At 65.1% G+C, this 56490-nt stretch carries 51 protein-coding genes and 1 pseudogene (1 of these 52 only partly in view); 24 read left to right on the forward strand and 28 right to left on the reverse strand.

Annotation, left to right across the window (positions count from 1 at the left end; genetic code table 11):
• The 6 genes from AC1D2O_RS31400 to AC1D2O_RS31425 form a co-directional block, all read left to right on the forward strand.
• The coding region (locus AC1D2O_RS31400) for an oligopeptide/dipeptide ABC transporter ATP-binding protein (protein ID WP_478158458.1) at window positions 1-388 on the forward strand (388 nt) is incomplete at its 5' end.
• 5 nt (window positions 389-393) lie between these two features.
• Window positions 394-1227 carry an ATP-binding cassette domain-containing protein gene (locus tag AC1D2O_RS31405; protein ID WP_478091514.1) on the forward strand — a complete coding sequence of 278 codons (834 nt, stop codon included), beginning with the start codon at window positions 394-396 and terminating at the stop codon, window positions 1225-1227.
• Window positions 1228-1268: 41 nt separating this feature from the next.
• Entirely contained in the window at window positions 1269-2762 is a 1494-nt protein-coding gene (locus AC1D2O_RS31410; protein ID WP_478091515.1) for an ABC transporter substrate-binding protein, read from the forward strand.
• Between the two features lie 4 nt (window positions 2763-2766).
• Entirely contained in the window at window positions 2767-4167 is a 1401-nt protein-coding gene (locus AC1D2O_RS31415; protein ID WP_478091517.1) for an amidase, read from the forward strand.
• A 10-nt stretch (window positions 4168-4177) separates the two neighbouring features.
• Window positions 4178-5626, forward strand: a complete 1449-nt coding sequence (locus tag AC1D2O_RS31420) for an aldehyde dehydrogenase family protein (protein WP_478091519.1) — start codon at window positions 4178-4180, stop codon at window positions 5624-5626.
• A gap of 7 nt (window positions 5627-5633) precedes the next feature.
• Window positions 5634-6524, forward strand: coding sequence for an NAD(P)-dependent oxidoreductase (locus AC1D2O_RS31425; RefSeq protein ID WP_478091520.1), 891 nt, complete (start codon window positions 5634-5636; stop codon window positions 6522-6524).
• A 106-nt stretch (window positions 6525-6630) separates the two neighbouring features.
• Here the strand turns inward: AC1D2O_RS31425 and AC1D2O_RS31430 are convergent, their stop codons facing one another.
• From AC1D2O_RS31430 to AC1D2O_RS31440, 3 genes are all read right to left on the reverse strand, one after another.
• On the reverse strand, window positions 6631-6807 hold the full coding sequence (locus tag AC1D2O_RS31430; protein WP_478091521.1) for an autotransporter outer membrane beta-barrel domain-containing protein: 177 nt from the start codon (window positions 6805-6807) through the stop codon (window positions 6631-6633).
• Window positions 6804-7754, reverse strand: a complete 951-nt coding sequence (locus tag AC1D2O_RS31435; protein WP_478091525.1) for an autotransporter outer membrane beta-barrel domain-containing protein — start codon at window positions 7752-7754, stop codon at window positions 6804-6806. The genes AC1D2O_RS31430 and AC1D2O_RS31435 overlap by 4 nt, the downstream gene beginning before the upstream one ends.
• A 118-nt stretch (window positions 7755-7872) precedes the next feature.
• Complete coding sequence (locus AC1D2O_RS31440; RefSeq protein ID WP_478158459.1) at window positions 7873-8217, reverse strand: 3-keto-5-aminohexanoate cleavage protein; 345 nt, start codon at window positions 8215-8217, stop codon at window positions 7873-7875.
• A 176-nt stretch (window positions 8218-8393) separates the two neighbouring features.
• On the opposite strand from AC1D2O_RS31440, the gene AC1D2O_RS31445 reads away from it, so the two are divergent.
• The 5 genes from AC1D2O_RS31445 to AC1D2O_RS31465 all read left to right on the forward strand — a co-directional run bounded on the left by AC1D2O_RS31445 (window position 8394) and on the right by AC1D2O_RS31465 (window position 11923).
• Window positions 8394-8771, forward strand: coding sequence for a hypothetical protein (locus tag AC1D2O_RS31445; protein WP_478158460.1), 378 nt, complete (start codon window positions 8394-8396; stop codon window positions 8769-8771).
• Window positions 8772-9426: 655 nt separating this feature from the next.
• Window positions 9427-9717: a hypothetical protein gene (locus AC1D2O_RS31450; RefSeq protein ID WP_478089988.1), complete on the forward strand. Its 291-nt coding sequence runs from the start codon at window positions 9427-9429 to the stop codon at window positions 9715-9717.
• The gene (locus AC1D2O_RS31455) at window positions 9689-10510 is read left to right on the forward strand and encodes an alpha/beta fold hydrolase (RefSeq protein WP_478089987.1); all 822 of its coding nucleotides are present in this window, start codon (window positions 9689-9691) and stop codon (window positions 10508-10510) included. The genes AC1D2O_RS31450 and AC1D2O_RS31455 overlap by 29 nt, the downstream gene beginning before the upstream one ends.
• Before the next feature lie 262 nt (window positions 10511-10772).
• Window positions 10773-11402: a DUF2652 domain-containing protein gene (locus AC1D2O_RS31460; RefSeq protein WP_478089986.1), complete on the forward strand. Its 630-nt coding sequence runs from the start codon at window positions 10773-10775 to the stop codon at window positions 11400-11402.
• Window positions 11399-11923: a YdeI/OmpD-associated family protein gene (locus AC1D2O_RS31465; protein WP_478089985.1), complete on the forward strand. Its 525-nt coding sequence runs from the start codon at window positions 11399-11401 to the stop codon at window positions 11921-11923. The genes AC1D2O_RS31460 and AC1D2O_RS31465 overlap by 4 nt, the downstream gene beginning before the upstream one ends.
• Before the next feature lie 432 nt (window positions 11924-12355).
• On the opposite strand, the gene AC1D2O_RS31470 is transcribed toward AC1D2O_RS31465, so the two are convergent.
• The 8 genes from AC1D2O_RS31470 to AC1D2O_RS31505 form a co-directional block, all read right to left on the reverse strand.
• Window positions 12356-13267 carry an NlpC/P60 family protein gene (locus AC1D2O_RS31470; protein ID WP_478089984.1) on the reverse strand — a complete coding sequence of 304 codons (912 nt, stop codon included), beginning with the start codon at window positions 13265-13267 and terminating at the stop codon, window positions 12356-12358.
• 90 nt (window positions 13268-13357) lie between these two features.
• The gene (locus AC1D2O_RS31475; protein WP_478158461.1) at window positions 13358-18556 is read right to left on the reverse strand and encodes a D-alanyl-D-alanine carboxypeptidase family protein; all 5199 of its coding nucleotides are present in this window, start codon (window positions 18554-18556) and stop codon (window positions 13358-13360) included.
• A gap of 240 nt (window positions 18557-18796) precedes the next feature.
• Window positions 18797-19918 carry a hypothetical protein gene (locus AC1D2O_RS31480; protein ID WP_478089982.1) on the reverse strand — a complete coding sequence of 374 codons (1122 nt, stop codon included), beginning with the start codon at window positions 19916-19918 and terminating at the stop codon, window positions 18797-18799.
• Window positions 19915-20271, reverse strand: coding sequence for a hypothetical protein (locus AC1D2O_RS31485; RefSeq protein ID WP_478089981.1), 357 nt, complete (start codon window positions 20269-20271; stop codon window positions 19915-19917). Before AC1D2O_RS31485 ends, AC1D2O_RS31480 begins: the two co-directional genes overlap by 4 nt.
• An 18-nt stretch (window positions 20272-20289) precedes the next feature.
• On the reverse strand, window positions 20290-21555 hold the full coding sequence (locus AC1D2O_RS31490; protein ID WP_478089980.1) for a hypothetical protein: 1266 nt from the start codon (window positions 21553-21555) through the stop codon (window positions 20290-20292).
• Entirely contained in the window at window positions 21552-23963 is a 2412-nt protein-coding gene (locus AC1D2O_RS31495; protein WP_478158462.1) for a hypothetical protein, read from the reverse strand. Before AC1D2O_RS31495 ends, AC1D2O_RS31490 begins: the two co-directional genes overlap by 4 nt.
• 237 nt (window positions 23964-24200) lie before the next feature.
• Window positions 24201-24902, reverse strand: coding sequence for an AfsR/SARP family transcriptional regulator (locus AC1D2O_RS31500; protein ID WP_478158463.1), 702 nt, complete (start codon window positions 24900-24902; stop codon window positions 24201-24203).
• A gap of 90 nt (window positions 24903-24992) precedes the next feature.
• The gene (locus tag AC1D2O_RS31505) at window positions 24993-25130 is read right to left on the reverse strand and encodes a hypothetical protein (protein WP_478093412.1); all 138 of its coding nucleotides are present in this window, start codon (window positions 25128-25130) and stop codon (window positions 24993-24995) included.
• A gap of 396 nt (window positions 25131-25526) precedes the next feature.
• Here AC1D2O_RS31505 and AC1D2O_RS31510 point away from each other — a divergent pair.
• Window positions 25527-25610, forward strand: a pseudogene (locus AC1D2O_RS31510) (4Fe-4S dicluster domain-containing protein); the annotation flags it as partial.
• Between the two features lie 37 nt (window positions 25611-25647).
• On the opposite strand, the gene AC1D2O_RS31515 reads toward AC1D2O_RS31510, so the two are convergent.
• Window positions 25648-26511, reverse strand: a complete 864-nt coding sequence (locus tag AC1D2O_RS31515; protein ID WP_478093410.1) for a helix-turn-helix domain-containing protein — start codon at window positions 26509-26511, stop codon at window positions 25648-25650.
• 109 nt (window positions 26512-26620) lie between these two features.
• Between AC1D2O_RS31515 and AC1D2O_RS31520 the strand changes: the two genes are divergently transcribed.
• The 3 genes from AC1D2O_RS31520 to AC1D2O_RS31530 are packed head-to-tail and all read left to right on the forward strand — an operon-like array spanning window position 26621 to window position 30159.
• Window positions 26621-27418, forward strand: coding sequence for a tRNA-dependent cyclodipeptide synthase (locus AC1D2O_RS31520; protein ID WP_478158464.1), 798 nt, complete (start codon window positions 26621-26623; stop codon window positions 27416-27418).
• Between the two features lie 30 nt (window positions 27419-27448).
• The gene (locus AC1D2O_RS31525; RefSeq protein WP_478158465.1) at window positions 27449-28708 is read left to right on the forward strand and encodes a cytochrome P450, cyclodipeptide synthase-associated; all 1260 of its coding nucleotides are present in this window, start codon (window positions 27449-27451) and stop codon (window positions 28706-28708) included.
• Window positions 28709-28731: 23 nt separating this feature from the next.
• Complete coding sequence (locus tag AC1D2O_RS31530; RefSeq protein ID WP_478158466.1) at window positions 28732-30159, forward strand: MFS transporter; 1428 nt, start codon at window positions 28732-28734, stop codon at window positions 30157-30159.
• 160 nt (window positions 30160-30319) lie between these two features.
• Here AC1D2O_RS31530 and AC1D2O_RS31535 read toward each other — a convergent pair whose 3' ends face one another.
• From AC1D2O_RS31535 to AC1D2O_RS31550, 4 genes are all read right to left on the reverse strand, one after another.
• On the reverse strand, window positions 30320-31285 hold the full coding sequence (locus AC1D2O_RS31535) for a Bug family tripartite tricarboxylate transporter substrate binding protein (RefSeq protein WP_477650316.1): 966 nt from the start codon (window positions 31283-31285) through the stop codon (window positions 30320-30322).
• Between the two features lie 37 nt (window positions 31286-31322).
• Window positions 31323-32219, reverse strand: a complete 897-nt coding sequence (locus AC1D2O_RS31540; protein WP_477650317.1) for an MBL fold metallo-hydrolase — start codon at window positions 32217-32219, stop codon at window positions 31323-31325.
• A 68-nt stretch (window positions 32220-32287) separates the two neighbouring features.
• On the reverse strand, window positions 32288-33268 hold the full coding sequence (locus AC1D2O_RS31545) for a Bug family tripartite tricarboxylate transporter substrate binding protein (RefSeq protein WP_478158467.1): 981 nt from the start codon (window positions 33266-33268) through the stop codon (window positions 32288-32290).
• Window positions 33269-33276: 8 nt separating this feature from the next.
• Window positions 33277-33798, reverse strand: a complete 522-nt coding sequence (locus AC1D2O_RS31550) for a 2,4'-dihydroxyacetophenone dioxygenase family protein (protein WP_478158468.1) — start codon at window positions 33796-33798, stop codon at window positions 33277-33279.
• A 146-nt stretch (window positions 33799-33944) separates the two neighbouring features.
• On the opposite strand from AC1D2O_RS31550, the gene AC1D2O_RS31555 reads away from it, so the two are divergent.
• Window positions 33945-34952 (forward strand): LacI family DNA-binding transcriptional regulator, encoded by a 1008-nt coding sequence (locus AC1D2O_RS31555; protein WP_478089883.1) that lies wholly within the window; start codon window positions 33945-33947, stop codon window positions 34950-34952.
• A 20-nt stretch (window positions 34953-34972) separates the two neighbouring features.
• On the opposite strand, the gene AC1D2O_RS31560 is transcribed toward AC1D2O_RS31555, so the two are convergent.
• Window positions 34973-35416 carry a nuclear transport factor 2 family protein gene (locus AC1D2O_RS31560; protein WP_478089882.1) on the reverse strand — a complete coding sequence of 148 codons (444 nt, stop codon included), beginning with the start codon at window positions 35414-35416 and terminating at the stop codon, window positions 34973-34975.
• 203 nt (window positions 35417-35619) lie between these two features.
• Between AC1D2O_RS31560 and AC1D2O_RS31565 the strand changes: the two genes are divergently transcribed.
• Window positions 35620-36414 (forward strand): SDR family NAD(P)-dependent oxidoreductase, encoded by a 795-nt coding sequence (locus tag AC1D2O_RS31565; RefSeq protein WP_478158469.1) that lies wholly within the window; start codon window positions 35620-35622, stop codon window positions 36412-36414.
• A gap of 340 nt (window positions 36415-36754) precedes the next feature.
• Here AC1D2O_RS31565 and AC1D2O_RS31570 read toward each other — a convergent pair whose 3' ends face one another.
• On the reverse strand, window positions 36755-37642 hold the full coding sequence (locus tag AC1D2O_RS31570) for a LysR family transcriptional regulator (RefSeq protein ID WP_478089880.1): 888 nt from the start codon (window positions 37640-37642) through the stop codon (window positions 36755-36757).
• A gap of 18 nt (window positions 37643-37660) precedes the next feature.
• Window positions 37661-38161 carry an Lrp/AsnC family transcriptional regulator gene (locus AC1D2O_RS31575; RefSeq protein ID WP_478089879.1) on the reverse strand — a complete coding sequence of 167 codons (501 nt, stop codon included), beginning with the start codon at window positions 38159-38161 and terminating at the stop codon, window positions 37661-37663.
• Between the two features lie 58 nt (window positions 38162-38219).
• Between AC1D2O_RS31575 and ilvB the strand changes: the two genes are divergently transcribed.
• The gene (gene ilvB, locus AC1D2O_RS31580) at window positions 38220-40019 is read left to right on the forward strand and encodes a biosynthetic-type acetolactate synthase large subunit (protein ID WP_478089878.1); all 1800 of its coding nucleotides are present in this window, start codon (window positions 38220-38222) and stop codon (window positions 40017-40019) included.
• A gap of 135 nt (window positions 40020-40154) precedes the next feature.
• Entirely contained in the window at window positions 40155-43706 is a 3552-nt protein-coding gene (locus AC1D2O_RS31585; RefSeq protein ID WP_478089877.1) for an indolepyruvate ferredoxin oxidoreductase family protein, read from the forward strand.
• 132 nt (window positions 43707-43838) lie between these two features.
• On the opposite strand, the gene AC1D2O_RS31590 is transcribed toward AC1D2O_RS31585, so the two are convergent.
• Genes AC1D2O_RS31590 through AC1D2O_RS31610 form a run of 5 tightly spaced genes read right to left on the reverse strand, consistent with a single transcriptional unit; the run spans window position 43839 to window position 48069 of the window.
• Window positions 43839-44795, reverse strand: a complete 957-nt coding sequence (locus AC1D2O_RS31590; RefSeq protein WP_478089876.1) for a 2-hydroxyacid dehydrogenase — start codon at window positions 44793-44795, stop codon at window positions 43839-43841.
• A gap of 9 nt (window positions 44796-44804) precedes the next feature.
• The gene (locus AC1D2O_RS31595) at window positions 44805-45269 is read right to left on the reverse strand and encodes a type II 3-dehydroquinate dehydratase (RefSeq protein WP_478158470.1); all 465 of its coding nucleotides are present in this window, start codon (window positions 45267-45269) and stop codon (window positions 44805-44807) included.
• A gap of 6 nt (window positions 45270-45275) precedes the next feature.
• Complete coding sequence (locus AC1D2O_RS31600; protein ID WP_478089874.1) at window positions 45276-45896, reverse strand: glutathione S-transferase family protein; 621 nt, start codon at window positions 45894-45896, stop codon at window positions 45276-45278.
• The gene (locus AC1D2O_RS31605) at window positions 45896-46906 is read right to left on the reverse strand and encodes an NAD(P)H-quinone oxidoreductase (protein WP_478158471.1); all 1011 of its coding nucleotides are present in this window, start codon (window positions 46904-46906) and stop codon (window positions 45896-45898) included. The genes AC1D2O_RS31600 and AC1D2O_RS31605 overlap by 1 nt, the downstream gene beginning before the upstream one ends.
• 14 nt (window positions 46907-46920) lie before the next feature.
• Window positions 46921-48069 carry an ABC transporter ATP-binding protein gene (locus AC1D2O_RS31610; protein ID WP_478158472.1) on the reverse strand — a complete coding sequence of 383 codons (1149 nt, stop codon included), beginning with the start codon at window positions 48067-48069 and terminating at the stop codon, window positions 46921-46923.
• Between the two features lie 276 nt (window positions 48070-48345).
• Here AC1D2O_RS31610 and AC1D2O_RS31615 point away from each other — a divergent pair, with 276 nt between their 5' ends.
• A complete protein-coding gene (locus AC1D2O_RS31615; RefSeq protein ID WP_477650343.1) occupies window positions 48346-49596 on the forward strand; it encodes a flavin-containing monooxygenase in 1251 nt (416 codons plus the stop codon).
• 6 nt (window positions 49597-49602) lie between these two features.
• Entirely contained in the window at window positions 49603-50745 is a 1143-nt protein-coding gene (locus AC1D2O_RS31620) for an alpha-hydroxy acid oxidase (RefSeq protein WP_477650344.1), read from the forward strand.
• 3 nt (window positions 50746-50748) lie between these two features.
• On the opposite strand, the gene argE is transcribed toward AC1D2O_RS31620, so the two are convergent.
• The 4 genes from argE to AC1D2O_RS31640 all read right to left on the reverse strand — a co-directional run bounded on the left by argE (window position 50749) and on the right by AC1D2O_RS31640 (window position 54065).
• Window positions 50749-51906 carry an acetylornithine deacetylase gene (gene argE / locus AC1D2O_RS31625; protein WP_477650345.1) on the reverse strand — a complete coding sequence of 386 codons (1158 nt, stop codon included), beginning with the start codon at window positions 51904-51906 and terminating at the stop codon, window positions 50749-50751.
• 42 nt (window positions 51907-51948) lie between these two features.
• On the reverse strand, window positions 51949-52908 hold the full coding sequence (locus AC1D2O_RS31630) for a LysR substrate-binding domain-containing protein (RefSeq protein ID WP_478158473.1): 960 nt from the start codon (window positions 52906-52908) through the stop codon (window positions 51949-51951).
• 65 nt (window positions 52909-52973) lie between these two features.
• Window positions 52974-53645: a DUF1028 domain-containing protein gene (locus tag AC1D2O_RS31635; RefSeq protein ID WP_478158474.1), complete on the reverse strand. Its 672-nt coding sequence runs from the start codon at window positions 53643-53645 to the stop codon at window positions 52974-52976.
• Window positions 53646-53651: 6 nt separating this feature from the next.
• Complete coding sequence (locus AC1D2O_RS31640) at window positions 53652-54065, reverse strand: RidA family protein (protein ID WP_477650555.1); 414 nt, start codon at window positions 54063-54065, stop codon at window positions 53652-53654.
• Window positions 54066-54379: 314 nt separating this feature from the next.
• Here AC1D2O_RS31640 and AC1D2O_RS31645 point away from each other — a divergent pair, with 314 nt between their 5' ends.
• The 3 genes from AC1D2O_RS31645 to AC1D2O_RS31655 form a co-directional block, all read left to right on the forward strand.
• Window positions 54380-55408, forward strand: a complete 1029-nt coding sequence (locus tag AC1D2O_RS31645) for an ABC transporter substrate-binding protein (protein ID WP_477650556.1) — start codon at window positions 54380-54382, stop codon at window positions 55406-55408.
• A gap of 94 nt (window positions 55409-55502) precedes the next feature.
• Window positions 55503-56351, forward strand: a complete 849-nt coding sequence (locus AC1D2O_RS31650; protein ID WP_478158475.1) for an ABC transporter permease — start codon at window positions 55503-55505, stop codon at window positions 56349-56351.
• Window position 56352: 1 nt separating this feature from the next.
• On the forward strand, window positions 56353-56490 hold the beginning of the coding sequence (locus AC1D2O_RS31655) for an ABC transporter permease (protein WP_478158476.1). It continues 684 nt past the right edge of the window; the window shows 138 of its 822 coding nt (coding positions 1-138); its start codon is at window positions 56353-56355; the stop codon falls past the right edge of the window.

The raw sequence follows: 56490 nt of genomic DNA on the forward strand, positions 1-56490 counted from the left end.
GGGCATGGCGCTGATCCTGATCTCGCACGACCTCGGCGTGATCGCCGAAAGCGTCTCGAAGATGCTCGTGATGTACGGCGGCAGCGTGGTCGAGAGCGGCCCGACCGCCGCGGTCTTCGCCGAGCGCGCCCACCCCTACACCCGCGGCCTGTTCGCGGCCCGGCCGGCGCTGGGCGCCCCGCGCGGCCTCAAGCTCGCCACCATCCGCGGCAGCGTGCCCGAACTGGTGGACCTGCCGCCGGGCTGTCCCTTTGCCGGGCGCTGCGGATTCACCGTGGCGGCCTGCCAGGCCAACCCGCCGCCGCTGACCGTGCAGCCCAGCGGCCATGCCGTGCGCTGCCTTCGGCTCGACGAGGTGGCGGCGCAAGGCGCCGCGGCCTACGCCTGACTGCCATGAACCCCACACTCCCATCCACGGCCCGGACCGGCGCGGCAGACAGCGCCGCGCTGCTCAAGGTGACCGACCTCGTGCGCCACTACGCGCTGCCGCGCGAAACGCTGTTCGCACCGCCGCCGCTGGTCAAGGCGCTCAACGGCGTCAGCTTCAGCGTCGAGCCCGGGCGCAGCCTCGGCATCGTCGGCGAATCGGGCTCGGGCAAATCGACCATCGCGCGGCTCGTGATGGCGCTCGACGCGCCCACCTCCGGCAGCGTGCAGTTGGAGGGCCGCGACCTGAATGCCCTGTCGAAAACCGAACTGCGCACCGCGCGGCGCGATTTCCAGATGGTGTTCCAGGACCCCTACGGCTCGCTCGACCCGCGCCAGACCGTGGCACGCATCGTCGCCGAGCCGTTGGAAGCACTGGCCGAAATGCCGCGCAAGGCGCAGCGCGAGCGCGCGGCCGAGTCGCTCGCCGCCGTCGGCCTGCGCAGCACCGACCTGGACAAGTACCCGCACGAGTTCTCGGGCGGCCAGCGCCAGCGCATCGCGATCGCACGGGCGCTGATCACGCGCCCCAAGCTGATCGTGGCCGACGAGCCGGTCAGCGCGCTCGACGTCTCGGTGCAGGCCCAGGTGCTCAACCTCATGCAGGACCTGCAGCAGCAGTTCGGCATCAGCTACCTGCTCATCAGCCACGACCTTGCGGTGGTCAACCACCTGTGCGACGACGTCGCCGTCGTCTTCAAGGGCCGGATCGTGGAGCAGGGCAGGCCCGGCGACCTGTTCCGCGAAGCGCAGCACCCCTACACCCGCACGCTGCTGTCGGCCGTCTTGCAGACGCCCTAGGCCACGCGCAGTCGAACCCCTCATTTCCAGGAGACACACGAATGTTGAAGCGACGCACCCTCATCGGCACCGCCATGGCCGCGGCGATACCGGGCGCCTTCCTCCCGCTCGCGCAGGCGCAGACGGGCAAGAACATGCTGACCATCGGCATGCCGCTGGAACCGCCGGGCCTGGACCCGACCACGGCCGCCGCCTCGGCGATCGCGGAGATCGTGCACTACAACGTCTTCGAGACGCTCACGAAGATCAACGCCGACGGCTCGGTCACGCCGATGCTGGCCGAGAGCTGGACGGTCTCGCCCGACCTCAAGACCCACACCTTCAAGCTGCAGAAGGGCGTGAAGTTCGAGAACGGCGAACCCTTCAACGCCGCCACGGTCAAGTTCGCCTTCGAGCGCGCCGCCGGCGAGAAGAGCACCAACAAGGACAAGCGCTTCTTCAGCGAGATCAGCGTCAAGACGCCCGATGCCGACACGGTCGTCATCAGCACCACGCAACCCAACCCCGACCTGCTGTTCATGCTGGGCCAGGCCACCGCCTGCATCGTGGAGCCGAAGAGCGCCGACACCAATGCGACCAAGCCCGTGGGCACCGGCCCGTACCGGCTCGACAGCTGGCAGCGCGGCTCGGCCTGCACGCTGGTCAAGTCGCCGGCCTACCGCAACCCGGCTCTGGCCAAGGTCAACAAGTTCGTCTTCAAGTTCATGTCCGATTCGGCCGCCCAGACGGCGGCGCTGATGGCCGGCGACATCGATATCTTCCCGCGCGCCGGCACCCGCTCCGTGCCGCAGTTCAAGAGCAGCCCGCGCTTCCAGGTGATCGAGGTGGGCACGCGCAGCAAGGTGATCCTGGCGATCAACAACAAGCGCAAGCCGCTCGACGACGTGCGCGTGCGGCGCGCCATCCTGGCCGCGGTGGACCGCAACGCGGTCATCCAGGGCGCGGCCGACGGCTTCGGCAAGCCCATCGGCAGCCACTACCCGATCGGCGCGCCGGGCTATGTCGACACCACCCCGGTCAATCCCTTCGACGTCGCCAAGGCCAAGCAGCTGCTGGCCGAGGCCGGCGTGAAGACGCCGCTCGAACTGCGCATGACGCTGCCGCCGCCTTCCTATGCGCGGCAGGGCGGCGAGGTGATCGCGGCGCAGCTCGCGGCCATCGGCATCAACGTCAAGATCCAGAATGTCGAGTGGGCCCAGTGGCTCAGCGGCACCTTCGGCGGCGGCCACGACTTCGACCTCAGCATCGTCGCGCACGTCGAGCCCTTCGACCTCGTGAAGTACACCGAGCCCGACTACTACTGGGGCTACGACTCGAAGAAGTTCCGCGACCTGTATGCGTCGATCCAGGGCGAGGCCAACGACGGCAAGCGCAACGCGCTGCTGGGCGAGGCGCAGAAGATGCTGGCGGCCGACGCCGTCAACGGCTTCCTGTTCCAGGCCGTGTTCCCCACGGTGGCGCGCAAGGAAGTCAAGGGCCTGTGGCCCAGCATGCCGATCGTGGCGAACGACCTGGCGGCGATCTCCTGGAGCTGATGCGATGACCCAGCCCCTGTACGCGCTGAGCGTGGCCGAGCTTGGCGCGGCCTACCGCAGCAAGGAACTCTCGCCGGTCGAGGTGACGCGCGCGGTCAACGCGCGGATCGAGGCGCTGGAGCCGAAGCTGCACGCCACCTGGCTCTTCCGTCCCGAATGCGCGCTCGAACAGGCGCGCGCCTCGGAAGCGCGCTGGCGCGCCGGCACGCCGCGCGGCGCGCTCGACGGCGTGCCCGTGACGCTCAAGGACAACCTCGCGACCGCGGGCGACCCGATGCCGCTGGGCACCGCGGCCTACGACCTGGTGCCGATGACGCAGGATTCACCCCCCGCGGCGCGGCTCAAGGAAGACGGCACTGTGCTCGTCGCCAAGACCACGATGCCCGACCTGGGCATGCTGTCGTCGGGGCTCTCGACCTTTCATGCGATCTCGCGCAATCCCTGGGACCTGTCGCGCACGCCCGGCGGCTCCAGCGCGGGCGCCGGTGCGGCCGCCGCCGCCGGCTACGGGCCGCTGCACGTCGGCACCGACATCGGCGGCTCGCTGCGCCTGCCGGCCAGCTGGTGCGGCATCTTCACGCTCAAGCCCAGCGCCGGCCGCATTCCGCTGAGCACGCCCTACATGGGCCGCTGCGCCGGGCCGATGACGCGCACGGTTGCCGACTCGGCGCTGATGATGCAGTCGCTCGCGCAGCCCGACGACCGCGACTATTCGGAGCTGCCGCCGGCAGCCATCGACTGGACCGCCTTCGAGGTCGACCCCTCGTTCCTCGCCGGCAAGCGCGTGGCACTGCAGATGGACGCAGGCTGCGGCCTGCCGCTCGACCCGCAGATCGCCGAAGCGGTGCGCCGCGCCGCGCAACGCATCGAGGCGGCCGGCGCGCGGGTGGAAGAGATCAAGCCCTTCATGACACCCAGGATGCTGCAGGGCATGGACCACTTCTGGCGCATGCGCTCGCTGATCGACATTCGCGCCTTGCCGGCCGAGAAGCGCGCGAAGATCCTGCCCTACATCGACGCCTGGGCCGAGAGCGCCAGCGGCTTCTCGGGCGAGCATGTCTTCGACGCCTACAGCCAGTTCATCGCCACGCGAGCGGCCACGGTCGCCGCCACCAAGGCCTATGACTTCGTGATCTCGCCGGTGTCGCCGAACATGCCCGCGCCCGCGGAGCATGCCTCGCCGACCAACGACCCGCTGCTGTCGCTCGAGCACATCGGCTTCACGGTGCCCTACAACATGTCGGAGCAGCCCGCGGCATCGATCAACTGCGGCTACTCGGCCGAAGGCCTGCCGATCGGCCTGCAGATCGCGGGCCGCCGCTTCGACGACCTGGGCGTGCTGCAGTTCAGCCGCGCCTTCGAGCAGATCCGCGAAGCGCAGAAGCCCTGGCCCGACTTGAACTGAGAAACTCCCCATGAACGCAACCCACTACATCGACGGCCGCCGCGCGGCCGGCGAGAGCGCCGACACCATCGACGTGATCGATCCCAGCGACGGCCAGCGCTTCGGCCAGATCGCACGCGGCACCGCGGCGGACGTGGACGCGGCCGTGCGTTCGGCGCGCCGCGCGATGGGCGAGAACTTCGACGGCCCCTGGGGCGGGGCGACGGCGCTCGAGCGCGGCAGGCTGCTGGCCAAGCTGGGCGCCGCGGTGCTGCAGCACCACGAGGAACTGGCGCAGCTCGAGGCGCGCGACACCGGCAAGGCGCTGCGCGTGGCGCGCAACGACGCCACGGCGCTCGCGCGCTACATGGAGTACTACGCCGGAGCCTGCGACAAGCTCCACGGCGACACGCTGCCGTACGAGCGCGGCTACACCGTGATGACGGTGCGCATCCCGCACGGCGTCACCGGCCACATCATTCCGTGGAACTACCCGATGCAGATCGCGGGCCGCAGCGTGGGCGCCTCGCTCGCGGCCGGCAACGCCTGCGTGGTCAAGCCGGCCGAGGACGCCAGCCTGTCGCTGCTGCGGCTGGCGGAGATCGCCAGCGAGGTGGGCTTCCCTGCCGGCGCGCTGAACGTGGTCACCGGCTACGGCCGGGAGGCCGGCGCCGCGCTGTGCGCGCACCGGGGCATCGACCACATCTCGTTCACGGGCTCGACCGCCACGGGCCGCAGCGTCGGCCTCGCCGCCGCCGAGCGCCATTGCCCGGTGACGCTCGAGCTCGGCGGCAAGTCGCCGCAGATCGTGTTCGCGGATGCCGACCTCGACGCGGCGGTGCCCGTGCTCGTCAACGCCATCATCCAGAACGCCGGCCAGACCTGTTCGGCCGGCAGCCGCGTGCTGGTCGAGCGCACGGTCTACGAGGAGGTGCTCCAGCGGCTGGCCGAGCGCTTTTCGGCGGTGCGCTCGGGGCCGCCCGCGGACGACCTCGACATGGGGCCGCTGATCAACGAGAAGCAGTTCCGCCAGGTGCGCGACATGGTCGCGACCGCCGAGGCCCAGGGCCTCAAGGTGGCCGCCCGGGGCACGGTGGTGGCGCACGCCTCGGCCAGCGGCTACTACCAGGAGGCCGTGCTGTTCCGCGACGTTCCGGCGGACAGCGAGCTGGCGCAGCGCGAGGTGTTCGGCCCCGTGCTGGCCGTGATGCCCTTCGCCGACGAGGCCGAGGCGCTGCGGCTGGCCAACGGCACCGACTTCGGCCTGGTGGCGGGCGTCTGGACCCGCGACGGCGCCCGGCAGCTGCGCATGGCGCACAAGCTGCACTGCGGCCAGGTCTTCATCAACAATTACGGTGCGGCGGGCGGCGTGGAGCTGCCCTTCGGCGGCGTGAAGGCGAGTGGCTTCGGCCGCGAGAAGGGTTTCGAGGCCCTGCTAGGCTTCACGACCCTGAAGACAATCGCCATCAAACATGGATGAAGCACCTATGAACTCGAACGAACAAGCACAGCCCCGGCGCGTCGGCCTGGTCGGCGTGGGCCTGATGGGCAGCGGCATCGCCCAGAACATCGTCAAGCACGGCCACCAGCTCACCATCCTCGACCATCCCGGCAACCAGCCGGTGGACGCGCTGCTCGCGGCCGGTGCCCGTGCGGTGTCGGACGTGACGGCGCTGGCGGCGCAGGTCGACGTCCTGATCCTCTGCGTCACCGGCACGCCGCAGGTCGAGGCCGTGATGCTCGGCGACCAGGGCGCGCTCGCGGGACTGCGCCCGGGCACGGTGGTGATCGACTGCTCGACCGCGGTGCCCGCATCCACCGCCAAGGTCGCGCAGGCGGTGCAGGCCAAGAGCGGCAAGTTCCTCGATGCGCCGATGACCCGGACCGCGAAGGAAGCCGCCGAAGGCCGGCTCAACCTGCTGGTGGGCGGCGATGCCGAGGTGCTGGCCTCCTGCCTTCCGCTGCTGCGCTGCTTCGCGGAGAACATCACGCATGTGGGCGGCATCGGCGCCGGCCACGCGATGAAGCTGCTGCACAACTTCGTGTCGCTCGGCACCGTGGCGCTGCTGTGCGAGGCGGCCGCGTGCGCGCAGCACGCCGGCGTCGCGCCCGAGGTGTTCGTCGACGTGCTGGCCAAGGGCGGTGGCAACGGCGTGGCGCTGGAGCGGGTCAAGCCCAAGCTGCTGACCGGCGACACCGCCTCGCTGAAGTTCTCGATGGCCAATGCGAAGAAGGACCTCGGCTACTACAACGACATGGCCGAGCAGTCGTCGTCGAGCCATGGCATCGCGCAGGCGGTGGAGAAGCTGCTGGGGCAGGGGATCGAGACCTTCGGGCCGGACCGGATGGTGCTGGATCTGGTGGAAGCGCTGCGTTAGGGCCGCAGCGGGACCTTGCCTACCGGCTCAGCTCGCTGTCGCGAACCGACAGGAACTTGCTCGGGGGCACGCCCACCAGGCGCGAGCAATCCTGAGACGAGCCCACTCACCACCCGTATTTCATGCCCCCGCGTACTGTCCACGCCTGGTAGGACTGATTGCCCCATTGCCATCCAACGTCGCCCCAGCCTGCCCAGCCCTGCTTGAAATCGACATTGACACCGGCCTTCACCTCATAGCGACTGCTCGGGTACATGTCGCGCACCGAAAACTGGTTGATCACGAACTCTTCGCCGGTGTTGTCGTACCACCAGGGACGCCCCAACCCCAATCGGGGGCGGAGGTGCTGCGCACACGCAGTCCCAGCCTCGACGTGTACGCGCTGCGATGGGAGCCCTTGACGGCGAGGCCATTCGGTTCCAGGGCGATGTACGAATGGTTGTGCAGATAGATGATCTGGCCCTGTGGCTCGAGCACCCAGTTGCCGGACTCTCCCAGCGGCATGGAATAGCCGGCTTCGGCAGAGAACATGCTGATTTGCGAGTCGTAGCCCGTGCGATCGAAGGGAAGGCCGGTATCCACCGTGTTGGTGAACCGGGCGTACTGGCCCCACACGTCCGCATACCAGCCGAGCCGGGCCTGGTCGTTCTGGTACCAGGTGCCGTACACGCCAAACCCACCGCCGGAAAATTCGCCACGAGCCTGGATCGGATTGCCGAGGGCGTTGGAATCCGTGCTTCCGCTGGCATAGCCGGCCATGGCGCCAAGGTGCAGACGGTCCCCGCTGCCGAAAAGCGACCATTTCGCCACGTCCCCGCCGCCCTGCAGGACCCAGCCCTTGCTGTCGGCGTCGAACCGGCCGCTGGCACTGGTCGAACTCATCCCTTGGCTACCGGCGCGGATCCAGGCGTTGCCTGGGCTGAGTTGCAGCGGGTCTCCCCACCGATGCTGTAGGCTTTGCACGAAGGCGAAGCTCGTCATGCGCTGAATGCCCAGGTAGGCGCCGGTTTGTGGCCGTGCGAGGGCCGCGACGCTGGCGTTGGGATTGCAGAGGGTCGTGGCGCCGGCGGGTGTTGGGCTGCATTGCGCGAAGGCGCCGCAACTGCCTACACAGAGGGCAGCAACGGCCGCCCATTGCGTGCAGGCCCGGGCGATGTGCGCTCCCGGCCCGCCGGCCGGCCGCCGGGCTGAAGTGCCTGTTCCAGGAACTCGTGCAGATGCACATTGCATGGCCGAACCCTCCTTCGGACAAGCCCGGCAATCTGGGGGCCGGACGGCTCTCGAACCATTGTGCGCGGGTCTATCGGAGTCGTCACTCACCGGCAAGCGGAATGTGGCGTTCCGTCAACTAGTTCAGGGTTCGACATTGAATTGATATCGGTGGAACGCCGCGCTTCGAGACGGTTGTGATGACTCCAGGCGTCCGAGCCACGTAGTGTGGCTTGCGGCCGAACGGCTGGACATGTGTGCCGGCACCGACACCGCTCTTGCCGGGAGCCACTTCGCGATGCATTTCGCGCGAGAGCCGCACCATCTGCTCGACCTGCTGCACGAAGGTCATGCGTTCACCCTTGCGGCCCCAGAGGTTGTCTTCGATGCCCACGCGCACGTGCAGGCCCATGGCGATCGCCATTGCATTCAAGGGCAGCGCGTCGTCAGCCGGCTGGTTGGGCGTCAGCGCCGCGTTGTTCACATGCCCCGCTCCGACGCGCCCCATGACGCCAGGTAAGCTGCTGGAGCACATCAACAGCGTGTGCTAGAAAAGCGCATGCTTGGTGCATAGGATCCGCCAGAGCCGAAGGCAGGCCATGTTGGGGCGGCGATCCCCCGAGGAGTGGTGAAATGAAGATGCTTGTTTTGACAGTTGCGATGGCCATCGGCCAGATGCTGGCCCTGAGCGCACAGGCGCAGGCCGTGGGCGCCGACGACAAGGCGGCCGCCCGCGCCGAGCGGAAGAAGGAAGGCGCGAAAGCGTCGCAAGGCCCGCAGATGGGCGAAGGTACCCCGATCCCGGAAGCGAAACCGAAGGCCTCGGCCGACGAACGCGCCGCCGCACGCGCGCCTCGCAAGGCCGCCGGGGCAGAAGCCGCCCGGGGGCCGCAGATGGGCGAAGCCGAGCCGCCGCGCGTGACCGCGCCAAAGGTGTCGAGCACCGATCGTTCGGCGGCGCGCAAGACCCGCAAATCGGAAGCCGCTGCGGCCAACAAGGCAGGCGAAATCAAGTCGAAAGGCGAAACGAGCTACTGAACGGGCGCGGTGGCCTGATGGCTGGCCCGAAGTGGCTGCGCCTCGTCCTCCCGACCCCGCGCTCGCCGGCCGAAGAGATGCGTCAGCGCGTGCGCGCGGCGCCGAGGCCCGCGGAGATGCTGCAGTGCAAGCGCTGCGCTGGGTGCGAACTGCGACCTGGTCGCTGAGCCACCTCGAGGGTCAGGCAGCGCTCGGCTCTGCCACGCCGCGTATACGACTCGGGGGGAAGGACAGGCCCCGCCGGCGTCCGCGGCCGTTCCCCTGTCCAAGCTTCTGCCGCGGTTGGCTCGCTGGCGCGCACGGTCGCGCGTCTACCGCTGATAGGGAAGTTGACTCTTCTCGAACGCGATGTCAGATCGCGCACTGGCGCATTGCCCGTCGAGCGATGGCCAGGCGACCTGGGCCGGATCGAGCAGGCGGCTGCGCGGATCCGCACCCCATTGAGCTATGCCGGCGAAGCCAATATGCTGCGCGAGCACATGGGGCCTGCCCCATGACCGGTTTGAGGCCCAAAGCGGTCTCCGGCCGGCCAACATCGAGATGCGCTCTGGTGTGCCGAATCGCACATACATCCCAGCGCGCCCACGCAAAAATGGCAACTGAAGCGACCTGCCGTGAGGCAGATGAGGATGCACCGCTTTTCAGGAGACGTTCCATGAAATCCATCCATCATGAACCCCCGCGGACCGACGCTGTCGAGCGGGCGGGAGCCAGCGCCACCACGCGGTCTCTGCGAAAAGCGCTGATGGTTCTGGTCGTCGCCATCGCAGCTCTCGCGAGCGCGATCGTCCTTGTGCTGATTCCGCAACCGATTCCCTATCCGTGGCAGGCGCCGCTCGCCTGCAGCGGGACCGAGTCGCACGACTCACCCGAGGTCGCGATGGTGCGGCACATGAGCCGCGTTTCGAGGAGCACCGATGACCTGCCCAATTCCCAGTGTGCGTGAGGCAGGCACCGGACCCGGTGTCGTGTGCGTCCACTCGAACGCAAGTACGTCGTCGCAGTGGCGCGTATTGATGGATTGTCTGTCCCCGGACTTCCACGTCTTCGCACCGGACTCGCTTGGCGCGGGACAAGGCCCGGCGTGGCCACGAGATCGCATCGTGACGCTGAGCGACGAGGTGGCCTTGCTGGAACCGGTCTTCGAGGCGGCTGGATCGCCGTTCTCTCTTGTCGGCCACTCGTACGGCGCCGCGGTGGTATTGATGGCTGCTCTGGCCCGTCCGAGCCGCGTTCGAGCGGTCGCGATCTATGAGCCGACCCTCTTCGCGCTGCTCGACGAGGAACATCCCGGGCACGAAGCCGCGAGCGGCATACGTTCTGCAGTGGCTGACGCGGTCCGCGCAAACGAGGCGCACGACCACGCGGGAGCGGCCCAGGTCTTCATCGACTACTGGATGGGCCCGGGGACCTGGAGCCGCATACCCGCCGCTCGCCAAGCGCCGGTCGCAGCATCCATGGTCAACGTCGCAGGCTGGGCTCACGCTCTGTTTTCGGAGCCCACGCCATTGCGGGCGTTTCGCGCGTTGAAGGTTCCAGTCCTGTACATGGTGGGGGGGAAGTCGCCCGCTTCGTCGCGGGGGGTGGCCCGACTTCTGACGAACGCGCTTCCCGATGTCAAGGTGCTTGAGTTTGACGATCTGGGTCACATGGGCCCCGTGACACATCCGAAAGCGGTCAACGACGCCGTGGCGAACTTTCTCTCTCGCAACGCGTTGGTGCACAGCTCCCATTGTTGATGTCAGCCAGAGTTTCGAAGGCAGGCCAGCCCCTCACCATGCGCGCAGTCTCCGCAGGTAGCAGCGTGGGCGGCTGCGCCGGCGTAGGCGCGACGGTCTTGCCTGGAAACAGCAGGCCCCAGGGGGGCCGTGGCGCTCGCGGTGTTGTCGTCTCGGCTTCGCCTATCGCAAGACAGGGCTGCCTTCGGGGTCTTGTTGTTGCTGTGGCTGACCTGCGTGGACGCGTGGTTGAATGTGACGACGCAAATCCTTGGAGCGAGCCGTGGCGACAACAGATCCCGACAACATGCTCTTCTTCATCCCGGACATCAGCGGTTTCACGAAGTTCGTGACCGAGACCGAGGTGAGCCATAGCCAGCACATCATCCAGGAGTTGCTGGAGTTGATCGTGGACGCCAACCAACTCGGGCTGGAGGTTTCCGAGTTCGAAGGCGATGCGGTGCTGTTCGTTCGTCCCGGCGCGCCGCCGTCGCTGGACGAGCTTCTGGCGCAGGCACGGAAGATGTTCGTGGACTTCCATTCGCACATCAAGCGGATCGAGATCCTGCGCACCTGCTCATGCGGCGCCTGTTCCAGCGTCCATTGCCTGTCGCTCAAGTTCGTCGCGCATTTCGGGCCGGCCAGGACCATGCAGGTCAAGGGACATTCGAAATTCATCGGCAAGAGCATCATCGTCGCGCACCGGCTGTTGAAGAATCAGGTGCCAGAGCACGAGTACCTGCTGGTGAGCGAGGAGACGCTGAACCAGCTGGCCGACGGCACCGCGACGGCCTCGTCGTTCGAGTGCGGCCACTGCAGCTACGACGAGATCGGGGACGTGGCGTATCGGCACCGTTCGATGGCGCCGTACCTGGCCGAGGCGAAGGCGACGGTCACCGGATCCCTCACATGAAAAGCGCTTCGCCGCGCGTGTCGTCGGGAGCGACAGACAGGGGAGGGCCTGAACCGTTTCTTCATTCCCCCATCGACGTGAAGTTTCAAGCCAGAGTCATTCCATCCGGCAACGCAACCGCCGTTGTAGTTCCCGCACCTGTCATGGAGGCGCTCGGTTCTGACGCTCGACCGCTCGTCGCAGTCTCTATCAACGGTCACGCCTGGCGAAGCAGGATTGCCTTGATGCGCGGGCAGTGCTTGATTGGTATCAGCGCAGCCAATAGAACCGCAAGCGGGATAGCCGAAGGTGATCTGATCCAAGTTTTTCTTGAACTCGACACTGAGCCAAGAGTAGTGTCTGAGCCGGCAGATCTCGCGGCGGCGCTGAACAAGACATCGGAAGCGAGATCGGCCTTTGATCGCTTGCCATTCGGTCTCAAACGCAAGTACGTTGCGGCGATCGAAGAGGCCAAATCTCCAGAAACCCGGCAACGCAGAGTTAGCAAGCTCGTCGCTGATTTACGGCAACGTGCGGCCTAGCCGCTTGCTTCAAACGGACCCGCCTATGGCGGTCCGATTCAGCCGACCGAGCCATGCGGGTCTACGGCAGGGAAAGACTGATTGCCGACATTCGTTCGTACAGGGCGACCGGCAAGGATGGGCCCGAAGCGGGCCTAGCCACACCGTCGAAGCCGACGTTCAAGTTGGGTGAATCGCGGTGTTTATGTCCCGCAGGCTCTTGCACGGAAGTACCGCTGGAATGACCTCTCACCACTTCTCAAATCTGGTGTTGCCCTCTGGTGCCACATGCATCGAAGCTGGCGACTAGAGCCCGGGCATGGTCAGCGTCGCCCGCATTAGTTATCGCCGCCGTTAATTCCAAAAATGAGGTCTGAGAAATCATCGGCCAACACAATCCAGCATGATGCGGCTTTCGATTTTTCGATTTGCAGCGCAAACGCGATGAAGACGCTATAGCCGGCGCGTGGCGCGAAACGCGCGGGCATAGAGGCCATCACCGTCCAGGATCGAGCGCCCTCCAATGTCGCTCATGGTCGGGCCGTCTGCCCGCTTTCGACTGGAAATGAAGCGGTGATGGCCCGTGGTATCGCGCCCGACATAGATTCCGACATGATCGATCTGCGGGCCGTCATCCCGATCCGCATCGAAGAACACGAGGTCGCCTGCGGCGAGGCTGGAGAAATCCGTGACCTGGCGCGTCGAGGGCGGCACGACGAGCACGCCGGGCGCGTGGCTTGCCATTTCATGGGCCCGTCGCGGAATCGCAGCTTTGTCTTCCCGGGGGGCACGACAGAGCGCGATGCATCCCGGATCCGCCCCCGACAGGTTGCGGCGGTAGCCGAAGACCATGCGGACGTAGCCCGAGCAGTCCAGGCAGCGGAACTGGCGGCTTTCGGGCTGATCCGTGGCTTCATTGGCGTAGGGCCACGCGAGCCCGAGGTAGTCGTTGAAGTCGGAGCCTTCTTCGCGCGTGTCCCCGGCCAACGGGCCGTAACTGGTATCGCCCGCGATCTGGAGTTGCGGATCGTGCTCGGCGTGGATGGGATCGCTGCCGCTGATGTACTGCATGGCGATGGCCAGCAGGTCGGGCTCCCTGCGCGCGTTGGCGGCGAGCGCATTCGCCAGCCAGCCAGGATCGAATCGGTCTTCGCGAAACGGCTGCGGGTAGGTGCGTGCCCAGCAGCCGTGGCAGACGCTGTGCGGCTCCTCCCTGAATGTGCGGAAGGGTCCTCGCAGAATCACCGTGTGCGCGCCGACGGTGAATGACGCGAGCCAGGCGGCGTTGCAGGGGTCGAACATCGCCACCTGCTGCGTCTTGCCGCCATGGGGTCGGATCCTGATCTTGTAGGTCGAGTTCAGCATCGCTCTGTGTCCTTGATCAACATGCGATGCAGGCGTTCCGATCGCGAACATCGCCCCGTTCGGAAGAGGCCTGCACGCACAATCAGCCGACTATTCAGGAGGCCAAATGTCGCTTTCGGTGAACGTCAGAGTGCCGACCACAGTGGGAAGCACCGGCTTCTTGGGCGAGTAGGACGAGGTTCCGCGAAAGTACCTCCATCTGTATGTGGAGGGGCCCAGGTTGTACCAGCGCATTCTTGCGTTCGGGAACGATCCGCTCTGATCAGGTTGCGCCGGGATGCCAATGTCACGCATCGGCGTGAGCCTAAAGCTCAAAGGCGCGTCGACGTCCGCTGTCGCAGGTTCAATTCTGAGGTCGGCCTGGACGAAGAGATGGCGTTTGGTCATGCGGATCAAGCCCAGGTCGACGAGGACATTTGGCGTGTCGATCCTGAGCGTGAGGCCCTCGGGTGGAATGGAACGGCCCGGCCCTACATCGGCCGCGCCACCATCCGTCGAGCCGGGGACCTTCTGCGCTGAGACGCTTCCAGCGTAGTAACTCGACTGGTACCGGCCGCTCTGCCCCGTGGGCGTCAGGGGACGGCGCCAGCTTTCCGTGGTTGCCGAACCCGACCAGCTGATGTTGATGGCCGTCGGTCCGATCGACCAGCGTCCGACGCCTTTTTCGTTGCTGCGCGAATCACGCCACGCAAGCCTTCCACCGGGCGAGAACTCGTACTCCCAGACCCAGTCCTTTACCCTGACGATCCACTTGCCGAGAATCGCCTGTGGGTCGTCCTCCATCTCCGATTCGCCGGCGATGCCGGACTCATCGGCCTCTTCGAACTCTCTTTCGCGCGTTTTGGAGAGCGACGTGGAGTAGGAAAGGTCCGAGCGCGGCATCAACCCATCGAGCTCCCGTCCGCGCGGATGCTGCCCGGTAACAAACCAGCGCTTGCGCTCCCGCACCTTGTCGGCCCAGCGCTGCGCGGAGGTCGTGGCGAGCACGTCGGCGATCGCGAGCAGCACTTCGCTCTCTGGCACGCGAGCGGTGCCGAACCGCGTGGCGAGCGCCATCAACGCCTGTTCGATCAGGACTCGGCGCTTCTGCACGCCGCTGAACTTCTTCTTCAACCACCCCTTCCCGTGGCTGGCCACCGCATCGAACATGAAGCAGAACGCCTGTTCGCTGGTGAGGCGGAACTGGCGGCAATAGTCCCCCGCGCACGCCAGCAGGTTGCGCACGTAGCGCACCTGGATCTGCTGGAACGCAGTGTCTTCCGACAGTCGCTTGAAGTAGCCGACCCAGGGCTGGCGCACAGTCCAGATGCGCTTGCCGCGCGCGCCGGTCGAGACGCTGTTCATCTGCTCGATGGCGAAACGGTGTTGCTCCTTTTCAGCTTGCTTGTCCTTGCCTGCGATCAGCTGCAGGAATTGCGACGCATCCGGGCCGAACACCCACACCCAGCGCGCCGGATGCTCCTTCGCGAAGTCCCGCAGCAACGGCTGCAGGCTGCCGGTGCCGATGGTCCAGTTGACCAGCCCGAACGATAGGCCTTGTCCGTCGAAGTTTCCGCTGAGGCCGTAGAAGCCGCCGCGCTTGCCCGTTTCGAACAGGCTGGTGATCTCCACGGCCTTTTGCTCGGCCGGCGTGAGGCCGCTACCGGCGAGGCCAGCTTCGCTTTCCTGGTCGAGTGCGAAAGAGAGGTCGTGCTCCCTGTCCTCGAACGAACCCTCCTGCCATGCCTCCTCTTCACTGGATTCCGCACCCCATTCGGAGTCGCGCTCGTCGCCGAACGCGTCGAATCGATCGGGTGCCTCAAGTTCCTCCTCGTTCGCGGCCTGTTCGCTCCATTCGTCGCCGCTGGCCTTGTCTTCCGACGCCGACGCTTCGGCTTCGGTGGCGAGCCCGGCATCGTCCTCGCCTTCCTCGAACTCCTCGTACGCATCCAGCTGCGCCTCGGCTTCGTCTTCGCCGGAGGTCGCCAACGCCGGCAGTGCTGCGAGCAGGCGCGGCAGGTACGCCGTGGGAATGCCGCAATGCGAGACCTTGCCCGCCGCGACCGGCATCACCGTCAGCCGGCCGTCGCTTGCGGCTGCCAGCTTGATGAACTCCTTGCCGCGCACGCCGGTCGCCAACTCGCGCACGATCGATCCCTGGGTCCGGTAGGTGCCCTGGCGAAAGACGACCGTGGCCTGCAGATCCTCGCGCGAGCGCAGCCACGCCCGCCAGTCGGCGATCGGCGCGGAGTAGGTCGTGTCCAGCGCCCACACGTGCGTCGGACTGGCCAACGCGCCGGTGCGCATCTGCGGCGAGGCATGCTCGTGTGCCAGTGCGTCGAAGAAGCCGTATGCGCGCGAATGGCCCGCCAGAACCAGGCGCTGCACCTCGGGTGCCGCGGCGCTGCCGGCGATCGTGCGCACTTGCTCGAGGGCTTCGGCCGCCACCTGGTTGAAGTTCGCGGGCTGCGCCAGCCGGTGCCACTTTCGGCCGAACGCCATGCGGTTCGCATCGAGTCGTTCCCAGTCCATGAACGGGACGACCAGCACGATCGGGCGCCCGGTCGCTTCGACCAGCTCTGCAAGCTTGAACGGCTGCTCGGTGATGAACGTTGCGGGCCGGTTCTTCAAGACCGGCTTGCACAGGTCCAGGCCATGGCAGAACACCACCATCTCGACCCGACGCGCATGGCGTGCGGCCTGTGTTACATACACGGCAACCTTCACGGCCAGTGCCTTCGCGGTAAATGTGCGCAGGTAGGGCGACAGTGCCGCGCCTTCCTCCTCGTACTGCGCTTCGGCGTAGAGCGATCCCTCGTCGGCCTGCTCCCAGGAAGCCATCGATCCACCGGGCTGGGCTTCCTCTTCGAGCTCGCCGCGCGTCGCGCCTTCGAAACGCGCCTTGAGTCCCGGCGGGTTGTATTCCCAGTGCCAGGGCTCGTTGCGATAGGGGTACCAGCCGAACTCGCGCGCGCGCAGCGCCATCCACTTGTAGGCCGGCGAGCGGTACATGCGCACCAGGTTGCCCATCTTCGCCTCTGTGCCGGCCTTCGCCGCGGTGGCGCGATCGACGCGGGTGTTGATCTCCATCACCGGCAGGCCCGGCACGCCCATTCGCAGGTCGATCGCCAGCCCGTACATGTGCGCCGAGGCCTTGCGTGCGACCGCGGCGGGGTTGGGCTGGTTGGCGCTCGCCGCCGCCTGTCGTGCACGGCTGCGCCACGACGACAGGATGACGAGGTCGACGCCGTCCGCCTTCGCAGCCGCGTGCATGCGGACGAACGCATCGCGCGCTTCGGCGTACAGCCGTTGCGACGGCTGGCCCGGCACCTTCGCCGCGGGGCGATCGCGGAACCGGATCGAGGTCGGCACACGGCGTTCCGGCGTGACCCCGCCCATGGCATCGAACAGCGAGCGGGCGAGCGCCCAATGGCGCTTGATCTCCATCGTCGCCGACTGCCCCTTGGGCACGTTGAGGGGAAACTCGACGTCCGACCAGTCCTGCCGGAGGAAGCGCGCCCGTACCGTCCCGTCCGGCAGACGCTCGATCGCTGAGCGGTCGAGCGCGAGGATCCACGCCCGTTGTTGCGGGGACAGTGGCGCGGGCACTTGCACGGCGCTGCCAGCGGCCTCATCTTCGGGCTCGAAGTACTCCTGCTGCGTGGCCTCGGGCTCCATGTATTCATGGAACTCCGATTCCCTCGACGCGCACGCCTCGCATCTTTCGTGGGCTTCATGCGCTTCACGCGCCGGGCCGACAGGAAGCTGGCACTGGCGCGACGTGAAGCGCCCTTCGGTGGTGTACTCGCCGCACCTCTTGGCTGCATCCCAGGCGGCGCACGGCGCTGAATTTCGCAAGTCCAGCACCTGGTAGCGCTTCTGGGCGCGCGCGCTCGGGTAGCCCCGCGTATGGAAGCCGCTTGCGTCCACCGACATTCTTTCGGCGCCTGCCACCGATCGCGCGGTGGACAGCCGGGGCGCATCCCGGTCGTATTCGAGCAGCCCGAAACGGTGTCCCTCAAGCGTCTGGAGGGCGCTCGCCTGCGACGAGTCCCAGAAAAGGAAGGTGTCTTCGCGATACCCGATGATCAGCAGCCAGTGCTCGGGACATTGGCGCCACGCCTCGTCCTTCGCGATGCGGGCGCATCCCACTTCCGGCTTGTCGGCGCAGATGCCGCTCAGAACACCTGCCGCGACGGTGCAGCCCTGGTCGAGCGCCCGCTTGATGCGATCCACCGCATTCCGGAGCTGCTCCTTCGCATACCTGATGACCAGGTGCGGACCGGGGACGTCGCCGCAGTGCGCGCAGCGGGACTTGTGGGGTTCCGACCGGCACATCGACCAGTACGAGCCGCTCCATTGGCAGCACTTGCGAGTGGCCGAAAGCGGAGGCTGCTCTTCCCGCGCCGTGACGAGCTGTGCGCCGTAGAAGTTGAAGGACGCACACTTGGCTTTCGGGGGCGTCGCGGCCTCGAGCAGGCGGCTGGCGGTCTGGACCGCCCTGCAGCAGTTCGTTGCGTTGATGTCCGCGGGCACGATCCTGCTGAAGCGGAGCATCAAGGGAAAGGTCCATTCGACGGACGCCGGGTTCGCGTCTTCAGCCGCGAAGGCGAGACGGGGCGCCGGCGCCGCGTCGGCCGGGCGCAGCGCGATGTCGACACGGCGATTTCGGGCTCGCTCCGCTTCGGTCCTGGGTTGGGGCACTTGCAGCTGCCGGGCGCCTGCACCAACGACGCGCCAGTGCAGGCGGGTGGAGACCGGCGGCGACGGGGGGTCGGCAGGCAGATGTGCCGCGCTCTGCCGGTCGATCGCTTCGGCGAGCGTCGCACGCATCCCCAGCGCGCGTTCCCGGCTTATCGTTGTTTCGAAGTCGGCTCCCCGCGCGACGTCCCTGTCCGCATGTCCGACCAGTTCGATCGAACGCACCGGTGTACGGCCCGGACCGAAGCTCCAGAGGACGTAGGCCGCAAGGGCGGAAATCTTCGCGCGCTCCGAAGGTGCAAGCGACGCGGCCTCGCTGCGGTAGCGGCCGAACCCGCCGATGGTCGCGCTCTTCAGCGCAGGCGGATCGGTCGGACGCGCGCCCGGCTCGAATTCGTCCTGCTGCGCATAGTCCTCGAAGGACTCCGCGGCATCGCGTTCCTCGTCGTCGAGGTATTGCACTTCGCCTGAGCTTCCGTCGCTCTGCCATTCGCCGGCGTGCTCGTGTTCGCGTTCACGTTCGCGTTCGAGCTCGTCTTCATCCAGTTCCTCGCCGTCCAGGACGAGGTCTTCGGCGAGCGTCTGCGGGGAGTCGCTCTCCGATTCCATGTCGAGCCAGGCCAGGTTTTCTTCTCCGGCGTTCGTGGGCTCCGGACCTTCGTCCCAGGTCCCGCCGGTCGCTGGTGCTTCTGCATAGGGCGACTCGCCCGACGCGTTCCATGCCGGCCCGGCTTCGTAGCGATCCGTCGCGTCAGCGCCTTCGGCGAAGGGGGCCTCCAGTCCGATCTGGTCGAACGCGCCCGGCGGGCTTGTTGCGGACATGGTCTTTCCTCCGGCGGAGTCGCTGCGTCACTGCACACTGACCAGCCGCGGGCGGTTCGTCTCGACGGGCTTGGCGCGCGCCTTGAGGTCCTTGCCTGTCGCGGCCGCCCATTCCGTGATGACCCGTCGCGCGGCCTCCGCCACGGGCCCGGGCATGTAGAGGAGGGTCACGGTAGCGGGATCGATCACCGCCGACTCGATGGTCCGCAGAAGGATCGACAGGTCCTCGCTCATGGAGAAGAGCGCGGCCGACTTGCTGTGTGCGGGCAAGCCCACCCGGTCGCCGATCAGCTTCAGGCGATTCGCCGCCGATGTGGAATCCGCCTTCAGATCCTTGATGACCGCGGTCTCCGTGTCCAGCGTGAGCTCGATCCACCCGAGGACGGTCGCGGCGGCCAGTTCCTCGCGATCGATCACTTGCCCCTGCCGGCGTGAGGTCAGGACGTACTGAAGCTCCTGGGCAATGCGGAAGATGCGGTCCTGGTCGGTTTCGTTGCCCGCCACCAGATTCTTGATGTTGGCGATGGCCCGCCACAACTCGTAGAGCAGTTCCTCGAACAGCTTGACGAAATCGGTGTTGGCGGCGCTCGCCTTTTCGTATTCGCAGGGGCGGTTGTCCTCGGTGCCGAACGCGAGGTCCATGCCCAGCAGACGCCAGTAGGCGTTGCGTCGAACGGCTTCGGCATTCCGTCGGGCGGCGCTGGTGGAGAGCCACGGCGCAATCAGGTTGTCAGCCCCATGCAACAAGGCCTCCGTGGCATCCAGCCACTGCCGCGTGGCAAAGCTCGGGACGCCGAGCTTCTCGCCGGAGCGATATTCGCGGACCACGCGGCGCAGGATCTGGCTCGCGCGGGTGTTTTCGAGCACGTAGCTGTAGGCGAGATGGTCCCAGCTCGGAACCGTCGAGGTGATCGGCACGGGCGGGACGATGGTGTGGAATCGCCCGGACGCCCACAGGCTCTGGCGCGCCGGTCCGGCAGAAGGACTGTAGGAGTTCCAGTACTGCTCGAGGTACAGCGTCAGATCGAGCGGGTCGGCGGTCAGGACGGCCTCGGTAGCAGCGGCAAGACTGCCGGCGGCAACCGGCGGGTAGGGAGGGGCAGGACCAAGGCCTGCGGCGAAAATGCCCTTGACGAGTTGCCGGATCATGACGCACTCCTCTGTTGCAAGCCGACGTCCTCTTCCCCGGTGGGCGGCTTCTTCTTGTCCTCTACCGGCACTGGCGGCACCAACGCCTTGTACAGATTGGCCATCACCGCGCGCTGCTCGGGGCGCAACGGAGGTTCCACCGGGGCCAGATTGCGCAGTGGTGCGACCTGGACGGCGATGTCCTGGAGGCGGTCGGAAACAGTCTTCAGACCGGCAGACACCTGTTCGAACCCGCACCCGAGGATGCTTTCGGTCGCTCCCGCTTGTGCAAGGCGCACGAACAGTTCCTCAAGCACGGCGATGCGCGATTCAAGCGTCGAACCCGCGTAGCCCTCTTGCTTTTCCGTTGCCATGGCGATTTCCTCTCAACATCAGGCTGCTTTGACTTCCGTCGTCAGCCACTGCCGCGCGCGGTCGATCCAGAGCGGCGCGGTCGTGGGACGCTCGGCTTCGCGAAGACCGGCCAGCGCGACGATCCGGATGCCTTCGCTCTGGCGCCAGTGTGGCGAACTCCAGAGGGCCGCGCCAGCGCTGGTTTCGAGTTCGCCCAAGGCCTTGGGCGACACGCGTTGTGGATCGAGCACGTCGGTCATCGGCCGGTTCTGCAGTGCCGGCACCGGAGCAGACAGGCACGCGGCGGCGATGGCCGGCATGGCGGCCAGCGAGCGCGCAAGCAGTGGCTGCACGCTCTCGTCGGCGGCAGTCGCCGGATGCCGCGCTTCCATGGCGCGTTGCAGCTGCGTCCACGGCCCGTTCGCGCCGAAGCACTGTTTCGAGAACGCGCAACCCAGCGCGGTGCGCAGCCAGCCGATGGGATGCGGATCGCCGATCGGCCAGCGCAGGATCGTCTCCGCGTCGCCCACCACGTCGTAGAGCGCCGCGACGGAGGCGTAGCCGGTCAGGAGGAAGGCATGCACATCGGCGGCGATCTCCGAGGCCCACGGTGTCCACATGGCCTGCAGCTGCGCATCGTCGGCGAGCGCACGCGCGAGCGAGTCGCGCACCGACGGCACCCACCCGGTGAGGTGCGCGACCTGGTGTCCGGTCTCGTGGAAGAGCGAGGTCGGGCGGTAGAGGTTGTGGCGCACGATCTTGATCGCGGCGACGGGCATGACCGCGCCCGGCGCCCACAGGCGCACGCCGGCACGCAGGATCGACGCGCCGGTGCCCTTGTCCTGGTACACCAGCGCACGCGGAATGGGCTTGTTCGCACGCTGCAGCACCGGTGCCATGCTCGCCACGGCAAGGCGATCCAATGTCGACAGCGCCGCGCACAGCAACGGGCTGGTGCGCGAGTTGACCGCGTCGCCGAGGAAGTCGAGCGTCGTGTCGACCTGCACGTAGCGGCGACGGAAGCGCTGCACCGCCGTCGCGGCCCGGTCGACCAGCGCGGGGGCCTGGCGCGCCTTCGCGATCAGCGCGCTCGTGGCGTCGCCCAGTGCGATCAGCTCCTCGACCGCGGCATTCATCTGCGTTCGCAACGGTACGCCGATCTCGCGTTCGACCGACTTCCACGCCGCCAGCGACGCGAACTCCTCGGCGTCGCGGAAGGTGCGCGAGGCCGCCAGCCAATGCGCGATCTGGCGCTCGAGGTCGGCGACGACGAGCGCGTGGTCGATGGGCGCGACCTTGCTCATTTCCGGCGCCTGCCCGAGGTCAGACTGATGGAAATCGACGGCGTGCCGCGCAGCGCGTTCTTCGCGGCCGCCGCGCCCGCGCCGCCCGCACCCTGTGCGAGCGCGTCCAGCCCGGGCACCGCCGTCAGGCGCACGCGGACCGTGACGCCCGGATCCGGATGGGCCGCGGCACGGGCGAACGCTTCGCCGTTGTTGCGCGCCCAGCTCGCGAGGGCGGGCAGCACCCAGGCATCGAGCCGCCGACGCAGCAATGCGGCGGTCGCCGGCGGCAGCGCGGGACCGGCGGGGGCCAGGTCTTCGTGATCCTCGCTGTCTTCGCGCACGATGCGCAGGGGCCCGTTCGGCGCCGCGGCGGTCGGCTGCGAGGCCGCCTTGTACGCCGTGGTCAGAGCCTGCAGCAACGCGGCGCTGCCCTGGCCCCGGCGGATGCGTTCCGCGACTGCCTGCGCTTCGGCTTCGGACAGGTACATCCCGACGGTGATCTTCGAACGGCGCAGGTTGACGACCGTCCACGCCCGGCTCGGCGCCAGTCGCGTGGCCGCCGCGCCCGCGGCGCCGGACAGGGCCAGCGTGCCTGCCGTGTCGAGGGGTTCGAGCAGGTAGAAGCGCTGCCCGACCGCGATGCGGTGCCGTGAGCGCAGGAAGGCCGGCGCGACCGCGACGCCCAGTTTGGGTTCGCGCAGCAGCAGGCCAGCGGCTTCCGGCGTCAACGGATGCACCTGCGACGATGCGGCACGGCCGCGCCCGCCGCCGTTGGCGCGATCGACGCGGATCATGCGCGGCAGCGTGGTGCCCGTCGCCGACTGGTAGATGTGCATGCGTGCACGGATCGGGAACGACGCGCCCGCGGCGCGCAGCATGGCGCCCACCGTCGTGCCGCCGAAAGTCGGCAGCGCGTCGGCGATCTGCGCCGTGAGCTCCACTTCCGGCGTGCGGCTGTACTTGCGGTACGTGCGGACGCTGCGCGGACGCCGGGCGACGAAGGTCCCGCCGATCGAGGGCGCCTGGCGCAGGCCGGGCCGCACGAAGCGCTGCGGGAAATGGCTGGCCACCGCCTCGCCGAATGCGTCCGCGGCGGCGAGCTGCATGAGGTCCTCGTTCTCGAGGACGTAGTCTTCGCTCTCGGCCAGGCGTCGCACGGTGTCTTCGACGACRCTTGCCAGGGCGATCGGTGCGGCCTCGTCGGTGCGCGCTTCATTGGCATCGCCTTCGGCCTCCAGCGCGACCAGGCGCAGGCCGGTATCGACGATCGCGTTCGACAGCGGGCCTGACAGGGTGGGGCCGACCCAGCGCTTGATCAGTTGCCCCAGATAGCCCGCGAGAAAGCGCACGACCTTGGGGCGCCCGACAAGGTTGATGCCCACGCGCAGCGCGCCGAGCAGTGCGGGTACGAACTGCTCCACGGCGGGCGCCAGGTCTTCCTCGTCGTGGGCCGTGCGCAGGCGGTCGATCAGCACGCCCCGGGCTTCGGCCAGGCGTTCGAGTTCACGTCCGTGTGCGTTGTCTTCGCGATCGCGATCGCGGTCCTCGTACGATTCTCCGGCGAATTCGCCCACCGTGTCGCCGGTCATCGCTTCGGCCAGGGCCGCGTCGAAGGATTCGGCCAGTGCCTCGACATCGGTCAGGTTGGCGGGCGAGACCGCGCCGGTGTAGACGGCGCCTTCGTCTTCCGAAGCTTCGGAGGTGATGCGCGCCGCCAGCGCCCGCGCGGCCGGCTGCAGCGGCGCCGGAAGCCTGCCGATCGCGATCGACAGCACGCGCTTGAGCAATGGATTGATCAGCGCGCGCAGCTTCTGAAGAATCGGCCCGAGCACCGCACCGGCGACCTTGCCCACGGTCTTGCCGACGGTCGCCGCGGCGTTGGCGACGAACTTGACCGCCTTCTTCGCCTTGCGCACCAGCGCGCCGATGAATTCTTCTCCGGCCGGCGTCAACTCGCCGGACTGCGGGTCGAGGCGATCGAGCACCTCGTCGAGCTGCTCGCCGGTCAGCGACTCGATGTCCTTGCCGGTGAGTCCGGCTTCGAGCGACTCCAGGTATTGCTGCGCCTCGAACCGGACCGCGGACAGTTGGGAATCGGCGTAGCGCTCACGTTCGGCGCCCGTGTAGGGCGACTCGTCGGTGAAGCGGTCGGCAACGGCTTGTTCGGTCTCTTCGGCGAGGTAGGCGATGGCTTCGTCGAAGCTCTCGTCGCGCAGTTCGGCGAATGCCTGTGCGAGCAGGCGGTCGGATTCGGATTCCGACAGTGTGTTGTTGGCGGTTTCGGCGAATGGCGTCGCGCCTTCGCTGAAAAAGATGGCGCGCTCGGCCGACGCCGTGGTGGCCGCGACTTCGGGCATCGCCTCGGCGAAGGGGTTCTGCTCGGACTGAACGCTCCGTTCGCGTTCGTACACTTCCTGGTCGATCATGTCACGACTCCGGGCCAGTGGCTCATGGCGCAAGTCGACCATATCTGCCGTCCGTAGTCGTACGAGGAAACATCCCGCCGGCATCGCCGACGGGTCGCGATCGCGTGGCCGGGTCGTGGTGGATGCGTAGCGGCCGTTACCGCGCGGCGTTGCCGGGGCGTCGCGCAGGCGTCCTCATTTCGTCCAAGGTGAGCGGGTGCCGCGTTGACGCGACGCATGTACGCGCAGCGCGGACGGTCAGCGTGAGTGCCGCTTGGAGTGGCTGATACCTGCGACCCGTTCTGTCAGCGCGGGATCCGGTTCTACGCCCAGTTCTTCGTCGAGCTTTTGCTTGAGCATGCGGAAGCACTGCATCGCTTGGTAACGATTGCGCTGCGCAAGGTGCGCATCGATCAGCGCCTCCGCAGCGGATTCGCGAAGCGGTTCGGCGGCGACGGCTGCCGCACCGGCCTGTATGGCCAGGCCATAGCGACCAGCCGACACCATCGTGCGACAGGCCGCCTCCAACGCCTGCACACGCAGCATGTGGAACGCATCTTGCTCCGGCAGAACCCATTCCTCGTGCCACCCGGGAAGGATGTCGCTCGATAGGAGCGCGATCTCCTCAAGCGACAGGGGCTCGCCAGCCAGCGCATTCGCCGCGATGCGGTGTGCCTCCTCAAGGTCACATTCCGCATCGAGTACGAGTTCGTCGCCGATCGTCACCACCCAGCCCCGCGGCACATGCCACAACGCACGGCGAAGGTTCGCGCGCCCGACGTCCTCCGGCACATCCGGCCAAACTTGGGCCGAAGCCAACCCGCGTAGAGCGGGTTGCCTGCGAAGCGCCAGATACGCAAGGAGGCGGCGGCCAGGCAAAGAAAGCCGCATCATCGGGTACACGCCGAGGCGACCGACGATCGCGATTCTGCGCCTCACGTTGTCGTTGGGTTGTTCCATTACCTCTCGCCTCGACAAACCCGCTTTGCTTGAACGAATGCGGCAGGTATCTAATCCCTGAACTTCGCACTTGGCAATCCCACGCATGGCCTATGCGAGGCGACCGGGGATGCTATGCCCCGCTGGATGCGCCGACAAAAAAACGGTGCGCGGATCGAACGACGCACGCAAGTCGTCCAGTTCAATTGCCAATGCGGCGATGTGGGCATCAGTCGCTTCGTCGAACATGGGTGTTGATCGACGTCGAACTGCTCGCTCATGACGCCGTACTTCGCGCGCTTCAGTTGAGCCAGTGCGTAGGTGAAGCTGTCGATCTTGACGTCGCGCCAGTTGATCCGCTGAGCACCTCGCTGCTTTCCTGCTGGCCACGTTCGATCAACTTGGCGAGCAGCTCGCGCACTCGACCTCGTTCAGGGCGAGAGAATGACCATCGCCGAGGCGCGACAGTCTACGAACTGGAGAAAGCCGTTCCTTGTCCACGGCCGCGGTGAAGTCCAAAAGCGCATCGAGTTCTTGATTCCGACGCTGTACTTCAACACGGTTCATGTTGTCCTTGGTGGCGCTCGAACAGTCTCTGCTCGAATGCTTCTTCGGCCGATTGCTATAGGAAGCGCGTATGTGTGCACGCGCGACATCAAGGACCCGACCCAGAACATCGTGTGGGTCACGCCGGAAGGGAGTGGGGGCCCGAACTACTCCGGTATGTGATCGGGCCGGAGTGGGTGCTGTGATCCATTCGCCGAGGTTAACCCGGGTCCCGGCGAAGCTCGCTGTCGCGGACCGACAGGAACTTGCTCGGGGGCACGCCCACCAAGCGCGTCATCATCGCGGCGAAGGCACTCGCGCTCGAGTAACCGAGCTCCGTCGCGATGTGAGACATGGGCTTTCGCTGCGCTGCGAGCGTCAGTGCGCGAGCCAGCAGCACCTGCTGCCGCCAACTCGCGAAGCTCGTTCCTATTTCCTTGCGGAACAGCCGCGCAATCGTGCTGACGCTGGCACCCGCCTCGCTTGCCAGTGAACCCAGTGATTGGTCCCGGGCCGGGTCCTCCAGGAACGATTCGCAGAATGCGCGCAACCGCCTGTCAGCCGGCAGCACGATCCCGAGCGGCGAGGTCTTCGACCGGCGCATCTCGCTGAGCGCCAGCACACACATGCTTCGATAGCGCTGGACATCGACGGTGTCGGAATCCTCGGCGCCCATCTGATGCACCAGTTCCAGCAGCAGCGGTCGCACCTCGATGACGCGGCATCTGCTCCAGGCCCGGTCCACGGTGGCGCTGGACATGGACGGCCCCGTGATGCCTCGCGGCTGGTAGACATAGACGGAGTGCAAATCAGCGTCCTCCAGGACCGACGCCGCGTGCTCCACGTTGGCGGGAATCCAGACTGCGCGCCGAGGCGGCAGCACGTACGCCGCCTCGGAGGTCATGACACGCGCGACGCCAGCACTCGAAAAAACCATCTGTGCCCAGTGATGCTGATGCGGAAGCACCTTCGTGTGAGCGCGCAAGAGCCGCGACTTGACGCGCACGGGCTGCTGCCTCGTCGGTGTGAACGGGTGCGGATCGAGCGGAGGAACGCTCTGGTCGGGCGATCGCGTGCGTGCCATGAATTCAACAGAAATTGATTTCTTATCGCAATTCAATCATAACTTCGTTAGCTAGAGTCAAGTTTCGCGTCAAGCGATCGAGAGTCAAAGAATCGGGGAGGGGAGCAAAGTGAGCCTTCGGCACAACACCAGCCGCAGCCGAGCGGTATCAGCGATTGATCGGCACTTTGAGAACGAAGAATTCGAGCTGAAGGGGGAGACCGAGAACTGCAAAGCGCTCGTTGCGCGAAGAGAGCATCTACTCATCGGTATCAGCCCGTTCAACTCGCGGTTCTCGCCTGAGTACGTTGAGTCGCTTGTCGATTGGGCTCATTCGAACTTCGCCCGAATCGACATACTTCTGCCAAGTGAGGATGATGCGGCGCGTCTGCTGCTCGCCAGCGGCGTCGCACCATCGAAAGCGGCCCAGAAAGCACGCAAGGAAATCGGGCGACACCTTCGGTCCGCCCACAGCGCAGTTGTCAAAGCCGGCGCTGATTCATCCACGGTTCGCGTGTTCCAGTTCTCGGATTTTCGCGAGGATGCGAATTACTTGGCCATGCGGGCCCGAGTTCAAGAGGCATTCCACCAAAGCGACGAGTTCAGGAACGCGTGCCTGTTGATGACGCGCCAGGCGGTCGATGGACGTCGAAATGGCGTCGCGGACAACAGCTTCGCACCGGCGCCGACGCACGAGCAAATCAGTCGAGCCGTCCCGTACATATTCGCCGAGATTCCGTTCTACCTCGATACCCCGGCGCTCATCGGCGTCGAGAGTTCGATCTTGGCATACCACCGTCCGTGGTCTATCGGTGCAGGACTCTTTGCCGGAGTCTTCCCGCTTCGTGTCAGTCCCGCGCAGGGGTACGGCGTCCTCACTCGCTCAGAACGATGGAGTCGACAGGTCGTTGCTCGGCCCACGCATTGATATCGCCATTCAACTGATCGAGAGGACCACATGGCCAAGCTTATAGACTTCAACATTGCATCGGTCGAATTTCACAACAATCCGTATCCGCAGTACGCACGGCTTCACAGCGAGGACGCCATCTTTCACGACCAACGGGTCAACGCGTACTTCGTGGGCAAGTACGTCGACGTGCAGTCGATTCTGTCAAATCCAGATTTCACGACGGCGCCGCTGCTCGAGAGAGCGCAACCCGTCATGGGAGACAGGGTATTGGCGCAAATGAGCGGCTCGGAGCACGCGAGCAAGCGAAGGGCCGTGCTTGGCGGTCTGAGCGGACGGTACTTCCGCGAGCGCTACGCTCCCATGATTCGAGGCATTTCTGAGATGCTCCTGCGCCCCTGGATGGCTTCCGGATCGCTCGATCTGGTGAACCAATTCGGCAAGGACTACGGCGTGTTGGTCACACTGAGTGTTCTGGGCTTGCCAACAGATCGTTACAAGGAACTCGCGACTTGGCATGCCGGAATCGCGGACTTCATCACCAGCCTTGAGATCGAAGAGGGGCGGAAAGCCTACGATCTCGCATGCAGCCAACAGTTGATTCAATACCTGACCCCGATCGTCGAGCAACGGCTTCGACGTCCCGGTGATGACCTGATTTCATTGCTGTGTATCGCCGACGGTCAAGGCGAAACGATGTCCGTGTCAGAGATCGTCGCGCTATGTCTCAACATCTTGCTCGCGGCAACCGAGCCCGCTGACAAGACCCTGGCCTTGCTTTTCAAGCACCTGATGGACCACCCGGAGCAGTTGGATCGGGTGCGAAGCAACCGTGATCTTCTGAGCGCTGCGATCGACGAAACCTTGCGGTTCACATCGCCGGTTCAGCTCATTCCAAGACAAGCCGCGGTCGACGTGGAGATTTCTGGAATCAAGATTCCTGCGGATTCGATCGTTTTCTGCATGATCGGTGCGGCGAATCGGGATCCCAAGGCATTTGATGGGCCGGACACATTCAAGGTCGACCGAAAGAAGCCAGAGGGTACAACTTCACTGGGGCGTGTAGCGCGCCATTTGGCCTTCGGAGCCGGGACGCACGTTTGCGTTGGAGCAGCATTCTCCTTGCTGCAGATCGAGATCACAGCCAACCTCCTGCTTGACAATCTGAAGGGGATCAAATACTCGCCTGGCTTCGTCTACAAGGAGGTTGGTCTCTATACGAGAGGGCCAGCTTCGCTGTGCATCGATTTCGACGCCTCCGCTTCGATTGAAGTCGTGGCCCCTTGCACAGCGGCGGCAGCAGCGTGACCGACGCGTCTGCTCAGAAGCCAATGGCGGAACAACCTCGAAGCCAAGGCCTCGACGAGGGCCCAGTTGAAAGGGAGCGCCAGGCTGAATCATCTCTCACCAGAGAGCACCGCCGACTGATTCTCGTCCTGATCGTGGGCGTTTTCCTGCCCTTGCTCGACGCCACTGCAGTGAACATCGCGGTTCTGGAAATGAGCATCGATCTCGCCGCGCCCTTGTCAGTGATTCAGTGGGTATCCATCGCATACACGCTCGCAGCCGCGGCAGTGATTCCACTGTCGGCATGGAGTGCCCATCGCTTCGGCCCCAAGAGAATGTGGATCGCGGGCCTGCTGGCCTTCCTGATCGGCTCCTCCTTGACAACCGTTGCATGGAGCGCCGAGTCGCTCATCGCCTTCCGTGTCGTCCAGGGCATCGGGGCGGGGTTGTTGATGCCGATCATGCAAACCCTGCTCATCAGATCGGTCGGGCAACGCAACGCCAGGGCGGCATTGGCCGCTATGGCGGTGCCTTCGGTCATCGCACCTATTCTTGGGCCCTTGGTGGGTGGACTGGCGCTTTACTATGGTGGCTGGCGCTCCATCTTCGGAATCAACATTCCGCTGTGCCTGCTTGGGATCTATCTCGCGCTGCGGCATCTCAAGTCGGATGAGCGATCTGCTGCGCTGCCATTCGATGGCATTGGGTTCCTGCTCCTGTGCCCCGGCGTCGTGCTGACCGTCTACGGTCTGTCCGCGCTGGGGGATAGCGTCGGCGGGAACTCGATGAGAGGGGCGGCCCTGAGCGCCGTAGGAATTGGTTTGGGTGCGGCGTTCGTGCTCTACGCCAAGAAGTGGGCCGCTCGTCCTTTGATCGATGTCGGCCTCTTCAGCGTATGGTCCTTCCGGTCATCAGCGTTGTTGCTGCTGCTGTCGAGCGTGGCTTTCTACGGAGGCTTGCTGCTTCTGCCTCTCTACTTTCTTCAGAGATGCCGTCTCGGCACCATCGAAACCAGCGCGTTGCTGGCCATGCAGGGCGTCGGCGCGCTGGTCTCCCGCCACTACCTTGAGTCGCTTTCCCGGCGGTTGGGGACGGCCGGATTGGCATTCGCCTCGATCCTGCTGACGATCCTTGGAACGATTTCGTTCATGGGGCCATTCGGCCCCGAGCACTGGCCGGTGCTCGCGGTCTCCACGTTCGTGCGAGGTGCGGGCCTCGGCTTGCTGACGATTCTGGCCTTGTCCACGGCCTATCGCGACGTCGATAGCCCGCGCATCCCGGATGCCAGCGCGTTGACGCGAATACTGACCAACCTGGGCGCATCCTTGGGGGCGGCCAGCGTTTTGGTCGCGCTTCAGTACGGCACAGGTGGAGCACTCCACTCGGAACAGACAGGATTCGTTCTTGCCTTCGGCTATCTGGTGTTGATTTCGCTGGCGTGCGCGCTGCCTGCTGCGAAACTGGGGCGCTAGCGTGGTGCGCTCGAAGTTTTAGAAACTTTGGAGGTGGCCTCCGTGCGGCTTGGGTGTCCACCGGAGCCGCTAGCCGCGGCGACTCGCCCGCGAACATTGGTGCTACGCAGTCAGGCTTGAACTCCAGTGCTGGAAATCGTCGAGCCTTTTCATTGCAAGGCTACTCCGGCTTCACGTTGGCGGTCTCCGCCACCGCTTTCCATATGGCGATGTCTTCACGCATGAGTTTGCGTAGCTCGTCAGGTGGAAGGTAGGCCGGCCGGACACCGAGGCTCAACAGGCGGTCGGCGGTTGCCTTTTCGGCGAGGGTGTCGCGAAGTGCACCGGACAGCTTGTTCACGATAGTTGGCGAGACGCCAGCAGGAGCGAGCAGGGTCCAGCTCAGCTCACTACGAAAGTCAATGCCTTGGTCTGGATAGGTGCCCACTTCCGGCATGCTCGGCGAGCGGCTGCCACAAATTCCCAACGCACGAATCTTTCCGGACTTGACCAGCGGAGATGCGGTACCCATGTCGAGCACACCCACTCGGATGTGCCCGCCGAGCAGGCCGGTCACGAGGTCACCCGAAGATTTGAATGGGATGTGGTCCAGCTTCGCACCCGCCTTTTGGACAAGCACCTCGCCGCAGAGATGACCCGTTGAGCCGTGGCCCCATGTGCCGTACTGCAAGGGCTTGTCCTGCCCCTTGGAGTTCGCGACAAGGTCCTTGAGGTTCTTCGCTGGAAAGTCAATGTTGGAGACGACCACGACACCTGCTGTTCCGATTCTTCCAATTTGGCTGAAGTCGGCAACGGGGTCGTAGGGAAGTTTGGCGTACACCGCAGGCGCGATGATGTGAGAGGTCATGCCTCCCATGGTGATGGTGTACCCGTCGTTTGGTGACCTTGCTGCTTGCGCTGCGCCGATGGTTCCGCCTGCTCCGACGCGGTTCTCGACATAGATTGAGCCGTTCAGCCTCTTTGCCATCGATTCTGCAAGCATACGACCGATGGTGTCGCCACCGCTACCGGCTGACAACGGCAGCAAAAGTTTGATGGGCCTTGTCGGATAGTCGCTGGATTGCGCGCACGCGGCCCCGGCGTATGCCAGGCCCACCCCCAGAGCGAGTGTGTACAGAGCTTTCAAAATGCGTCTCCTTCTGTTTGGCAGGAGCACCATGCGCCTAGCGCAGGTACTTGAACGTGAACCCGTGATTGCACGAGTGAATGCGGCCGGCCGTGGGCGCCGGGAAGTGCATGGTGAGCAGCAGCGTTTCCGTGTCGGCAAAGCGCTCTGTAAGCGTCTGGCGAGTTGCCCGCGCGAGCTCCGGATTCCAATCTCCGGTGTTGATGAGCCCGGGCTCGAGAAAAATGATGGGGTGGTGGAAGATGTCGCCAGTCATGACCCCGTGCTGCCCCCCCTCTTTCACATTCACCGTGACGTGCCCGGGGGTGTGGCCCTGCGAGTCCTCAAGCCAGACTCCCTTTGCCAAGTCGCCTTCTACCAGGTGATTTGAGTCAACGAGGAGCGCTTGGCCAGCCTCAACGACCGGCAAGACGCTGTCGATGAAGGAGCCCTGGTTGACGGGGAGTTCGGGCTTCTTCTCGTGAAGCCGCAGGTAGTGTTCAAACTCCTTCTTCGCGAAGATGTACTTTGCGTTGGGGAAGGTTGGAACCCATCTCCCATTGCTGAGCATCGTGTTCCATCCGACGTGGTCCGTATGAAGATGCGTGCACAGCACCAGGTCGATGTCACCCGGGTTCAGACCCAACCTTGCCAGGTTTCTTAGGTATTCGTCCGACTTGAACTTGTGCTGCCATTTGGCACGTGGCCGGTCCTTGTGATTGCCATTGCACGCATCGACCAGAATGTTCGCGGTTCCAGTACGAATGAGATAGCTGTGGAAGCTTAGGTTGAGCTTGAAGTCGCCCGGGCTTATGAGATGGGGTCCGAGCTCGGCCTGATGTCGCGCGGCCACTCCCGGCTCTATGTTGGGGTAGAGCCATGCCGGGTCTACCCAGAAGTTGTCTATTTCCACGACCCGGTCGACGCGGGTGTTTCCAAACTTGAGTTGCTTCACTTTTAGGGCTCTCGCTACAACGCCATCGCTCGGTCAGCAGCCTTGCGGAGCTGACCTCCTGCGTTTCTCTAAACGTCTTGCTGCTTGACGCCGGCGTCACGGGTGATTTGGGCCCACTGGGCGGACTCTTTCTTGATGACCTGCCTGAATGCGGTGGGACCGACGAACTGTGGAATGGCACCTAGTTCTTCGATGCGCGCCTTCACTGCAGGTGTTGCCATCGCCCTTTGAATCTCGGCAGCGATGGCGTTGACCACGTCGTCCGGCGTACCCGGCGGGGCAACGATGCCCACCCAGAACTCCTTGGTCTCATTGATAACGAGGCCTGCCTCTTCGAAGGTTGGGATGTCTTTCAGTGCGGGCGAGCGGTTCTTCGACATCACGGCCAGCGGCTTGAGTTGGCCTCGCGCCGAGGAAATCAATGGAATCGCGCCCATCATTGCGTCGACCTGCCCGGCCATCAACGCCTGAATGGCTGGCGCACTGCCGGTGTACGGGACGTGCAGCATGTCTTGGACGCCGGACGCTCGCATGAACAGCATCGTTGCCGCATGCCCGGTTGTTCCAACGCCCCACGTGGAGAAAGTCATCTGCTTGTTCTTGGCTAGCGCGATGAACTCCTTCAGGTTCTTGACCTCGAGGTCCTTGCGCACGGCCAGGGCAAACGGAACGAAGGAGATGACCGCCACCGGCACGTGGCCCTCCGGGTGGAAGTTCTTGTTGTTGAAGAAGTGCGGATAGACGGTGTGTGTGTCGCTGCTGGCAGCGAGTAGCGTCTGGCCGTCGCCAGGCGATTTAGAAAGAAGGGCCGAGGCGAGGGTGCCAGAAGCGCCCGGCTTGTTGTCGACGACGATTGGCTGACCAAGGGAGGTTCCCATGGCGTTTGAAACCAAGCGCGCCAAGATGTCCGAGTTACCCCCGGCTTGGCCTGGTACAAGCAACGTAATCGGCCTTTTGGCAGTCCAGTTTGCTTGAGACCAAGCTGAGAAAGCCAGGGTCCCGAGGGCGATGGCTGCGCCTTGTGCGAGGTAATGTCTCCGAGTATTCATGGTGTCGCTCACTTGTTGGCGTGGGTTTGAAGGTTCTTGAAGCCGGCGCCCTTGGGCGTGATGTAGCCAGGAATCGGCAGTCCCTTGCTCTCCAGGTAGCCGAGAATCCCGTCTTCGATGGCCCCTGCGTCGCGAATGTTGAGAGAGGCATCTCTATCGAAGTTGATGTTGGCGCCGTACACCACCATGAAGCCCTCGGCAGCCTCCTTCGCGTCCTCGGGCACCGAGAAGGTGTGGATGGAGCCTGCTGGTTCGTAGAGGTAGCTGCCGGCTGTTTGGCGGTCCTTGGGGTGCTCGACGTAGTTCCACTGACCCTTGGTGGTGAAGAAGTGGACGGTGCCCGTGTGGAAATGCTTGGGCAGCTTCGTGCCAGGGGCAAACTTTCCATACAAAACCCAAATGCCGTTCTCGCGGTCAAGGAACAGCGGAATGATTTCCGAACCGGGCGCAGCGCCCGGTACATAGGTCATGTCATGGATGTTGACCGTGAGCAGCTCTTCCTGCTTCGTGATGGATGTGAGGGTTGTCACTCATGCTCCTGTTGCTTAAGCGCCACCGGTTGCAGAAACGTTTCCGCATGGTAGATACTTGTGGGTGTTAGATTCATTGGGGCTAACCCGACGAGTCGAGTAGGCCGCCACGTTTTGTAGAGTTTTAGGGTTCCAGAAAGGTTGTGATGTCAGCAGTCGGTATCCATGACGTCGCTCGATTGGCAGGCGTGTCTATCAGCACAGCGTCGCGAGCCCTCAATAGGACGGGGCGCGTCAGCAGCGCCACCATCAAGAAGGTCAGCGACGTTGCGGTAAAGCTGGGCTATCAGCCCAACGCCATCGCGCGCACCATGCGGTCGAAGCAGAGTCATGCGGTCGGCATCATCGTCAGCGATATTTCCAATCCCTTCTATGGACGCCTGGTCAAGTCGGTCGAGCGGCGACTTTCTGCACAGGGCTATGCACTGTTCGTGGCCAGTTCGAACAACGACATTGCCACTGAGGTCCAGCTGATTCGTTTTTTCAAGAGCCGCAAGGTCGACGGCATCATCCTCGGCCCGTGCCAAACGGATTCGGTTGCACACGTCATCAATGAGGTCCGAGACATCTCGACGGTGCTCTTCGACCGCGATGGTGGTCAGCAACTGAGCGCAGTCAAGGTCGACCACTATCGCGGCACCACGGAAGCGCTCGAGTACCTGATTGGGCTCGGGCACAAGCACATCGCCTTGATGACTCCCGGCAGCCAAATTCAGCCAATCCGGGACCGGGTGCAGGCCTACCAGGATTGCTTGACTGCAGCTGGACTGGCCTATGACCCAAGCATGATTTGCTTTGCCGATTCGTCGATGAATTTTCCGGCCGACCAAGCGGCTCGCATGCTGGCTCGCGAGGACCGCCCGACTGCATTTCTGTGCCTCGGTACCCGAATCCTCGCCGGCGTGCTCGCCGCCATGAGGTCGGCCAGGTTGAGCATCCCTGGCAGCGTGAGCATCGTCTCCATCGGAGACACGGAGTTCTCCGAGCTGCACAGTCCATCGATAACTGCGCTTGCATGGGACATCCACTCGCTCTCGGATGAGATTTCGACGATGCTGCTGACAAGGATGCACAACGAGGCTCCAGCGGTTCAGTCGGCGGTGGTGGATATGCGGCTCATCGAACGGGAATCGTGTGCGGCGCCCGAGGCTTGAAGAAATGGCTGTCCCGAGAACTAGAGCAACCCGAGGGCGATGAGCTTCAGGTCAGGCGACGAGTAAGGGCGCTCGCAAATAATCTTCGCGGAGCCGGGCCCGAACAGGAACGTTGCCGCCAGTCGCACCCTGAACGACCGACCAGTCGGCGGATAGGTTTTTTCTCGAACCTTGAACTCGCCCAAGTGGGTGCCGAGGAGGAAGAACTCCACGAGAACCGTGTCTCGCTCGTCGTCGGCGGCAATCGAAATTATCTCGTTGGCTTGGTCCGGAAAGGCTTGGCGCGAAGACTGAAAGTAGGCGCGAACCTGCTCCTCGCCGTCGTAGACAGCGCCGTTGCCATACATCTCGTAGCGCGGATGCTCAAACGTGTTGATGACGCCGTCCCAGTCTTGGGTGCACTCGAGCGCCATGTGGTCACGGACCGTTTTCAGGCGTGCTTGTCGAAGTTCGTCTTTCGTCATGGGTATCCTTCAAACCTTGTGGAAACGTTTGCGCAATTTTGCGCCCGACACAACATCTCGAAAGTGGGGTTTACCCTAGATACCCTGCTTTGCCATTTTCACTATGGCCATTGCTCGAGGGATACTGGTGATACGGGTTAACCCGTTGCCCCCGGATGGGCAAGAGAGCTAGCATTGCGGAATCGTTTGCGCAAAGGAATGTCATGAAGCTGAAAGACAAGGTTGCCCTCGTGACTGGGGCCGGAACATTCAAGAAGGAATTCACAGGTGTCGACCAGGTCGGCAACGGCACTGCATGCGCTTTGACCTTCGCCCGCGAGGGCGCGCTGGTTGTCTGCACTGACCGTTCGTTGGAAGCAGCTGAGCTCGCGGCGCAGCTCATCCGAGACGATGGCGGAAATGCAATCGCAATGGCGATGGACGTCACGGACTCCAAGCAGGTCGACGCAGTCGTTGCCGAGGTGGTGTCAACGCATCAGCGGGTCGACGTGCTGCACAACAACGTCGGCATCGAGATTCTGGGCGAGCTCGTCGACGTAAAGGATGACGACTGGGACAAGGTAATGGACATCAACTTGCGCGGTGCAATGGCCACTGCAAGGGCCGTCATGCCAATCATGCGCGCTCAGAGGTCCGGCTCCATCATCAACGTATCGTCAACCGCCAGCCTCAAGTGGAGCCCAATGCAGTTCCTTTCGTACAGCACTTCGAAAGCTGGCCTGAATCACATGACGCGTGTCATCGCCAGGCAGTACGCGCCCGACCAAGTCCGATGCAACTGCATCGTGCCAGGGATGATTCGGACACCGCACGCGGATGCGCTCTACAAGACGGCGGATGAGGCTGCAGCAGGACACAAGTTCCGCGACTCGCGCTGCCCTATGGGCAGGCAGGGTACGCCGTGGGAGATTGCAAAGGCAGCCCTGTTCCTGGCATCTGACGACTCGTCATACATCACCGGCATTCAACTTGTGGTGGACGGAGGCTCAAGCCTCTAGTCAAACGTGCGCCAGGAGCTCAATCCCATTCGCGGATACGGTGCCACTCGATCGGCGCCGTTGCGGACGATCGCGCATTCCCGCCACCCCATGGTTCGCAAGTTGCCGAATCAGTCGGGCTGCCTGTGCGGCTTGAATGCGCGTATCTGTCCCAATCCGAGGGAACCAAGATGATCAGCAAGAACACGATTTGTCTCTGGTACGACGGCACGCCAAGCGCGCGTTCGAAGCCATGATCGGGATGCGAAAGATCGACATCGCTGCGATCGAAGCGGCTCGGGGCGGCTGACGCTCCCGATGCCGGCCCAGGCCGCCTCGCCAAACACGCTCAGCGCGGGGCTTAGACGAGGCTCCGCGCCAGCAGATGGTCCACCAGCCGCCGCTGCGGAAACGTCAACGCCTCCTGCCGGGTGCACAAGTACATGCGCCGCGAGGCCCAGGCGTCCGACAGGTTCAGGAAGCGCAGGCCCATTTCCTTGCGGTAGGTCGCCGCGGCGCCTTCGGGCAGGATGCCGACGCCCATGCCGGCCTCGATCATCCGGCAGACCACCTCGAAGCTCTTGACCCGCACGCGCAGGCGCAGCACCTTGCGCGCCAGCAGCGCGGCGTCCTCGATGGTGCGGGTGATGGCCGAGTCGCTTTCGAGTCCCACGAAATCGAAGTCGAGCAGTTCCGCGAAGGACACCTCGCGGCTGCGGTACGGGTGCTTGCGATGCACGATGGCCACCAGCCGGTCGGTGCGGTAGGGAATGAAGTTGAGCGACGAGTCCGCGGTCTCGCCGGTGATCACGCCGACGTCGGCCTGCCGGTCGCGGATCGCCTGCACGATCCAGACGCTGCGGTGCTCCTCCACGTCGACCCGGATCTCCGGGTAGCTGCGGCGGAAGCTGGCGACGTCGTCGGGCAGGAACTGCCCCATCGCCGACGCATTCGCCTGCAGCCGCACGCGCCCCGTCGCGCCCTGCGCGTAGTCCGACAGATCGGCCCGCATCCGGTCGACGTCGCGCAGGATCAGCCGGGCGTGGACGGCCAGCGACTCTCCCGCGCCGGTCACCGTGACGCCCCTGGAGGTGCGATGAAAGAGCGTGACCCCGAACTCGCTCTCGAGCATGCCGATGCGGCGGCTGGCGGCCGACAGCACGAGGTGGTGCTCCTGCGCGGCCTTCGACAGGCTGCCGCTTTCGACAGCGCTCAGGAAGAGCGCCAGGGAATCCAGATCAGGTCTCATGACGGCCATTGTCGGAAATCAGCCCAACGGCACGCTGGCCTCCTTCAGCACGCGCAGCACGAAGTGCGACTTGCTGTGGCGGATGCCGGGGATCTTGTAGAGCTTCTCGCGCAAGAGGCGCTCGTAGTCACGCGTGTCGCGCACGGCGATGCGGATGTAGTAGTCGTAGTCGCCCGAGACCAGGTAGGCCTCCTGGATCTCGGGAATGGTGGCCAGCACGCGGCCGAATTCGTACAGCGTCTCGTCGGTGTGGCTCTCGAGCGTGAGCTGGACGATCACCGAGTCGTGGTAGCCCAGGCTCGGCGCGTCGAGGTCGACGGTGTAGCGCTTGATCACGCCCTGCGTCTCCAGCTTCTTGATCCGGGTCCAGCAACTCGTCGGCGACAGCCCGACGACGGCGCCGATCTCCTGCAGGGTCTTGCGCGAATCCTCCCGCAGCACGCGGAGGATGGCCAAGTCAATCTTGTCGGATGATTTTTCGTCTCCGACTTCCTTTTGGCGATTGGTTTTTGGGTTCATGTGGAAATGAGCCGGAATAAAGAAGCATATTCTGCCGTCAAAACGGAAGAATATTGGCATGCAAACGCTCGCCACCCCCCCTACGTCGCCCCCTCTGGACCACCCCGCGTCGCCGCCGCGCGTGCGCAACGGCGCGGTCGCGCTGCTCGAGACCCTGATCGAGTGCGGCGTCGACACGATCTTCGGCTACCCGGGCGGCGCGGCGCTGCCGCTCTATGACGCGCTGCACGGCGAGCCGCGCCTGCGCCACATCCTGGTTCGCCACGAGCAGGCGGCCGTCCATGCCGCCGAGGGCTATGCCAGGACCACCGGCCGGGTGGGCGTGGTGCTGGTCACTTCGGGCCCCGGCGTCGGCAACACCATCACCGGCCTGCTGGACGCCATGAGCGATTCGATCCCGGTGTTGTGCATCAGCGGCCAGGTGGCGACCTCCGTGATCGGCACCAACGCCTTCCAGGAAAGCGACGCGCTCGGGATGTCCCGGCCCGTGACCAAGTGGAATCACCAGACGCGCAGCGCCGACGACATCCCGGCCGTGGTCCGGCGCGCCCTCGACATCGCCGCCTCCGGGCGCCCCGGCCCCGTGCTGCTCGACGTGCCGAAGGACATCCAGCTGACGCCGCTGAATGCCGCTCGCGCCGCGCCGGCCGCGATGCGCAAGGGCCGCACGCTGGGGCTGCCGCCGCGCGGGATGCTGCAGCGTGCCGCCGATCTGCTGTCCACGGCGCGCCGGCCGATCCTGTATGGCGGCGGCGGACTGGTCAACGCCGGGCCCGGGGCCTGCGCGGCCTTCACGCGGCTGGTCGAGCGGCTCGATGCCCCGTGCACGCTGACCTTGATGGGCCTGGGCGCCTTCCCGGCGTCCGACCCGCGCTTCCTCGGCATGCTCGGCATGCACGGCGCGCTCGAGGCCAACCTGGCGATGCACGAGGCCGACCTGGTGGTCTGCGTCGGTGCCCGCTTCGACGACCGCGTGACCGGCAAGCTCGACGAGTTCTGCCCGCACGCGCGCAAGATCCATATCGACATCGATCCGAGCAGCATCAACAAGATCGTGCAGGTCGACGTGCCGATGGTCGGCGACTGCGGCGCCGTCCTCGACGTGCTGCTCACGATGCCCGAGCTGGACGGGCTCGCGCCGGAGCGTCTCGCGCCATGGTGGCGGCGCATCGATCACTGGCGCGCGCAGCGCTGCTTCGGCTTCACGCCGCGCGCCGACGTGATCCTGCCGCAGCAATTGATGACGTCGCTGCAACAGGCCATCGAGGGCCGCAACGCGATCGTCTCGACCGACGTCGGCCAGCACCAGATGTGGGCCGCGCAGTACCTGCGCTTCGAGCGGCCGGGCCGCTGGCTGACCTCGGGCGGCGCCGGCACGATGGGCTACGGCCTGCCGGCCGCGATCGGCGCGCAGATCGCGCACCCCGAAGCGCTGGTGGTGTGCGTCAGCGGCGACGCCTCGGTGCTGATGAACATCCAGGAACTGTCGACCGCCGCGCAGCACCGCACGCCGGTCAAGCTGGTGCTGTCGAACAACGGCTACATGGGGATGGTGCGCCAGTGGCAGGAGCTGAACCACGGCAACCGGCTGAGCCACAGCTGGAACGAGGCGCTGCCCGACTTCGTGGCGCTGGCCAGGGCCTTCGGCTGGGGCGCGCGCCGCGTCGCCGATCCGGCCGAGCTGCCCGGCGCGCTGGCCGAATGCCTGGCCCACGACGGGCCCTTCTTTCTCGATGTGCAGGTGGCGGCGCAGGAGAACTGCTTCCCGATGATGCCGTCGGGCCGCGGCCATCACCGCGTGATGCTCGCGAAGGACCGCTGGTACGAAGAAGAGCAGGGGGACCACGCGCCCCACTGAAACCACAGCCCGCGCCAGCTCAAAAAAAAAGCCATGCCTCGCCGCCTACCGGCGGCCGGGGTGTTCCGTGCGCGCACCGCTTACCCGCGGCCGCGCGCACGTCCCGAAAAAAGAGTCCTACCGGATCCAACAAAAATGACGACCCCCGAACTCGCCAGCGTCTCGCTGGACGACAAATACACCGCCACCACCGGCCGCGTCTACCTGAGCGGCATCCAGGCCCTGGTGCGCCTGATGCTGGTGCAGAAATGGCGCGACCAGGCGGCCGGCCTCAACACCGCCGGCTTCGTTTCCGGCTACCGCGGTTCGCCGCTCGGCGGCATCGACGAGGCCTTCTGGAAGGCGCAGTCCCAGCTCGACGGCAACGGCGTGAAGTTCCTGCCGGGCGTCAACGAGGAACTCGCCGCCACCGCCGTGTGGGGCACGCAGCAGGTGCAGCTGACGGGCGAGAGCACCGTCGATGGCGTGTTCGCCATGTGGTACGGCAAGGGCCCGGGCGTCGATCGCTGCGGCGACGTCTTCAAGCACATGAGCCACGCCGGCACCTCGCCGCATGGCGGCGTGCTGCTGGTGGCCGGCGACGACCACGGCGCCTACTCGTCGACGCTGCCCAACCAGAGCGATCACATCTTCGCGGCCTCGATGATCCCGATGCTCTACCCGCAGAGCGTCGAGGAGTACATCGAGCTCGGCCTGCACGGCTTCGCGATGTCGCGCTTCGCGGGCCTGCCGGTGGGCTTCAAGGCGCTGGCCGATACCGTCGAGTCGTCGGGCCCGATCTCCGCCGACCTGATGGCGGTGCACACGCGCCTGCCGCAGGGCTTCGTCTTTCCGCCGGGCGGCGTGCATGCGCGCCTGTCGACCGACACGCTGGGCCTGCAGGCGCGCAAGCAGGAAGCGCTGATGCAGGACTACAAGATCTACGCCGCGATCGCCTATGCGCGCGAGAACCGGCTCAACCGCATCACCATCGACTCGCCGCGCGCGAAGCTCGGCATCGTCGCCTCGGGCAAGTCCTACCGCGACGTGCTCGAAGCGCTGGAGGAGCTGGGCATCGACGCCGACGAGGCCGCGCGCATCGGCGTGCGCGTGTTCAAGGTGGCCATGCCCTGGCCGCTGGAGCCCGACTCGATCCGCGAATTCGCCGACGGGCTGGACGAGATCCTGGTGGTCGAGGAGAAGCGCCAGATCGTCGAATACCAGCTCAAGGAGCACCTCTACAACTGGCGCGAGGACGTGCGCCCGCGCGTCATCGGCAAGTTCGACGAGGCCGGCGAGTGGGCGTCGCCGCGCGGCCGCTGGCTGCTGCCTGCCACGGCCGACTTCTCGGTGGCGCAGATCGCCCGCGTGATCGCCGGGCGCATCGCGCGCTTCCACACCAGCGACATGATCCGCACCCGGCTGGCCATCCTCGACGCCAAGGACGTGGTGCTCGGCAAGTCCGTGGCCACGCCGGCGCGGCCCGCCTGGTACTGCTCGGGCTGCCCGCACAACAGCTCGACCAAGGTGCCCGAAGGCAGCCTGGCGCTGGCCGGCATCGGCTGCCACGTGATGGCGACCGCGATCTACCCCGAGCACAACAAGACCACCACCCACATGGGCGGGGAGGGCGCACCGTGGCTGGGGCAGGCCTGGTTCTCGAAGCGCAAGCACGTGTTCGCGAACCTCGGCGACGGCACCTACTACCACTCGGGATCGATGGCGATCCGCGCGGCGGTGGCCGCCGGCATTCCCATCACCTACAAGATCCTCTACAACGACGCCGTCGCCATGACCGGCGGCCAGCCGGTCGACGGGCCGATCAGCGTGCCGCGCATCGCGCAGCAGGTGGCGGCCGAAGGCGTGCGGCGCATCGCGCTGGTGGCCGAGGACCCGAGCCGCTGGTCCGACCGCTCGAAGCTGCCGGCCGACAGCGAGGGCCTGTCGCTCACCGTCCACCATCGGGACGCGATGGACGACGTGCAGCGCATGCTGCGCGACTACGAAGGCGTGTCGGTCCTGATCTACGACCAGGTGTGCGCGGCCGAGAAGCGGCGGCGCCGCAAGAAGGGCGAGTTTCCGCAGATCGCCGAACGCGTCTTTATCAACGAACTCGTGTGCGAGGGCTGCGGCGACTGCGGCGAGCAGTCCAACTGCACCTCGCTGCTGCCCCAGCCGACCGAGCTCGGCCTCAAGCGCCGCGTCGACCAGAGCGCGTGCAACGCCGACTACTCGTGCGTCAAGGGCTTCTGCCCGAGCTTCGTGAGCGTCGCGGACGTCACGCCGCGCAAGAGCAAGCCGGTGGCGGCGAAGGCCGAAGCGGCAGCGGCGCTTCCTGAACCCGCGGGCGCGTCGCTGGAGAACATCCACAACATCCTGATCACCGGCATCGGCGGCACCGGCGTCATCACCATCGGCGCGCTGATCGGCATGGCGGCGCATCTCGAAGGCAAGGGCGTGAGCGTGCTCGACATGACCGGCATGTCGCAGAAGAACGGCTCGGTGACCTCGCACGTGCGCATCGCACGCGACAACGCGCAGCTCAAGGCGCAGCGCATCCCGACCGGCGAGGCCGACCTGGTGCTGGGCTGCGACATGCTCACCGCGGGCGCGCCCGACGCCATCTCGAAGATGCGTCCCGGCCGCACCTATGCGCTGATCAACACCTTCGAACAGCCGACCGGCCATTTCGCGCAGGATGCCGACTGGGTCTTTCCCGCCGCGCAGGTGCGCGCGTTGATCGAGGAGTCCGTCGAGGGCGGCGGTGCCGACTTCATCGACGCGACCGCGCTGGCCACCCGCCTGATGGGCGACGCCATCGCCTCCAACCTGTTCCTGCTGGGCTTCGCCTTCCAGAAGGGCCGCATTCCGCTGTCGTCGGCGGCGCTGCTGAAGGCGATCGAGATCAACGGCGTGGCCGTCAAGGCCAACCAGGCGGCGTTCGGCTGGGGCCGCAAGGCGGCGCTCGATCCGGCCGCGGTCGCCCGCGAGGCCTCGCCGGCGCAGGTGGTTTCGGTCTCGCGGCCGACGAGCTTGCGCGCGCTGGTTGCGGACCGCGTCGAGTTCCTCACCGCCTACCAGGACGCCGCCTACGCGAAGCGCTATTCGGATCTTGTCGAACGCGTACAGGCCGCCGAGGCCAAGCATGGCGGCAAGGAGGCGCTGGCCCGCGCGGTCGCGTCCAATCTGTTCAAGCTCATGGCCTACAAGGACGAATACGAAGTGGCCCGGCTCTACACCGACGGGCGCTTCCAGGCGCAGCTGGCGCAGGCCTTCGAAGGCAAGGCCAGGCTGCGCTTCCATCTCGCGCCGCCGATCCTGGGCAAGCGCGATGTGCACGGCCACCCGGTCAAGCAGAGCTTCGGTCCGTGGATGCTGCATGGCTTCCGCGTGCTGGCGGCGTTGCGCCGGCTGCGCGGCACGCCGCTGGATATCTTTGGACGGACCGCCGAACGCAGGACTGAGCGACAACTCATCGAAGAGTACCGGACGGCTATCGAGGAGGTGCTGGTCCGGATGGAGCAGGTTGGGCTGGACGCCGTGCTCGACACCGGCGTCGCGCTGGCGCGGCTGCCGGAGCAGATCCGCGGGTATGGGCATGTGAAGGAGGAGAGCCTGGGGCAGGCGCGTGTGCGGTGGTCGAAGCTCGCTCAAGAGCTGCGTGGGGTGCGGAGGCTGAGTGCGGAGCGTGAGGGCGTTCCCGCCTAGCGCGGCCCGAGCCTACCGCGGCCGCTATCGCCACACCGTGCTCAAGGACGGCGTGGCGCTTTCTTTGTGGTGCCTCGAGGCGGTGGGGCCTGCGCGCTTGCGATCTGATTGCGCCAGCCTCAGCATGGCCCATCAATAGCCGCGTGATGGCTCGATGATGTTGTCTGGCAATTCGCCGGCTGAGACGCGGAGGATGTTGGCTGCGATCTGCTTGGCCGAGGATGACGGAATGGCCACCGATGCGAGGTGCGGGGTGATGAGCACATTGGGCAAGCTCCACAGCGCATCTCCGGCCGGCAGGGGTTCGCGCTCGAAGACATCCAGCGTTGCCGCGCCGATGTGGCCGCTTTGGAGCAGCTCCGTCAACGCGGCCTGATCCACCAGGGCGCCCCGGGCGACGTTGATGAACGCAGCGCCGGGCCGCATTTTTTCGAGGCGACCGCGATGGAAGAGCTGGTTCGTCTGCGGCGTGTGCGGCAGCATCAGGACGACGATGTCCGATTGGCCAATGACGGAATCGAGCGTCTCCATGCCGGCTGAACACGCCACGCCATCGATCTGCGCAAGGCTGCGCGACCAACCCAGCGTCCTGAACCCCTGACGCTGAATCTCATGCGCGGCCTTGGCTCCCAGCTGTCCCAATCCCAGCACCGCAACGGTCGTTTCCTCCGGCGAACGCGGGTGGCGATAAGTCCACTGGCCTGAGCGCTGGGCCTGTTCGAAGACCGGAATATCCCGGGCGTGCCGGAGCACCGCGAACAGCACATAGCCGGCCATCATCCTCGACATCTGCGGGTCGGTGATCCGGGTGATGGGAATGTCCCCGGGGAGGTCGTCACGTGTCACCAGCGAATCCACTCCGGCGCCCAGGTTGATGATCAGCCGAAGATTCGTCATCTGCCTGAAGATGCCCTGCGGGGGCTTCCAGACCAGGGCGTAGTCAATCAGTTCCGGCCGCTCGGTCTGGCTCGCGTGAACCACATGAAGTGCCGGAAGCTGCGCCTGAAGCGCCTTTTTCCAAGTCTGGAAATCGTCGAAGTCGCTATAGAAGGCCAGGGTGCCCACAGCCTTTGCTCCAGGAAACGTCATTTCAAAAGCCTATTTGTTCTTTCGCACCAGGCGCGCAATGGCCTCGATGGCGAGTTCGTAGCCGTCCCCCCCGAGTCCGGCAATGACACCATCCGCCACCTTCGATATGTAGGAGTGATGGCGGAAGGGCTCGCGCTTCCAGATGTTGCTCATATGGGCTTCGATGATCTTTCCGGGAAAGGACATCAGGGCATCCAGGATGGGGATGGACGTGTAGGTCAAACCGGCCGCATTGATGACGATGCCGTCCGCCACGCCGCGTGCTTCCTGGATCCAGTCGATCAGCTGTCCTTCATGGTTCGACTGCAGGAAACGCAGGCCGACCTCCAGCGAGGCTGCCTTCTGCTCACAGCGCGACTGCAGGACGGGGAAACTGTCGGTGCCGTAGTTCTTGTTGGCATCCAGGCCATAGAGGTTGGCGTTGGGGCCGTTCAGGAACCAGACCGAGATGGGAGGATTCGAGGTGTCGGTCATCATTTCTCAAGCTTCGTTGGGTTGGGTGGCCAGCATGGCGGGCAGCCTCTGGAAGGCTTCGTTCCAACGGGCGGCGATGCCGCATGGCGCGCGCCAGTCCAGTTCGGGAAACCGGAAGTCCAGGTATCCCAATGCGCAGCCGATGGTGATCTCGCCGATCGTGGGCTTGTCGTGGTGCAACCCGGAGGCGATGCTTTCGATCGAGGCGAGGCAGGCCGTGACCTTGGTCAACAGGGCCTCGCGCCAGGTGGGCCACTGAAATTCGGCGGGACGCGCCGTCAGCTCGTAGCGCGCCAGCAGCGCGGCGTCGAGCAGGCCATCGCCCAGCGCCTGGCGGCTGAGTGCCGTCCATCGATCGGCGCCGGACGCAGGAAATATCGTCTCTGCGCCCGCCTGGCTGGCCAGGTACTCGCAGATCACCCGGCTGTCGTAGAGGGCCTGGCCGTCTTGCAGGATCAGGGTCGGCACTTTGGCGAGCGGGTTGTGAGCCGCGATGCGCGGGTCGCGTCGAACCGGATGAGCGGCGCTGTCCAGGAGTTGGATGTTCTCGACCTGTCCGGTCAGATGCGCACACACCATGACCTTTCGCACGAAAGGCGAGGTCGGAGCAAAGAGGAGTTTCAACATCAGGGCACCAGCACCAGCTTGCCGAACACCTTGCCGCTTTCCAGCATGGCATGGGATGCCGCGGCCTCCGCGACCGGGAAAGTACTGTGGATGCGCGGCGCGATCCGCCGGCTTTTCAATAGCGGCATCACATGGTGGGCCAAGCTCTTGGCCATGCGGGCCTTTTCAGCGTGACTCTGCGGACGCATGGTGGAGGAGTGCAGGCTCAACTGGCGCTGCATCAGCGTCAGCAGTTCGATGGTGACCGCCGAGCCCTGCATGAAGGACAGGCTGACATGCCGCCCGCCGAAAGCCATGGCTTGAAGATTTCGGCGCACATAGTCGCCGCCGACGATGTCGAGCACCACGTCCACACCGCGCCCATCGGTGTAGTCAAGGCAGGCCTGGGTGAAGTCGGTGGTGGGCCAGCAGATCGCCAGATCGGCGCCGAGAGCCTTCAGTTCGGGAAATCGCGCTTCGTCGTTGTCGGTCACGATGACGGTGCAGCCGGCCGCATGGGCCATCTGGATCGCGAGCGTGCCGATGCCGCCAGCGGCGCCGTGGATCAGCACCGTCTCGCCCATCGCCAGACGCCCGAGCTCGAACAGGTTGTGCCAGACAGTGAAGAGCCCTTCTGGCAAAGCAGCTGCCTCGACATCGGACAGATGGGCCGGCACCACGAAGGAATGATCGACCGACGCCGTGCACCAGGGCGCATAGCCCCCGCCGGGCACCAGGCTCATGAGTCGCTGGCCGAGAAGCCCGCTGTCGACACCGGGGCCGCAGGCGACCACCTCGCCACACACCTCCAGGCCGAGCACGTCGGTGACACCGGGCGCGGGCTTGGCGATGCCCTGGCGCTGCATGATGTCGGGCCGGTTGATGCCGGCGGCGAGCACGCGGAGCAGGACTTCGCCGGCGCCGGGCACGGGCATGGGGCGCTCGGCCAGCACCAGCACGCTGGCGTCGCCGGGCTCCCGGGCGACGATGGCTCTCATCGAACGTGGAAGGGGGGGGCTGATGTCGGTCATGGGTCTGCTTTGCTTTACTTTCGGGAACTGAAAACGCTGATGCCCTCATCGAGAAGCGCCAGCCCGGCCACCGAGCCGATGGGCCAGTGCTGCATGGCGCCAAGGCCTGCACTGCGCACCGTGACGACCTGGCGGGCCGTCTTCGGAACATCCACATCCACGAAGGTATTGATGTGGTCACCCTGGAAGACGTGGTGGATCACCGTGCCGCTCAGGACCGAACCGGCATGCAGCCCCTCCAGCAGGATGTGCTCCGGGCGGACGTAGACGTCCAGCCTCTCGCCTTCGTGCGACGCATCCACCAATCGGGCCTGCGGAAGGTTGAGGTAGCCGGAGCCCAGGCGCAGCTGGATCTCGTGGGCGGTCCTGCCGTGGTAGTGCGCCGGCAGGATGTTCACGTCGCCCAGAAAGGACGCCACGAACGGGTCCTGCGGATTCCGGTACAGGTCGGCCGGCGATGCGATCTGGCGGATGACACCGGCCGACATCACGGCGATGCGGTCCGACATGGCCAGCGCCTCGCCCTGGTCGTGGGTGACGAAGACCGTGGTCAGGCCCAGGCGGCGCTGGATCTCGCGGATCTCGACCTGCATCGAGCCGCGCAAGCTCTTGTCCAGGGCCGAGAAGGGCTCGTCGAGCAGCAGCACCTTGGGCTGGATGATCAGTGCTCGCGCCAGCGCCACACGTTGCTGCTGGCCGCCGGAGAGTTCGCGCGGCTTGCGGTGCCCCAGGCCAGTGAGCTTGACCATGGCCATCGCTTCCTTGACGCGCTGGGCCACCTCGTCCTTGGGCACGCCCCGCATCCGCAGGCCATAGCCGATGTTGCGCTCCACGGTCATATGCGGAAAGAGCGCGTAGTTCTGGAAGACGATGCCGATCTGCCGCTTGTGCGGCGGTTCGCTGGTCACCGGCTGGCCCTCGATGAAGATCTCGCCGCTGTCGGCCTCGGCAAAGCCCGCGATCAGGTTGAGCAGCGTCGTCTTGCCGCAGCCCGACGGACCCAGCAGGGTCAGGAATTCGCCACGCTTGATCTTCAGCGAGACCTCGTGCAACACGGTCTGGTCGTGGTACTTCTTGACCACGCCTTCCAGGCTGACGGCTGTGTCGGCCTGCGGATGCGAAAGGCTGGGCTGCGCTGCAGGGTCGGAGTGGACTACTTTCATGCCCGAACGATAAGTCATTGGTCCGCGACCGGGTCTTTGCCGAAATTGATGCGGCCCCTCGGAAAAACGAAAGGCCTCGATGGCCGCGGGGCACAGGCCATTGCGAGAGCCTTTCGAGAGCCTTGCGCGCAGCGCTTTGCTTTTTCCTAAGCCCTGAGTCCGAAAACTGTGATTCTCAAATGCGGCGTGCTTCTTCAGACTCGCCGGCATCGATGACTGGTGTCTCCAGGTTGCCTGGCGACGTGCATCAGTGGCGATTTTCTTTAGGAACCTCAAATGTCAGTGGAAAAAATCAATACCTTGGTGGTCGGCGCTGGTCAGGCGGGCATTGCGATGAGTGAGCACCTTTCGCAGATGGGTGTGCCGCATGTGGTGCTGGAGCGCAGTCGGATCGCGGAACGTTGGCGTTCGGAGCGTTGGGACTCCCTGGTCGCGAATGGCCCCGCCTGGCATGACCGTTTTCCAGGACTGAAGTTCGACGATGTCTCGCCGGAGTCATTTCCGCCGAAAGAGCGCATGGCGCAATATTTCGAAGACTACGCCGCCATGCTGAAGGCGCCCGTGCGTACCGGTGTCGAGGTCAAGCAGGTGGAGCGCCACGTGGGTCGCCCGGGCTTCAAGGTGACGACCTCCGAGGGTGTCATCGAAGCGACCAACGTCGTTTCGGCCACCGGTCCTTTTCAGATTCCGGCCTATCCGAAGATCGTTCCTGAAACCGACAGGATTCAGCAGTTGCATTCCTCGGCGTACAAGAACCCGGGCCAGTTGCGAGAAGGCGCCGTGCTGGTCGTGGGTGCGGGTGCCTCCGGCTCGCAGATTGCCGAGGAACTGCGAAAGGCGGGCAAGACGGTCTATCTCTCGGTGGGCGAGCACTACCGCCCGCCGCGTTCCTATCGTGGCCGCGACTACTGCTGGTGGCTGGGTGCCCTGGGCCTGTGGGATGAGGTCAAGATCAAGCCCAAAAAGCAGCACGTCGCGTTCGCCGTCAGCGGCTACGAGGGTGGCAAGACGGTCGATTTTCGCCGCCTTGCGCACATGGGCGTGACGCTGGTGGGCCTGACCAAGACCTACCAGGACGGCGTCATCGCGTTCGAAGAAGGCCTGGCCATGAATGTCGCAGAAGGCGACCAGGCGTACTTCGATGTGTTGCGCGAAGCGGATGCCTATATCGAGCAGAACGGCTTGCCCTTTGCGCCGGAGCCCGAAGCCTGGGAACTGTTGCCGGATCCGGACTGTCTCAAGGAACCGATCATGAGCCTGGATCTCGAAAAGGCCGGCATCACGACCATTCTCTGGGCGACCGGATTCGCGTTCGACTACAGCTGGCTGAAGGTGAATGCCTTCGATGAAAAGGGCGCGCCTTTTCACAAGCGGGGCATTTCCGCCGAGAGCGGCATCTATTTCCTGGGATTGCCGAACCTGGTCAACCGCGCGTCATCCTTCATCTATGGCGTGTGGCACGACGCGAAATACATCGCCGACCATATCGCAATCCAGGACGGGTACATGTCATACGGCAAACCCTGAGCCTGCATGGCCGAGATCACCTGCATCGAAGACCTGCGCCGCCTGGCGAGGAAACGTGTGCCGCGAATGTTCTACGACTACGTGGATGGCGGCTCGTGGACCGAATATACCTACCGTGCCAATGAAGAGGATTTCCGGAAAATCGAGTTTCGCCAGCGCGTGGCGGTGGACATCACCGATCGCAGCACCGCCAGCACCATGGTGGGCCAGCCGGTCCGCATGCCGGTGGCGATCGCGCCCACCGGCCTGACCGGCATGCAGCATGCCGATGGTGAAATCCTGGCGGCGCGCGCAGCGCAGAAGTTCGGCATACCGTTCACCCTCTCGACCATGAGCATCTGCCCGATCGAGGCGGTGGCCGAGGCGACCGGTCGCCATCCGTTCTGGTTTCAGCTCTATGTGCTGCGCGACCGGACCTTCGTGGAAGGCCTGATCGAGAGGGCCCGGAACGCCAACTGTTCCGCGCTCGTGGTCACCATGGACCTGCAGGTCTTCGGACAGCGGCACAAGGACAAGAAGAACGGCCTGTCCACGCCCCCTCGGCCGACCCTGCGAAACCTCGTGAACCTGGCGAGCAAGCCGCGCTGGTGCTGGAACATGCTGGGCACGCGGCATCGCCATTTCGGCAACATCGTCGGGCACGCGAAGGGCGTGGACAGCATCGGCTCGCTGGTGGAGTGGACCCGGGATCAGTTCGATCCGCGCCTGTCCTGGCAAGACGTCGAATGGATCAAGAGGCGCTGGAAAGGCAAGCTGATCGTCAAGGGCATCCAGGATCCCGAGGATGCGCGGCTGGCGGTGGAAAGCGGAGCCGATGCCATCGTGGTGTCCAACCATGGCGGGCGGCAGCTGGACGGCGCCTCCTCTTCGATCTCGACCTTGCCACGCATCGTGGAGGCCGTCGGACACCGGGTGGAGGTTCATATGGATGGCGGCATCCGCTCGGGGCAGGATGTGTTGAAGGCGATCGCGCTCGGGGCGCGCGGGACCTATATCGGCCGCGCCATGATGTACGGCCTGGGCGCCCTGGGAGAGAAAGGCGTTGCCACTGCCTTGCACCTCATCCAGAACGAACTCGATCTCTCCATGGCCTTCTGCGGCAAGACGGATATCCGCGGGGTCGACCGCGGAATCCTGCGCATGCGCTGAGGCTTACTGGCAGAGGAAGTCGACGAGGCCGGCCAGCATCCGGTCGCAGGCTTCGATCTGCGACAGTTCCACGTATTCGTCGGCCTTGTGCGCCACCTCGATGCTGCCGGGGCCGCAGACCAGCACCGGGGTTTCGCGCCAGCTCTGCTTGAACAAGCCGCCCTCGGTTCCGTAGTCGACCTTGGTGCAGGGCGTGCCGGGGGGCAGCAAGGCGCTGAGCAGGCCGACGGCCGGTGAATCCTCGGGCGTGCTCAGGCTGGGATAGCTGTTGGTCAGCTGGATGTTCGGCAAGGGGGCCTCGGGATGCACCGCATCGGCCGCCACGCGGTCGACCAGGCGTTGGAGCACGCGGGCCAGGATCTCCTCGGGCTGGTCCTGCGAGACATTGCGAATCTCGAAGCTGAGCTCGCATTCGCTGGGCACGATGTTCAGGGCCCGGCCGCCGTGGATCACGCCGACGTGGACCGTGGAGTAGGGCACGCCGTAGCCATGCTCGCGGGGCCCGGTTTCGGACAGTTCGCGCTGCACCTCGCGCACCGATGCGACGAGGTCGCTGGCCATGTGGACGGCGTTGATGAACTGGGGCGCCAAGCCCGAATGGCCCGCCTGGCCGCAGCATAGCGCCCGGTAGGCGGACTTGCCTTTGTGGCCCGTGCCGATACGCATCAGGGTGGGCTCGCCGACGACGCAAAGGTACGGGGCGGGGAGGTTGTTCTCGAGTCGGCGCAGCAGGTGGCGCACGCCGACGCAGCCGATCTCTTCGTCGAAGGACAGGGCCAGTTGCAGGGGCCGCTTCAGCGGTCGCCGGGCCGCAGCCACCATGGCGGTGATTGCGCAGGCGACGAAGCCCTTCATGTCGGCCGAGCCGCGTCCGTAGATGCGGCCGTCCTTGTGCGTGGCTTCGAAGGGCGGCGAGGTCCAGGGCTGGCCGTCCACGGGCACCACGTCGGTGTGGCCAGAGAGCAGGACACCTGGGATGCCTTGCGGACCCACCGTGGCGAACAGGTTGGTCCTGCTGCCGTCTTGCGGATCCGGTGCGAGGGTGGATTCGATGCCGGCCTCCGTCAGGACCTCCTGCACCTTGTGGATGAGCCCGATGTTCGGCTTCAGGGAAACCGAGGGGAAGGCAATCAGGGTTTCCAGCAGCGAGATGCTGGACATGTTTGCAGAACTTGCTTGATCCATGGCAATGCGTTGGGCGCTTCAGGGCGCCGTGACGTGGGGGTCGAAGAAACTCGCAGCGCTCATGCCGGGGATGTACTGGTCGGAGATGTAGGCGCGGCAGCGCTCCATGAAGACGCGGGTCAATCGCGACTGCTTCATCGGCTTGTACGTTGCCAGGCCAAGCTGCATCGGGCGATGGGTGCCGGCCAGACGCACACGCACCATGCGTTTGCCGTCGAGCGCCTGGTTCGATTTGGGCCGCACGTTGAACAGCGCATACCCGATGCCGTTGGCCACCATGGACCGCACCACTTCCTCGGACCGCGAGCGCGCCACGATGTTCGCCGTGACGCCGGCCGTGGCAAAAAGCGAGGTGAAATACTCCCGGCTCATTGGCAGATCCAGCAGCACGTAGGGCTGGGCTGCCAGCTCCTCGAACGTGACGGCCTTCTCCTGCGCCAACGGATGCAGTTCGCTCACCAGCACATACGGCGGCAGCGTCGCCAGGGTTTCGAACTCGATGTCGTCGCCCAGGTGCAGGTCGTAGGTGATCGCCAGGTCGATCTCGAGCGCACGGAGCTTGTTCATCAAGACCACCTGGTCACCTTCGACCATCTCCACTCCGACCTTCTCGAACGCTCGGGAGAATCCGAAGATGACCTCCGGCGCGATCATGGCGGTGAGCGACTGGAAGCTACCCACCCGCAAGGCACCCTGCATGACATCGCTCGAATCCGAGGCGATTTCATACAGGCGGGAGGACTGGTCCAGCACATCTTCGCACTGTCGCAGCACCAGGGTGCCGATGGCGGTCAGCCCCAGTCCCTTGGAAGGATGGCGGACGAACAACTGCACGTTCAGTTCGGACTCGAGATGCGCAATGGCCGCGGAGATCGAGGGCGAGGAGATATGGATCTGTGCCGACGCAGCGGCGATGCTGCCGTATTTCGCGGTGGCGACGAAATACTCCATCTGACGCAAGGAAACGCGATTGAGCATGTCGAGGAAGAGAAGAAGCCGTGGATCGGCGCGGGGCGCAAACGGCCCAGTGTACCGGCGGCCCTTCAGAGGTCTCCAGGCACCCCGAAGCTGGGGGCGGCGCGCGGATCGAGCGCCCGCGTGATGTAGGCCTGCAGCTGCGGTTCGTAGACCTTCCAGGTGCCGTAGAGGGCCTGCACCGGGTCGAGCTCCACCCAGTCCAGCCGCAGATCCACGATGGGCCAATTCTGGTCCGCGTAGACCAGCAGGCCAGCCGAATGCACAGGGCCTTCCTCGCCACCGGCCGCCTGGCCGGCGAGCATGGCCTGCATCAGGCGTTCGGCCAGCGGGCCTTCGGCGCTCTCGAATGCCGAGAGCATCGCCTGGGGCACCTCGCGTGTGAGCAGCATGTTGCCGGCGCAGGCCGCATGGGTGCCGACCACGCTGGCCAGAGTGCCGAGCGCCTTGGCCCCGGTGAAAACCACCGGCGGGTTCGACGCATCGATGGCCATCACCTGGCGGTAGTCGATGAAGGGGCGCTTTTGCAGCTCGGCCAGCGCCTGCGCCGGCGTCAGTCCGCTGGCGAGCAGGTCCAGGGCGAGCGGGCCCAGATCCGGATCGGTGATGTTCTGGCTGGCGGCGGCGCCCACGTGCGTGCGGCCGCGGATGCAGCGCGCGGCGACCGCGGGGGAGGACGAGGCCACGGCGGCACCGAACTGCCCGGTGGCGGGGCAGCGCGCGATGATGGAGAACGTCATGGGGGCTCAGTCGGGGATCATGGCGGTGGCATCGATTTCCACCAGCCATTCCGGACGGGCCAGGGCAGACACCACGATGCCTGTCGATACCGGGAAAACCCCCTTCAGCCAGCGGCCCACGACGAGATATACGGCCTCGCGGTAACGCGGATCGACGATGTAGATCGTGATCTTGCAGATGTCCTGGAGTTCGCCGCCGGCCTCCTTGAGCAGCATCGCGATGTTCGCCATGGCCTGCTCCGCCTGACCGCTGACATCGCCGATGCAGACGCTCTCGGACGTTTCAAGGTTCTGTCCGATCTGCCCGCGCAGGAAGACGGTGCTGCCTCGGGCGACGACGGCCTGGCACAGGTCGTTGTCGAGCTTCTGTTCCGGGTACGTGACCTTGGTATTGAAAGGGCGAATGCGGGTGTGTTTCATGTTGCTGACGGCGGATGACGGGAATGTCGGCGATGCCGGGAATGGCAATGGTCATCGGCGCCGGCCATCGGTGCCATTTGTTTTTTCCGGGCGACCGTTTAGGAATTTCCGAGCCTTGGCCGCCGACGCCCGCCCATCGGGAAAGTTGAGGCACCTCTAAGTAAAAGGCGACTTGGCCGCAGGTCGCGAGTTCCACATCATCCGGTCGCTGAAGTGAGTGGACAGGGTGCGTGCCTAATGCTTGCATCTCCAGGCGACTCACCGACGGATGGCAGCTCCGACCAACGTTCAACTTTTCAATTTGAGGGTTTTCAATGATTCGCAAGCTTTTGACACTGTGCATGCTTTCCGCCACGCTGGCCGCCACACCGGCCTATTCGCAGGACAACGCCCTGGTGGTGAGCACATGGGGCGGCAGTTTTCGCGACCTCATCGACGAGAACATCGGCAAGGAGTTCACCAAACAAACCGGCGTGCCGGTGAAGTACGTGACCGGCGGCACCATCGACCGCTTGAACAAGGCCAAGCTCGCCTCCAAGCCCGAAAGCGACGTCACGTTCACGACCTCGCATGTCGGCTGGCTCTACGTCAACAGCGATCTGTTCGAGCAGCTCGACAACAGCAAGATCCCGAACGCCAGCCGCCTGGTCGACCACGCCAAGATCAGCCCGTACCACATCGGCAGCTGGGCTTATGTGTATTCCATCGGCTATCGCGCCGACCTGCTGCCGCCCAGCGTCAAATTCGAAAGCTGGAATGACCTGTGGAATCCGGCCCTGAAAGGCAAGATCAGCGCCCCCGACTTCGACCCGAGCCATTTGATTGCGGTTTCTGCCATGCTGTCGGGCGGGGATACCAAGTCCTGGGAAAAGGGTCAGGACAAACTCAAGGCGCTCAAGCCCAACTTCAAGGCCTTCTATACCAACGACGCCAATGCGCAGCAACTGATCGCCACCGGGGAAACGCCCGTAGAGGTCATTCTCTCGATGAACGCATACCACATGGCCAGCCAGGGCGTGCCGATCAAGGTGGTCATGCCCAAGGAAGGCGCGGTGCTTGGCGTTGACACCATGGCCATCATGAAGGGCAGTACCAAGACTGACCTGGCCCACAAGTTCCTGAACATTGCGCTGTCGCCCGAAGTGCAGTCAAAGATCGTGGCTTCGAAGAAGGCCAGCCCGGTCGTCGACAACGCAACGGTTTCGGCCGAAGACGCCAAGCTGCCAGGCGTGTTCACCACCAAGGCACAGTGGGACAGCCAGACCATCGTGATCGACAACAAGCTGCGCGCCGAGAAGACTGCAGAGTGGCGCAAGTGGTTCACCGAAAACATCATGAACTGACCCCGTTGGGGGTTCATCAAGGGGGAGGGTTCTTGCGCCGTTGGGCCGCAGGAATCCTCCCTGGCCGATCAAGTCACTGGAACAAGGTTTAGGAATGCGCTCCGATCTACGGGCCTGGCTGGTATCCCCAGCCGTGATAGTTGCGATGGGCATCACCGTGTCCCTGGCCGCGGTGTTCCAGTTCAGCCTTCGGGCGTTTGTCCCTGGCTCACTGGATGTCGGCGGGCTGACCTTCGCCAACTTCACGGGCATGGGCAAGTCGATCTATCTCGATGCCTTTGCCAATACCTTGCTGCTGAGCGTGGAGACGACGGTCTTCTCGCTGCTCGCCGCCTATCCCCTGGCCTACGCCCTCGTTCGTGTGAAGAACCGGGCTCTCAAATCCTTCATCCTGATCGTTTCGATCACGCCGCTGTTTCTGGGTGAAATCGTCCGGACCTACTCGTGGATCGCCGTCCTGGGCAGCAATGGCTTCATCAACGGCACCTTGCGAAAGCTCGGCCTGATCGAATGGCCATTCGAACTCATGTTCACCCACTTGGGCGTGCTCGTCGCGCTGGTGCACGTGACGATTCCCGTGGTGGTCCTGATGCTCGCTACGGCGATCTCGCACATCAACCGCGACTACGAAAAGGCCGCGCAAAGCCTGGGCGCGGGCCCCGTCAAGACGTTCGTCACGGTCACGCTGCCTCTTTCAATGCCGGGCATTCTGGCCAGCATCACGACCGCCTTTGCCTGGACTTTCAGTGCTTTTGCGACGCCTCAGATGATCGGCGGAGGCCGCGTTCCCACGGTCTCGACCCTGGTCTACCAACTCGGCTTTTCCTCCATGAATTTTCCGCTGGCAGCCAGCCTGAGTGTGATGGGGCTGCTGATGACGACCGCGGCGCTCTTTGCCTTGGGACTCTTGACGAAGCGCCTGAAGGCCTTTGGAGGACACTGAAATGAAGATCCGAAGTTCCCTGCCCCTGCCGCTGCGTGTGGCCGGGCCGCTGCTGATCGCCATCCTGCTTGCATTCGTCTTGTTGCCGGTGGTAGTGGTGACGATCGCCGCATTCAACGAAAAGGCGATCCTTGCTTTT

The sequence above is a fragment of the Variovorax sp. P1_G12 genome, assembly GCF_056405555.1.

Bases quoted from the DNA above. Each gene is read 5' to 3' on its own strand.
- AC1D2O_RS31415 (WP_478091517.1), top strand. From the start codon at position 2,767: ATGACCCAGCCCCTGTACGCGCTGAGCGTGGCCGAGCTTGGCGCGGCC.
- AC1D2O_RS31485 (WP_478089981.1), bottom strand. From the start codon at position 20,271: ATGGCAACGGAAAAGCAAGAGGGCTACGCGGGTTCGACGCTTGAATCG.
- AC1D2O_RS31650 (WP_478158475.1), top strand. From the start codon at position 55,503: ATGCGCTCCGATCTACGGGCCTGGCTGGTATCCCCAGCCGTGATAGTT.
- AC1D2O_RS31445 (WP_478158460.1), top strand. From the start codon at position 8,394: ATGGCCATCGGCCAGATGCTGGCCCTGAGCGCACAGGCGCAGGCCGTG.
- AC1D2O_RS31475 (WP_478158461.1), bottom strand. From the start codon at position 18,556: ATGGAATCGGAGAGCGACTCCCCGCAGACGCTCGCCGAAGACCTCGTC.
- AC1D2O_RS31630 (WP_478158473.1), bottom strand. From the start codon at position 52,908: ATGCTCAATCGCGTTTCCTTGCGTCAGATGGAGTATTTCGTCGCCACC.
- AC1D2O_RS31590 (WP_478089876.1), bottom strand. From the start codon at position 44,795: ATGACGTTTCCTGGAGCAAAGGCTGTGGGCACCCTGGCCTTCTATAGC.
- argE (WP_477650345.1), bottom strand. From the start codon at position 51,906: ATGTCCAGCATCTCGCTGCTGGAAACCCTGATTGCCTTCCCCTCGGTT.
- AC1D2O_RS31405 (WP_478091514.1), top strand. From the start codon at position 394: ATGAACCCCACACTCCCATCCACGGCCCGGACCGGCGCGGCAGACAGC.
- AC1D2O_RS31530 (WP_478158466.1), top strand. From the start codon at position 28,732: ATGGCGGAACAACCTCGAAGCCAAGGCCTCGACGAGGGCCCAGTTGAA.
- AC1D2O_RS31420 (WP_478091519.1), top strand. From the start codon at position 4,178: ATGAACGCAACCCACTACATCGACGGCCGCCGCGCGGCCGGCGAGAGC.
- AC1D2O_RS31600 (WP_478089874.1), bottom strand. From the start codon at position 45,896: ATGTTGAAACTCCTCTTTGCTCCGACCTCGCCTTTCGTGCGAAAGGTC.
- AC1D2O_RS31425 (WP_478091520.1), top strand. From the start codon at position 5,634: ATGAACTCGAACGAACAAGCACAGCCCCGGCGCGTCGGCCTGGTCGGC.
- AC1D2O_RS31615 (WP_477650343.1), top strand. From the start codon at position 48,346: ATGTCAGTGGAAAAAATCAATACCTTGGTGGTCGGCGCTGGTCAGGCG.
- AC1D2O_RS31565 (WP_478158469.1), top strand. From the start codon at position 35,620: ATGAAGCTGAAAGACAAGGTTGCCCTCGTGACTGGGGCCGGAACATTC.
- AC1D2O_RS31515 (WP_478093410.1), bottom strand. From the start codon at position 26,511: ATGGCACGCACGCGATCGCCCGACCAGAGCGTTCCTCCGCTCGATCCG.
- AC1D2O_RS31560 (WP_478089882.1), bottom strand. From the start codon at position 35,416: ATGACGAAAGACGAACTTCGACAAGCACGCCTGAAAACGGTCCGTGAC.
- AC1D2O_RS31570 (WP_478089880.1), bottom strand. From the start codon at position 37,642: ATGAGACCTGATCTGGATTCCCTGGCGCTCTTCCTGAGCGCTGTCGAA.
- AC1D2O_RS31605 (WP_478158471.1), bottom strand. From the start codon at position 46,906: ATGACCGACATCAGCCCCCCCCTTCCACGTTCGATGAGAGCCATCGTC.
- AC1D2O_RS31575 (WP_478089879.1), bottom strand. From the start codon at position 38,161: ATGAACCCAAAAACCAATCGCCAAAAGGAAGTCGGAGACGAAAAATCA.
- ilvB (WP_478089878.1), top strand. From the start codon at position 38,220: ATGCAAACGCTCGCCACCCCCCCTACGTCGCCCCCTCTGGACCACCCC.
- AC1D2O_RS31490 (WP_478089980.1), bottom strand. From the start codon at position 21,555: ATGAGCAAGGTCGCGCCCATCGACCACGCGCTCGTCGTCGCCGACCTC.
- AC1D2O_RS31595 (WP_478158470.1), bottom strand. From the start codon at position 45,269: ATGACCGACACCTCGAATCCTCCCATCTCGGTCTGGTTCCTGAACGGC.
- AC1D2O_RS31480 (WP_478089982.1), bottom strand. From the start codon at position 19,918: ATGATCCGGCAACTCGTCAAGGGCATTTTCGCCGCAGGCCTTGGTCCT.
- AC1D2O_RS31450 (WP_478089988.1), top strand. From the start codon at position 9,427: ATGAAATCCATCCATCATGAACCCCCGCGGACCGACGCTGTCGAGCGG.
- AC1D2O_RS31455 (WP_478089987.1), top strand. From the start codon at position 9,689: ATGACCTGCCCAATTCCCAGTGTGCGTGAGGCAGGCACCGGACCCGGT.
- AC1D2O_RS31470 (WP_478089984.1), bottom strand. From the start codon at position 13,267: ATGCTGAACTCGACCTACAAGATCAGGATCCGACCCCATGGCGGCAAG.
- AC1D2O_RS31635 (WP_478158474.1), bottom strand. From the start codon at position 53,645: ATGACGTTCTCCATCATCGCGCGCTGCCCCGCCACCGGGCAGTTCGGT.
- AC1D2O_RS31435 (WP_478091525.1), bottom strand. From the start codon at position 7,754: ATGCAATGTGCATCTGCACGAGTTCCTGGAACAGGCACTTCAGCCCGG.
- AC1D2O_RS31500 (WP_478158463.1), bottom strand. From the start codon at position 24,902: ATGGAACAACCCAACGACAACGTGAGGCGCAGAATCGCGATCGTCGGT.
- AC1D2O_RS31465 (WP_478089985.1), top strand. From the start codon at position 11,399: ATGAAAAGCGCTTCGCCGCGCGTGTCGTCGGGAGCGACAGACAGGGGA.
- AC1D2O_RS31410 (WP_478091515.1), top strand. From the start codon at position 1,269: ATGTTGAAGCGACGCACCCTCATCGGCACCGCCATGGCCGCGGCGATA.
- AC1D2O_RS31645 (WP_477650556.1), top strand. From the start codon at position 54,380: ATGATTCGCAAGCTTTTGACACTGTGCATGCTTTCCGCCACGCTGGCC.
- AC1D2O_RS31555 (WP_478089883.1), top strand. From the start codon at position 33,945: ATGTCAGCAGTCGGTATCCATGACGTCGCTCGATTGGCAGGCGTGTCT.
- AC1D2O_RS31610 (WP_478158472.1), bottom strand. From the start codon at position 48,069: ATGAAAGTAGTCCACTCCGACCCTGCAGCGCAGCCCAGCCTTTCGCAT.
- AC1D2O_RS31525 (WP_478158465.1), top strand. From the start codon at position 27,449: ATGGCCAAGCTTATAGACTTCAACATTGCATCGGTCGAATTTCACAAC.
- AC1D2O_RS31620 (WP_477650344.1), top strand. From the start codon at position 49,603: ATGGCCGAGATCACCTGCATCGAAGACCTGCGCCGCCTGGCGAGGAAA.
- AC1D2O_RS31545 (WP_478158467.1), bottom strand. From the start codon at position 33,268: ATGAATACTCGGAGACATTACCTCGCACAAGGCGCAGCCATCGCCCTC.
- AC1D2O_RS31505 (WP_478093412.1), bottom strand. From the start codon at position 25,130: ATGTTCGACGAAGCGACTGATGCCCACATCGCCGCATTGGCAATTGAA.
- AC1D2O_RS31640 (WP_477650555.1), bottom strand. From the start codon at position 54,065: ATGAAACACACCCGCATTCGCCCTTTCAATACCAAGGTCACGTACCCG.
- AC1D2O_RS31585 (WP_478089877.1), top strand. From the start codon at position 40,155: ATGACGACCCCCGAACTCGCCAGCGTCTCGCTGGACGACAAATACACC.